This is a genomic window from Haloarcula rubripromontorii, from assembly GCF_001280425.1.
Lineage (GTDB): Archaea > Halobacteriota > Halobacteria > Halobacteriales > Haloarculaceae > Haloarcula > Haloarcula rubripromontorii.
Window position 1 is genome coordinate 1 of record NZ_LIUF01000009.1, and the last position, 57284, is coordinate 57284.

Sequence of the window (57284 nt, forward strand, 5' to 3'; positions counted from 1 at the left end):
ACCAAGAGTCGCGCTCGCGTGCTCTCTCGAAACGCGGACGAGGAACGTATGAGGGAGACAAACCGCCAGTGTTCACGCTCGTTGATCGCGGCAGCGGTCAGCGATACGTCGTCCCAGCGAAATCCACCGATGAAGCGACCGTGCGACTCCTTCTCGACAACCACGAGAAGGAGTCGCTGACCGTCTACACGGACGGATTTCGGGCCTACGATCCACTCGACGATGACGAGAGCTTCCACCGAGAATCAGTAATTCACGGTGACGGCGAGTACGTTGATGAAGACGCACACGTGAACACGTGCGAGAGCCACGCGTCGCTGGCGCGACGGTGGCTCTCGCCGCACCGAGGTGTCTCAAAAGACAAACTGACAGCGTATCTCAGACCGTTCCAACTTCGGCGACGAGTCCTCCGCAAACCGGGACGAGAAGCACTGAAACAGATTATCCGAGAAGTTCTCTGACTCACCAACAATGTACTTCACAAGAGCGTATTGTTGATTCTGGGTACACACACCACCGTGCAACTGTTCTGGGTGTCACAATATGGAGACTGCCGCTGAACACACACACACACACACCACCGTGCAAGTGTTCTGCCGCGTGAGCCGGAGGGGGGTGTGCAAAAACGCGGGCTATGTGAACTGCCAGAGGTTCTGTTGCTCGTCGTCAGTAGTGTCCGGTGCCTCGAATTCAGTCGCCTCGTCTTCCAGATAGTGTTCGAGAATCCCGTTGACGTTACTGGGTACGGCATCGCTGTAGGAGGACTGGAGCGCGGCGTTGATGATATCGGTCGGGTCGTCGGTGACTTCGTAGATGTACTTGCGCCCGCCCTTGCGACCGAGGTTACGCTCGGCCGAGCGGACCAGCCCCTGCATCGAAAGCTGGTCAAGGAACTCGTAGATTTTCCGTTCGGACTTCACGCGGCGACCGCTCGACTCCGCGATAGAGGAGTAGAGGTTGTAGATCCGTTTCGTCGACGCTTCGTGTTTTGGTTCGATGAGTGCAAGCGTCGTCGCGAGATACGTTAGCGCCTGCTGTGAACTCAGGTCGTGCTCGAAGTAATCCAGCAGTTCGTCAGTCTCAATAGTGTCTGTCGCCCGTCGTGTATGCGCTTCCGTCACACCGTCTGCGCCTTCCATCCGCGCGTACTCTCCGGCCTTTTCCAGAATTCGAAGTCCCTGTCGAACGTCGCCCCGTTCCTGTGCCGAAAATGCCGCCGCAAGCGGGACGACGTCTTCGCCGAGAACGTCCTCCCGGAACGCGATGTCGGCGTAGTAGCCCAGAATGTCGCGGAGTTCGGTCGCGTCGTACGGGCCGAACTTGATCTCTCGCTCGCCCAGCGTCGATTTTACCTTGGGTTCCAGCACGTCGACGAACTTGAGGTCGTTCGAGATACCGATGAGTCCGACCTTCGCATCGGTAATCGGCGTGTTCTCGTTCGCTTCAGCCCGCGGCAGTTCATACAGGAAATCGTTCCGCGCGTCCGCTGGAATGTTGTCGATCTCGTCCAGAATGATGAGGACGTTCCCACCAACAGCCTCGATCTCTTCGTAAAGAAATTCGAAGACGCTGTCAGTGCTGTAGCCGCTCTCTGGGAGTTGATTCTCAGGATCCCGAAACTCGTTGACGAGCGTGTTCACCAGTGCATACGCTGACCGGTAGTTCCGGCAGTTGATCGGACCAACAACGGTAAGCGGGATATCTTCAGCCTCGGCTTTCTCCTCAAGTTTATCTCGTACCCATTTCGTAACAGCCGTCTTTCCGACGCCTGTTGGACCGTAGACGAAGACGTTGTTGGGGTCGTGGCCAACGATGACATCCTGCAGCGCGTTGATGTAGAACTCGATCTCCTCGTCGCGGTGAAAGATCGTATCCGGCGTGAACGTGTCTTTTTTCAGCGGTTGCTTTCGTTCGAAGATCGCATCAGTCCCATCGAACGGGTTCTCGTTCACGTCGACCATGTGTGCCACCTTTTGAGTGACCGTATATAAAACCAGTGACCACCGTTCAAGTGTTTCAAGTGTTCATGCGACGAACAGTCACACACCACCCTGCAAGTGTTTCTCCAATCCTTCTTGAAAACAGGCACTAACGATCCGCTATACGGAGAGCTGATCTAACACACTTGAGTCCTGCGATTCTTGCTTCTTTGATCAAAGATTGGATGTAGAACTAGAATACTATTTTATATCTTATGATATATGAAACAATTTCTGGTTCATGGTGACTAGCGTATTCTATAGAATATACCGCCAGTAAGTCTTCTACCATACCTAAATCACCGCAGTGAGCTACTGATCTAATCACATAATCTTAACAGAGCAGAGCAATATCGGCCCCATTTAAATAAAATAAAGGGGGCACCACCCCTCCCCACCCCACCCCCGCAAACGCCAAGAACACTTGCACGGTGGTGTGTGTGGGTCCCCCTCTGTGAGCGAGATTTTGTATAAAAATACCCCAGACATCTATCTGACGTGCAGTCTCACAACACAACGACCCGCAGAATGCACCCACCCACTACACACGGCATCGTCTTTACTTTGTGACAGCCCGTAGACACCGTATGGACGATCTCACAGTAACGTTCGTCGACCGGGGCCGCATACAGGCTGACCGAAACTTCGTCGTCGACGGGCACAGCGTTGCGACGGCCTCGGACCGCGACCCCGAACACGAGTACGAAACGTACGTCGTGTGGAATCTCGTCATCGAAACGCCCGAGCTGACCGTCCTCTGGGACACCGGCTCGCACCCGGAGGCTGGCGCGGGGTACTGGCCGACACCGCTGTACGAAGCGTTCGCACACGCCGATGCCGCCGAGCACACCCTATCAGCAGACCTTGAAGGTGCAGGCTACAGCCTCGACGAGATCGACGCTGTCGTGATGAGCCACCTGCATCTGGACCACGCCGGTGGCCTGCACAACTTCGCGGGAACAGACGTGCCGATCTACGTCCACCGTGACGAACTCCCGTTCGCGTACTACAGCGCCAACACGGACGATGGCTCTATCGCCTATCTCGCCAGCGACTTCGACCGCGACTTGAACTGGGAGATCGTCCACGGTGAGAGCTATCATCTCACCGATGGTGTCGAACTGCTGCACCTCCCCGGACACACACCGGGACTCATGGGCGCGTTCATCGACCGGCCGGAACAGCCGCTGCTGGTCGTTGGCGACGAAGCGTACGTCGAGGCCAACTACGCGGGCCAGCCCATGGCGACGAGCCTCCTGTGGAACAACGGCGCGTGGAAGGAAAGCCTTGAGCGGTGCCGCGACCGCCAGCGGGCCACAGGGGCCGAAGTGTTGCTCGGCCACGACCTCGCGGTGTTTGAGGACGTATCCGAGACGATGGGCTGAGACACAGTCAGCCTCAAGTCAGTCCGAGACAGCGACAAGGGTTCGGCGTTCGCCGTCTTCAGTCGCTACGACCCACCGGTCATCGTGGCGCTCGACGACTGCCCACACGCCGAAAAACAGGTGTAACTCCAGTTCGAGACCGCTGACGCGTTCGCCGGTCTCCTCGTTCCAGAACTCTCGGGACTCATCGACGTTCGTCATGTCACAGACGAGATGGCAGCCAGCGGCGGGCCATGGCAATGGCCGCGTTGGCCAGTTCGAGTGCGGCTGTCACTGTTCGAGGTAGCCGTAGGTCTCTTCCAGATAGTCGATGATCCAGTCGACCGTCGACTCGTCGTACGTCCAGAAGCCGTAGAACTCGCGTGGTTCGCGCTCCTCAGCCAGCAGGGCGCACTTCTGGGTTGGGTCACCGCCGCCGTCGAACACGACGAACCACGAGTCGGCGATCTCGTCCGAGCGTTCCAGATGGAGCGTGAACGTGCTGTACTCGGGTGGGTCGACGTCAGGGACGGCATAAGCGTGAACGTCCACGTCGGTCTCGCCCAGCCGCTCGTAGAGGTCGAGTTCGCCCTGCAGGGTCGAGAGCGTCTGGAAGCCGGCGTGTAGGGTCCCCTGGCCCACCCGCCACGCGCGGTCCTCGATTTCGCGGGACGCGGCAGTCATCCGCTGGATAGACCACGAGGTGAACATCGTCTCGTCGAGATGGTCGAGAATCGACGCGTACGGGCTGTTATCCCGCGTGATGTACTGGCGGCCTTGTTCGAGCGAGTCGGTGAACGAAGTGAGACTCGCGGCTGCGATGACCTCTTCGTCCTCGCTGAGGGTGATAAACTCGCCCGGTCGCCCGCTCTCAGTCTGCTCGGTCTGAACCTGAACGTTACGGTCCGCGAAGCGCTCGCGCAGGTCTTCGGCGGCTGTCGGCCCGGCGTTGAAGATAGTCAGCGTCTTCTGGTGGTCTTCGACGCCAGCGATGAGTTCCGTTAACGACATCCTCGACTGTACAACGGTACTCACTGTGTTAGTCGTTGCGGGAAGGAGTTCCGTGACGTACTGCTAGTGGGTACTAACTGTGTCTCGAACGGATGTGTTGCCCCTGTGACCCTCCCCACCAGTGACGAACCCTCATTTCGAAAACAGCAATCTGAGGTCCTGAGCCGAAAGATAACGATTAATGAGTGGTGATGTAGTGGAAAATCTTTAGTCATGGCCCCCCAACGGACTGATACGGCACCAGAGCTGGGGCCGAGGATTTCACCATGACAGACAACGAACTAATCTGGCGAATCGCCGGTGGTTCCGGTGACGGAATCGACTCGACAAGCCAGAACTTCGCGAAGGCCTTGATGTGGTCGGGGCTGAACGTGTTCACACATCGTCATTACCCGTCGCGTATCCGCGGCGGCCACACGTACGTGGAAGTACGTGCGAAGGACGAACCGGTACAGTCCCGCGGGGACGGCTACAACTTCCTGCTGGCCCTGGGTGACTCCTTCGCCCGGAACCCACAGGAAGAGGCCTACTACGGCAAAGAAGAGCTCAAACCGCTGTACGAGAACTTCGACGACCTCCGAGAAGGTGGCGTGCTCTTGTACGACGAGGGACTACTCGACGACGAGGACGTCGACGAGATCGGTCTCGAAGAGGCCGCCGAGGAGAACAACTGGCACGTCGTCCCGATGGACCTGCGTGGCATCGCCAAGGAACACGGCCGCGAGATCATGCGGAACACGGCCGGCATCGGCGCGACCGCGGCCATCCTCGACATCAGCACCGACGAGTTCGAGAAGCTCATCACGCAGAACATGAGCGGCGACATGCAGGAGGCGAACCTCAACGTCCTGCACGACGCCTACGAAGCCGCCAGCGAACTCGACATCGACCACGACATCGAGGTCCCCGAAGGCTCCCACGACGAGGAGCAGGTCATCCTCTCAGGTTCGAACGCCATCTCCTACGGCGCAATCGACGAGGGCTGTCGCTTCATCTCGGGCTACCCGATGACCCCGTGGACCGACGTGTTCACCATCATGTCCCAACACCTGCCCGAGTTCGGCGGCATCTCCGAGCAGGTCGAGGACGAAATCGCGGCCGCGGCGCTGGCGCTCGGTGCGTCCCACGCCGGCGTGAAAGCCATGTCCGGGTCCTCCGGCGGTGGCTTCGCGCTGATGTCCGAGCCGCTCGGACTCGCAGAGATGACCGAGACGCCGATCGTGCTGGTCGAAGCGATGCGAGCCGGCCCCTCGACAGGGATGCCGACCAAGCCCGAGCAGGCGGACCTCGAACACGTCCTGTACACCTCACAGGGCGACTCCGCCCGCGTCGTGTTCGCGCCGGCGAACATCCGCGAGTGTTACACGCAGACCCGCTCTGCGTTCCGCATCGCCTACGAGTACCAGATCCCGGCTATCGTCATCTACGACCAGAAGATACAGGGCGAACTCAGGAATCTCCCTGCCAGTCACTTCGACGAGGAACCGAACGCCGACCCCGGCTCGGTCCTCACCGAAGAGGAGATTCAGGACGCGGCACACCACTCCTCCGGGAAGTTCCAGCGGTTCCTCCACGAACCCGAGGACGGCTCGAACGTCAGCCCGCGCTCCGTGCCGGGCCAGAAGGACGGCCGCTTCCTCGCGACAGGGAACGAGCACAACCCATCGGGCCACATCAGCGAGGACCCAGAGAACCGCGTCGCCCAGATGAACCGTCGGCTCAACAAGCTCGACGACATCCGTGCTGATCTGGACGAAAACACGTCCCATCAGACCTACCATGGACCCGACGAGGCCGACTACGGCATCCTCGTGTGGGGCAGTCAGCAGGGGACCGTCTTCGAGGCCGTCGACCGGCTCAACGAGAACGGTCACTCCGTGAAGGCGCTTGGCGTCTCCGACATGGCCCCGTACCCGAAAGAGGAAGTCTCCGAGTGGCTCAAATCAGTCGACGAGGCGCTCGTCGTCGAGATGAACGCTACGGCCCAGTTCCGCGGTCTGACCCAGAAGGAACTCGGCAAGTACGGCGACAAGATGTCGAGCCTCCTGAAGTACAACGGCAACCCCTTCGAGCCCGCCGAGATCGTCGACGGGTTCGAGTCCAGCATCGACGGCGAGGAACTCGCCGCGAGCAACATGAAGTACCTACCCGCGGCAGGTGACTAACCTATGAGTGCATTCTCAGCAATCAACGAAGAACGCGAAATCGAGCGCGACGAGTTTACACCCGGCATCGAACCCCAGGCGACCTGGTGTCCGGGCTGTGGCGACTTCGGCGTCCTCAAGGCGCTCAAGCAGGCCATGCCGGAAGTCGGCAAGAACCCCGACGAGGTCGCGCTGTTTACCGGTATCGGCTGTTCGGGTAAGCTCAACAGCTACTTCAACAGCTACGGCTTCCACACCATCCACGGCCGCTCGCTGCCCGTCGCCCGGGCCGCGAAGCTCGCCAACCCCAACCTCGAAGTCATCGCGGCTGGTGGGGACGGCGACGGCTACGGTATCGGTGGGAACCACACCATCCACACGGCTCGTGAGAACCACGATATGACGTATATCGTGTTCAACAACGAGATCTTCGGGCTGACAAAGGGCCAGACATCGCCGACATCGCCCAAGGGCCACAAGTCCAAGACACAGCCCCACGGGTCGGCGAAGTCGCCGATCCGGCCGCTGTCCCAGCAGCTCAACGCCGGCGCGACCTACATCGCCCGGACCGCGGCTGTCAACCCGAACCAGGCCAAGGAGATCATCGCCGAGGCCATCGAGCACGACGGCTTCGCGCACATCGACTTCCTGACCCAGTGCCCGACCTGGAACAAGGACGCGAAACACTACGTCCCGTACACGGACGTCCAGCAGTCCGACGAGTTCGACTTCGACGTCTCGGACCGCGCGGAAGCCGCCGAGATGATGCGAAAGACCGAGGAGCGCCTCTACGAGGGCGAAGTGCTGACCGGTCGGATGTACATCGAAGACGAGCGCCCCTCCTACGGCGAGGAGAAGCGCCAGATCGGCGAGATGCCCGAAGAGCCGCTCGCGGAGCGGTACTTCGACGAGGACGCGGAGTGGGAGCGGACCTACGACAACCTCCTCGAACACCACAAATAAGACTCGCTGCCGGACTGCAAATACCACCTCGAACGACGGTTTCCGGTTCGGAAGATATTTTTTCATGCACCGAAAAGATTAGTCCATGAGTGCCGAGTCTACGGAGCGTCGAATCCTGTCGGTCCTTGAGGAGGACGCACAGGCCTCGTACGCAGAAATCGCGGAGCGAGCCGACGTATCGAAACCGACAGTCCGAAAATACATCCAGAAGCTCGAAGAGGAGGGTGTCATCGTCGGGTACTCCGCCGATGTTGACCCGAAGAAGCTAGCAGGCCAGTCAATTGCCCTGGTCGGCATCGATATCGCGAGCGATTGCTACGTTGAGGCGACGCGGAACCTCAAAGAGATTCCGGAGATGGAAGAACTGTACACGTCAAGCGGTGACCACATGCTGATGGCGGAGGTCCGAGCGATGGACGGCGATTCGCTGGCGGATGTCATCGAAGACAAGATTCTCGCTCTCGACGGCGTTACCGCCGCACATCCGTCGTTTCTCCAGGAACGGCTGAAGTAACGGGTTTTTAGACGCTCCAGCGCTGACTGCACGGTATGCCTTCTCGGCTGGTGCTCGGCCTCGGGCCAACGGCCGCGGACATTCTCGACGCGATTAGCGGCGACCGCGGCGATCTGGCAGTCGTGACGCAGGACGAGCACCGTGCTGAAACGCTTCGAGCGGACGGAATCGATGTCCACGAAGCCGACCAGGCCGATCCGTCCGTTCTCGGCGGTCTTGACATCCAGCCCGAAAGCGTCATCGTCGCCAGCGAAGACCCAGCACAGAACGTCAACGCGGCGATGACCGCGCGTGACCGCTTTCCCGACGCGTTCCTCCTCGCCTACGCCGGGCACGGCGCGACGGTCGACCAGCGCGACCGACTCGACAGCGTGGCGGATCGGCTGGTCACGCCGGAGACAGTCATCACCGACTACGTCACCCAATCGGCCGGCGACGAAGGAACGCGAGCCAGACAGCTCCATCAGGTACTCCGGGACATCGACGACCATCTCGCCGTCGTCACGCACGATAATCCCGACCCTGACGCGATTGCTAGCGCTGTCGCCCTCGGCGCGCTTGCTGAACGGGCCGATTGCGAGGTGACGATCTGCTATTACGGGGAGATCTCCCATCAGGAGAATCGGGCGTTCGTCAACCTCCTCGAATTCGACCTCCGGAACCTCGATGCTGAGTCGCCGGACGAGCTGGAAGCGTTCGACGGGTTCGCGCTCGTCGATCACTCCAGAGCCGGTGTCAACGACCAGCTCCCGCCGGAGACACCTATCGACATCGTCATCGATCACCACCCGCCGCGTGTCCCAATCGAAGCCCGCTTCGTCGATCTCCGCAGCGGCGTCGGGGCGACGAGCACGCTGCTGGTCGACTATCTCCGGCGGTTCAACGTCGACATTCCGACGCCTATCGCAACGGGCCTGCTCTTTGGCATTCAGGTCGACACCAAGGACTTCCGGCGTGAGGTCTCCGCCGCAGACTTCGAGGCCGCCGCACACCTCGTCACCGACGCCGACATGGCGACGCTCCAGCGTATCGAAGACCCGAGTGTGAGCCCGGAGACGCTGTCAGTCATCGGCCGCGCGATTTCGAACCGCGAACAGGAGGGGTCAGTGCTCTTGACCGGCGTCGGCGAGATCAGTGACCGCGACGCGCTCGCACAGGCGGCCGACAGGCTACTTGATCTGGAAGGCGTCCATGCGACGATGGTGTACGGCGTCGTCGACGAGACAATATACGCCTCCGCTCGGGCGCGTGGGGCGGACATCGACCTCGGCGAGGCGCTCCGGGACGCCTTCGGGCAGATCGGGTCCGCAGGCGGTCACGCCGATATGGCGGGCGCACAGATCGACCTTGGGATGATTACCGTCGACGACCGCGAGGAGTCGCTGGCGGAAATCGTCCGTTCGATCGTCTCGGACCGGTTCCTCGACGCTATCCAGTCACGGTCCCACCGGCTGCTCGGGCACGTCTACGCCCGCGCCGACTACGACGTGGCCGCGTTCACGGAGTCGACGGCGCTCAAACAGGACAGCGAAGATACCCCCGCGACGGCTGAAGACGCATCTGGGGAAGTCGATGACGAGAGTACAACGGACTGGAACACCGATGTGATGTTTCTGGAAAACGGCGACGAAGGCGGCGGTGACGAGTCAGCGCAGGCAGCCGACGCGGCTGAACCGACAGACGACGAGTCAGAGCAGGGGGCGGACGGCCCGGAAACACTCATCGAACCAGACGACAGCGACCGGTCGTAGGCGAGCCTTTTTTATTGCCGGTCGAGAACTCTGTCCCGATGGAGGACTCGAATCGGCCGACGGTCGGAGACTACATGACACGGGAGGTTGCCACCGTCGAACTCGACGATACCGTTGGCGAGGTCGCCCGACGGATCGCCGATAACGACCACTTCAGCGGGTTTCCGGTGACTGACGGCCGCCGCGTCGAGGGGTTTGTCAGCGCACGTGACCTGCTGCTCGCGGAGGACCACGAGCCGATGTTCCGCGTGATGACCGACGATATCCTCGTGGCGCACCCGGACATGGCCGTCCAGGACGCCGCGCGCGTCATCCTGCGGTCGGGGATCCAGAAACTCCCGGTTGTCGACGACGCCGGCCACCTCGTCGGCATCATCTCAAACGCCGACGTGATTCGCTCACAGATCGAGCGGGCGACACCGGGCAAGGTGGACAAGCTTGGCCGGACGCTCGAGAACATCCACGGCATCACGACACACGAAGGCCGCCGCGAGGTAGAGCTTGACGACCTGACGCCGACACAGACGACGGTGTACGCCGACGAACTCGAAGGACGGGTGTACGAACTGGAACGAGGACTGGCGGAACCGCTCGTCGTCATCGACAACGGCGGCGACCTCCTGCTGGCGGACGGCCACCACCGCGTGAAAGCCGCCGCACGGCTCGACATCGAGGAGATGGACGCCTACGTCATTGTCCTCGATGAGACGGTCGAACTGGGGATGGCCGAGACGGCTGCGGACTCCGATCTGGAGTCAATCGACGATATCGAAGTCGTCGACTACGCTCACCACCCGCTCGTGCAGACGACGGAGCGACTCCAGGACTAGTCCGTAGCGATGTGATTGACGCTAGCACCCCGCTTTCCCCGAACCTTCTTACTAAATCATGACATACACCGGAGTATGTTCGACGAGTCGGACCTCCAGCGCATCCGCGAGCGGAAAGACGAGTGGGAAGCCGAGACACTGGACCCCGTACTGGACGCTTATGGCGAACGCAAAGAGCAGTTCGCAACGGTCTCAAACCTCGATGTAGACCGGCTGTACACGCCACTCGACGTGGACGACATCGATTACGAGGCGGACATCGGCTTCCCCGGTGAGGAGCCGTTCACACGCGGCGTCTATCCGACGATGTACCGCGGTCGGCAGTGGACCATGCGGCAGTTCGCGGGCTTCGGGACCGCTGACGAGACCAACGAGCGCTTTCACTACCTCATCGACGAGGGCCAGACCGGACTGTCGACGGCCTTCGACATGCCGACGCTGATGGGGATCGACTCAGACGACGTGATGGCTGACGGCGAGGTGGGCAAGGAGGGCGTCGCCGTCGACACGCTGGCGGATATGGAGCGGCTGTTCGACGGCATCGACCTCGGTGAGGTGTCGACCTCGTTCACGATCAACCCTAGCGCTCCCGTTATCTACGCGATGTACATCGCGCTGGCCGACCAGCAGGGCGTCCCGCGGGAGGAGATCCGTGGGACGCTCCAGAACGATATGTTCAAAGAGTTCATCGCCCAGAAAGAGTGGGTTATCCCACCGGAGCCGTCGCTGAAACTCGTCACCGACACCATCGAGTTCGCCAGTCAGGAGACCCCGAAGTTCAAGCCCATCTCGGTGTCGGGGTATCACATCCGTGAGGCCGGTTCGACGGCGGTACAGGAACTCGCGTTTACGCTCGCGGACGGCTTCGCCTACGTCGAGGACTGTCTGAACCGGGGTATGGACGTCGACGAGTTCGCCCCACAGCTCTCCTTTTTCTTCAATTCGCACAACTCTATCTTCGAGGAAATCGCGAAGTTTCGCGCGGCCCGGCGCATCTACGCCCGTGTGATGGACGACTGGTACGACGCGGAAGCCGACGCCAGCAAGCAACTGAAGTTCCACACCCAGACCGCCGGTCAGTCACTGACCGCTCAGCAACCGCTGAACAACATCGTCCGCGTGACGATTCAGGCCCTCGCGGGTGTGCTGGGCGGGACTCAGAGCCTCCACACCAACAGCTTCGACGAGGCCCTGGCACTCCCGTCCGAGCAGGCCGTTCGCGTCGCCCTCCGGACGCAGCAGATCATCGCGGAGGAGTCGGGTGCCGCCGACATCGTCGACCCGATGGGCGGCAGTTTCGCCATCGAGTCACTGACCGACGAAGTCGAAGAAAAGGCGATGGCTTACATCAATCACATCAGGGACGAACTCGGCGACGGGTCGGTCCGCGACGGCGTTATTCAGGGGATTCAGGACGGCTACTTCCAGCGTGAGATTCAGGACGCCGCCTACGAGTACCAGCAGCGCGTCGAGAACGAGGACGAGGTCATGGTCGGCGTCAACAAGTACACCGTCGAGGAAGACACCGAACCCGAGATTCTCACCGTCGACGAGGACGTACAGGAGCGCCAGCGGGACAAGCTCGCGACGGTCAAGGCAGACCGCGACGACGCGGCCGTGGAAGCAGCGCTCGACGAACTGCAGCACGTGATCACCGATGGCGGGAACGTCATGCCCGTCATCATCGACGCGGTGAAAGCCTACGCGACGATGGGCGAAATTATGGCCGTCTTCGAGGCAGAGTACGGGAGCTATCAGGAGACAGCAAGCATTGCCTGACTGCTAGACTATCCGTTCATTGTCGTCTTGCCCACTGTCTCCGATGTGGAGACCACCGCATCACCTGCTCATGCACACTGATACGACCCAAGCCGTTCCTGATCAACGGACTCAGGCCCGTTCAGGTTGGTCGGCTCTGTCAGGAGAACCAAATCCACGCGGTCGATAGCGTCGTCGTGGCTTTGATTCCATTGCGAACACAGATACGTTGCGAGCGACCGTCGAAGACTGGATTTGTGACGGGCTGTGCCGAGGAACTTTTTCCAGCGCGGGTTTGGAATCCGGTCGGATACCTCCGCTGGCCGAGAGAGATTGACCGGCTCCCCGGTAAGCGCGTCAATCCGTTGTCCGGAGTCCAGGGTTGCCGGGGCCGCGTACCACCACGTTTCCTGTGGGGGGTCCGGCGCAAACATATTCCAGCTCCGGGCTTCGATTCTGTCCGGCGTTCCTGTCGGTGCGGGGACGAATCCGACCGCGATAGCGTTGAGAACGACAATCGCGACGACCCCGAGCGCCGCTAGCGAAGACGCCGTCGTGGGGAACCGGCTCTGCGAGGGACCTGCCGCAGACTCCGGCCGCCGCGGGCGCAACGCTTCAGTGGCGGCGGGCCAATGGTCCGCGAGCGCGTCCCAGAATGACGGCGGGAAAAACAGGACCAGTCCGACAATAGAGACAAGCGGGAACACGCCAAGCTGAAACGAGAGCGCCATACAGATGTGCGCGGTGACGAACGCCGCGACCAGTCCAGTCCGATACCGTCCGGTCCAGATGAGCAACAGCGGGGACCCGACGAGCAAGGCGAGCCAGAGCCAGTTCCCCAGGACCAGCACCACGTCCCAGCCTGCAACCACATCACCAACGCGGACAGTGAGGTGGTCGAGCTGGAACACGTATCGCACTGCAGTCCCCCGGTGCCAGTGTGTGCCGCGAACCTTCATGAGGCCGTTCGTCACGTACACCGCCAGCACTTGCAGGAGGATGCCTGCAGTACCGGCGGTGGCGACCCGTGTCGAGGCGGACTCCGGCGGCCCATCTTCCCAGCCACAGCCGAGCGGGAGCAGGAGGCTCCAGAACAGCAGCCGGCGAAACAGCGTATCGCCGGCGTTGAGGATGACAGGGTTCCGGAGCTGTATCGCTACGAGCAGGACGAACGCGATGCCCGCACTCAGACGGGGACGGTAGCCGACCACCAGCGCGAGTGCTGCGAGTGCTGTCAGTCCGAAGACTACTACCGGCAGCCAGACCGTCCCCGAGAGAGCGAGCGGCGATGTGGTCCCCAGAACCGGATACAGTTCAGTCAGTGTCGAGCGCGGGAGCGCGCCACTGTCGGTGTAAAACGCACCGATGTCCGACCACCGCAGCGCGATGTCGGTGAGGAGACATAGTCCGAGCAACACTCTAAACGCTGCAAGTGCGCGTCGGTCAATAGCGATACGGCGGACCAGCCGCTGACGGCGGGCAAACTCGGAGAGCATCTGTGGGGAGGGCGACGAGACACTGACTTAGTGTCACGTATGCGATTAGAACCCACTTTTCAGCCGGGTTGAATTAAAGTAACGGAATGTAGAGATCAGGCAACAGGAGACCGGACATCGCTATACGCAGAGTGTGATGCCACACCGCCTCTCAGGACCCGGCCGCGTCGTCGATTCGCTCAGAGACGTATATCACGAGGCCAAGCAACACGCCGAGGACGATACCAATAGTGACGAATCCGTAGATAGCGACGCCAAACGGCGTCGGCGGCAGTGCGATCACACCGAACAGTTCCGGTTCGAGGTCCTCCGGTCGGATGCTGCCGAGAACGAACCCCATCACTCCGGCAAGAACAACGATAGCAACGTACAGGCGAAGGACGATCTGCCGTCCAGACCTGGCCTCAACTTCGCTCATGTGGGACCAACGGCGCGAAGACGATTAGCCTTTTTCACTTCCACGCCGTAGCTATCCTATGTCACAGAAGGAGCTACTGTTTCTCGTCCTGACCGGAATTGCACTCATGATGTTCGTGACGGCTATGGTGCTCGTTTCTGGCGCAAGCTAACGGGCACTGTCAGTTCGGTCGTGGCTACAGAGGAAGCAAAAGCAGCGAAAACAGCGGGACGCTTACGAGTCGTCTTGTTCTTCCTGACCGCCGTCGGCGAGTAGCGACGGGTCCTTCTCCGGGCTGTCAGCTTCGAGTTGCTCGTCGAACCACTGGAACTCGCGGTCCAGCATGCCGTCGCGCTCGAGGTTCCACGGGTCGCCGTCCTCGACCTTCGGGCCTTCGAGCCAGGACTGGACGATGTTCCAGACGAAGAACAGCTGGCCGATAAACAGGATGACTGCGCCCACCGTCGCCGCCTGGTGGAACGTCGACACCTGCGTCAGTGGCGCGATAGCGCCGTCGAACTGGTAGGTGGCGTAGCGCCGGGGCATCCCCAGATAGCCCAGCGCGAGCATCGCGAAGAACGTGATGTTGGTCCCGATCATCGAGAGCCAGAAGTGCGCCTTCCCGAGGGTGCGCTGGTACATCCGGCCGGTGAATATCGGGAACCAGTAGTAGATGCCGGCGAAGGCCGCGAAGCCGATGGCCCCCATCACGATGTAGTGGAAGTGGCCCACGACGTAGTAGGTGTCGTGGAGGATCAGGTCGACGGGGATGGAGGCGAGGAACACGCCCGTCACGCCGCCGATGATGAAGTTCGAGACGAAGCCGATACAGAACAGCATCGGCGTCGTCAGGCGCAGACGGCCGTTCCACATCGTCGTTATCCAGTTGAACGTTTTAACGGCGCTCGGTATTGCGATAGCCAGCGAGACAGCCATGAACGACGCCCGGAGCCGTGGGTCCATGCCCGTCGAGAACATGTGGTGGGCCCAGACGCCGAAGGAGAGGACTCCGATTGCGAGCGTCGAGTAGACGACGAACTTGAAGCCGAACAGTTTCCGGCCGGAGAACTTCGGCAGGATGAGGCTGACCAGTCCCATCGGCGGCAGGACGAGGATGTACACCTCAGGGTGGCCGAAGAACCAGAACAGGTGCTGCCACAGCAGCGGGCCACCGCCCTCAACGGCGAAGAACGTCGTCTGAAGGTTCCGGTCCAGCAGCAGCATCACGATGGCGCTGCCAAGCAGCGGGAACGCGAACAGGATCAGCGCGGACTGGGTGAGAATCGTCCACGAGAAGATGTCGAGGTTCGCCCAGTTGACCTCCTCGTTGCGCTCCGTGAAGATGGTCGCGATGAAGTTGATTGCGCCCATCGTCGCTGCGACGCCTGAAAGGTGTAGCCCGAGCAGCATCAGGTCGACACCGGGGTTCGCCTGCTCGACCGACAGCGGCGTGTACATCGTCCAGGCCGTGCGGGCCGGCTCGATCATGTTGTCGGTCACCGGCGCGAGGAAGAACCCCGCCCAGATCAGCAGTGCTGCCGGCGGGAGGAGCCAGAACGCGATGGCGTTGATACGTGGGAACGCCATGTCGTCCGCTCCGATGAGCAGCGGGATGAAGTAGTTCGCGAACGCCGCGATGATGGGCGTCCCGAACAGGAACAGCATCGTAATGCCGTGACTCGTCAGGATGGAGTTGTAGGCGTTGTTGCCAAGGATGGCCCCGGCGGGCGTGACAAGCTGGATACGAATGAGCATCGCCATAATCCCACCGACCGCCAGAGCGATGACCGCGTACACCCCGTACAAGAGACCGATGTCCTTGTGATCGACAGTTGTTAGCCAGCGAATGATACCTGCGGGTTTCTCACGGTTGATGACCGTTGTCTCGTCACCCGTGACGGCCCCGCCACCCGCGAGCGGCGTATACGAACGCCAGTTCTCGACACGGGTGAGAAGCGCGGCGACGCCGACGAGGAGGACGGCCATCAGCCCCGTCAGCACAATATCTCCTGCTACCATAGTCGTCCTTCAGGACTGGGACATTATCAAAGGGTCGATTCCTGCAGCAACGACGATGCTCATCGGGCATTGAAACCGCAGAAAGAAGGAACACCTCACACTGTTTCCCGGTGGTGGGCGCGGTCGGTTTCAGAAACGGTCTGTCCGCGCTATCCGCTCAGTCTTCGTGGCCCAGTTCGCCGTTCTCTTTCTCAGCGTTCTCGACGGCCTTCCCCGCGTAGTAGGTCAGGACGGCGAGCAACAGGAACATCGAGATGATCAGTGCGAACTGCATCCCGGAGAAGACGGGATCGGTTCCGAACGCCGGGAACGCGGCGAACGCGACGATGAAGAAGAAGAGAATCCCGAGCGGGATGACGTTCACGGTGAGGTCGAGCAGGGTATCTTTTTCGAACCCGAACAGTGCCATGCTTTCTCGTTAGAACAGGCCAGTAAATAGAGTGTTGGTTTCCGAATCGGGCTGGTGCCCGCCTCAGGCTGCGGTCTGTTCCATAACCGAGGCGACGCCGCCCATCGCGATCATCACAGCACCCGCCACGGCGACGGCCACCAGCCGAGTGAACAGCGGCCCGGTCCCGACGTTCGACAGCGCGATATCGGCGACTGGGACTTGCCAGATGGTAAACGCGGCGGCGAGGACGATAAGAACGACTCCGACTCCAAGCAGGGTTGGCCAGGGTCGTTCCACGTACCCGGACTCGGTGAGGATACCGGCGATACTACCGCCAAACAGTATCAGGCCGAAGACAGCCACCGGAAAGAGTCCGACGAACACGCCAATTTCTGACAGTGCTAATCCCAGTGCGACAAACAGCGGCCACGGACTCGCGGTCGGATACTGGTCGCTTAGTCCCGGCTCCTCTACCATACCAGTTCTTGTGGCCGACTCGGCATATGTCCATCGGACTGCGCCCGTGGGCACAAACTATTTGTTCACCATCCGGCTTGGTGGGAGTAATGAGTACACGCACGGTCGAACGGGTCGACGGCTGGGAGTCGGTTCCGTTCGACGGCGGGTTCGCGGGCCTGCAGGACCTCGCCGGACAGGAGTTCTCCGGCGCGGTCATCGCGGGTCCGACGCGCCTGTTCATGTTGAACGGGACCGTCGTCGGCGTCCTCGACGGCACCATCGAGGATTTCGAGGACGCGTCAGGAACAGCCAAACGGTCACCGCACGAGGCGTTGCCACTGCTTGCAGTGATGCAGGAGCGCGCCGACGAGGTGAAAGCACAGTACTACACTGAAGATACAGCGCTTGCAGAAGTCGACCAGACACTGTCGAGCGGGAACTTTACCGGCTTTATCGAACTCTCCGAGAACGTCCTCTCGGGCGACTACTACACTGTTTACCATCAGGGCCGCTCTATGAGCGTCGCCTGGGTCGGCAACTCAGATACGCTGCTCACCGATGACGAGGCGTTCGAGACAGCCAACGACGAGGTCGGCATCTACGAGGTCATGCCGGTCGACATCGAGCCGATTGAGATTCCGGAACCGCCGGACGACGAAGCGGACGCGCAGTCAGCGGACCCAACGGCCGCCGGCGTCGACCCGCTTGACGCTGATGAGGCGGCTGTCGCCGACGAACCGGCCGACACTGGTGCCGCAGACGCCACGCCGGCAAGCGAGGCAGAACCCGACGGGGCAACGCAACACGACGATGTCAGCGACGACCCTGTGGAACCATCCTCGAACCCGGACTCCGTCGAAGAGACTGTAGCCGATGGAACCGACGATGCTGGACAGGCCCAGACCGAAACAGAGTCGACACCGGACCGTGGCCCCGCAAGCGGTGGCCCGCCGGGATCGAAAGCCGCCGGCGCGACTCCGGACCGGTCCCGCCGCAGTTCCGGGTCAGATGCGCAACCGAACGTTGACGAAAGCCCGAAAGCGGATACCCGGCCAGACAGTGGATCGACCGACCGGGAAACAGAAGTTCCCGACACCGCGACACAGACGGAACCCGACCGCGACGCCACCGAACGGGAGACCGGAGTGCGTGAGAATAGCGGGGAAACCGAGCAGCAACGCCCGGCGACTGAGCCGTCACAGACACAGGGGGCCCAGCACGCCAGCGCACGAAGCGCCTCACCACGGAGCGACCAGGCGGATTCGACAGAACGTCGCGCCCAACCGGGAGACGCGAAACCGACCCAGAGCACCGAGTCACGACCCTCCCAGCCACAGTCCGGGACTGCTACTCCGACGCCAGAAGGCGCTACTGGCGGGTCAAGTGCGGATCTTGAGACGCGTTCGGTCCCGTCGCTGGACCCGAACAAGTCCGGCGGTGCGCAGGAAAGCACAGCCACCAGCGTATCACCCACGCAGACGCCACCGACGGGTGGGAAACAGGCGTCGACACCGCGACGTGACCAGCCGGCACAGGACGACTCGACGCCGTCGACCGAATCCAGCGTCCAGGGACCAGCACCGGCTCAGGAAAGCCGTGGGACAACCGAGAAGGACCCACAGCCGGCCGATGCGCCGCAGCCACAGCCGTCGACAGGGGAGCAACAACAGTCGACTGCCAGTGAGGAACCGAACCCACGCGACCAGGAACGCGTGAGGGAACTGGAATCTGAACTCGAGCAGCGAGCCGAGACGGTGTCGGAACTCGAATCGGAACTCACCGATCTGGAGGCGACGAATCAGGAACTCCGGGACGAGCGCGACCGACTGGAGTCAGAGCTAGCCGACGCGCGGGCCGAAATCGACCGGCTGGAGGAACAGCTCGACGAGCAAAACGATACCGCTGCAGGTGGGACCCGGCTCAGCGCCGGCGAGGCGATAAACGGGACGAACCTCTTCGTCAGATACGATTCGAAAGGCAAGGCGACGCTTGAGGAGGCCAAGGACGGCGAGGCGAGCCGCGAGGAGGTCGAGGCGAATCTCAGGCTGGAGTATCACACGCAGTTCGAGGCCGAGGGCGCAGCGGTCAACGGGACGCCCTTCGAGGAGTTCCTCGAAGACAGCATCCAGTACCGCTTTGTTAACTGGCTCATCCGGAACCTCCTCTATGAGATTCGAGATACTGGCCACGCGGGGGCCATGAAAGACCTCTATGAGGGGCTTCCGGCTATCGACCGCGCCGAACTGAACGGCAACGTCACAGTGACCTACACGGAAGACGGGCAGGAGAACCGCTCGCAGGAACGGTTCGATGTGGTCGTCCGCGACCGGATGGGGAACCCGCTGGTCGTCGCAAACATCAACGACTCGCGCGAACCGGCCTCCGAGGGCCAGATGTCGGACCTCATCCGGAACGCCGAGCGGGTCGGTAACGCCTCCGGGTCGCTTGCGTCGGCGTTTCTCGTCACGAGCAGTTTCTTCGAGCCGGGCGCGCTCGAAACCGCCGAAGAAGCTACCTCCAGTGGACTGTTCAACCGGGATAAGCGCAAGAGCTTCGTGAACATCTCACGGAAAAAGGGCTTTCACCTCTGTCTGTTAGAAGCGAGAAACCAGGAGTTCCACCTGGCAGTCCCGGAACTCTGAGAAAGAAGCTTAGCCTTCGATTTCGGCCGCGTCTTCGATCTTCATACCTTCGAGCTTGTCGATGATTTCGTCGACCTTCTCGTCGAGATCGTCGACGAACTCACCGGTCTGTTCGGTCGTGATCGCACCCTGGCTGGAGGGCTCGATGAGGTTCTCCTCTTCGAGAACGCGCAGGGAGTACCGCACCTTGTGGTGCGGGTAGCCGGTTTCGTTGGACATCTTCACGATACCGATAGGCTCGTTCTCGATAACCATGCGGAGCACCTGCAAGTGGCGCTCTAGCATGTCAACTTCCTTTTCAAGCCTGTCTATCATGGCAATTGTTAACTTGTGTTTGCGGTATTTAAAGGTTCTCCCTCGGAGAATCGCTACAACGTTGATACGTTCGAACAGGGGTGTCTTAAAACCGTCGTAACGGTTCACATGGGTACTGCTCACGAGCGTGAGTTCCGGACCGTAATCTGTTTATCACGGTGGCTGGAAGGTGCGTGCGATGACCGTAACCATCGTCGGCTCACAGCTCGGCGACGAAGGGAAGGGCGGCATCGTCGACCTGTACGGTGACGACGTAGATGTCGTCGCGCGCTATCAGGGCGGCGACAACGCCGGCCACACCGTCGTCCACGAGGGCGAGGAGTACAAGCTCTCGCTGGTTCCGAGCGGAGCCATCCGCGGCAAGGTCGGCGTACTCGGCAACGGGTGTGTCGTCAATCCGCGAACGCTGTTCGACGAGATAGACACGCTTCAGGAACGCGGCCTCGACCCGGACGTTCGCATCGCCGAACGAGCACACGTCATTCTCCCGTTCCACCGCGTGCTCGACGGTATCGAGGAGGAAGTAAAGAGCGAAACCGATCAGGAAGTCGGGACGACGGGCCGCGGTATCGGCCCGACCTACGAGGACAAAGCCGGTCGGCGCGGCGTCCGCGTCGGCGACCTGCTCGACCCGGACGTACTCCGGGAACGCCTCGAATACGTCGTCCCGCAAAAGCGGGCTGTCGTCGAGGACGTGTACGACCTCGACATCGACGAGCTTGACGACCCGGACGCCTTCGACGTGGACGCCATCTTCGAGGAGTTCCGCGAGTTCGGCCGCCGCTTCGAGGCCGAAGATATGACCGTCAACGCCGGAGCGTTCCTCAGCGCGACCATCGACGAGGGGCAGAACGTCATGCTCGAGGGCGCACAGGGGACCATCATCGACATCGACCACGGGAACTATCCCTACGTCACCTCTTCGAACCCGACGGCCGGTGGCGCGGCGACCGGGACCGGACTCAGCCCCGGCGTCGTCGGTGACGGCGAGGTTATCGGTATCGTGAAGGCATACCTCACCCGAGTCGGCAGCGGCCCGCTCCCGACCGAACTCGGCGGCGTCGTCGGCGATACGCCCGGCTACGACGAACAGGGCGAAGGCGAAAACGAGGAACTGGCGAACTACATCCGTGAGGAGGGGGGCGAGTACGGCACTGTTACCGGTCGTCCGCGGCGAGTCGGCTGGCTCGACCTGCCGATGCTCCGCCACTCCACGCGGGTTTCCGGTTTTACCGGCCTCGCCATCAACCACCTCGATGTCCTCGCCGGCCTCGACGAAGTGAAGGTCGGCCACACCTACACGCTCGACGGCGAGGAGTTGGCGTCGATGCCCGCGACCACCGAGCAGTGGAAGCGCTGTGAAGCCAATTTCAAGTCCTTCGACGGGTGGCCCGAGGTCGACTGGGCGGACGCCGCCGACGAGGGGTACGAGGCGCTGCCGGAGAACGCGAAAACCTACGTCGAATACATCGAGTCCGAACTCGACACCCCGGCCTACGCCATCGGCGTCGGCCCCGGCCGCGGCGAAACTATCGTCCGCGAGCAGCCGTTCTAGCAGGCGCTCCGTTCTGACTCGACGGTCGAGTTCACACACGATTACCCGGCGACGGGGCGATACCACTGGGAGAGCGGCAGACTTTTGCGACCGCCGGTCTTGGTCGAATGTATGAAAGAGGACCTGATGGAAATTATCTGCTGCCCTCTGGACAAGCACGACCTCGACCTCGAAGTGACGGAGCGCGACGACGGCGAGATTCTGTCGGGCGAACTCGTCTGCACCGAGTGCGGTGAGACGTTCCCCATCGAGGACGGCATCCCGAACCTGCTCCCGCCGGACATGCGCGACGAGGCACCGGCCTGAACCTTTTTTTCCTCGCCACGCGGAGTCACGTCCGTGCCTGACTCCCTGCCCGTGCACCTCAACCGGACGGACATCCACAGTCTGGAAGTTCCAAACGAGTTCGACGCGACAGGGAGTTTCGACGTTCGATTAGTCAACCACGGCGAGGCCCTGCACGTCCATCTTCATCTCGACGACTCGCTCTCTTCTGTCGCGTCGCTCGACGCCACAAACCACCACGTACGGACCGAAACCGATCGATTAGTCAGAGTGACTGTCGACGGTGACGGGCCAGTCCGTGGCAAGCTAAAGGTCGTGACCGGATACGGCGCCGAGACCCGATACATCGACATCTATATTCCGGAAGGTGGGACCGAGAACGAGCCAGTCATCGTCGACGACGAGCTGTCGAAACCACAGCCGAAACCGGCGGCAGAATCAGAATCCAGCCTCGAAGACCTGTCTGCGGGACCGATACTGGCGGCTGGCGGTTTCACGGTCCTGGTTGCGGGACTCATCACGCTGGTGCTCACCGAGAGCGTGCTGTTGACCGTCGTCGCCGTACTCGCGGTCGCAATCGTCATAGGGCTCCTGTCCATCGCCGTTCGCTCCTCCTGACGCCCCGCTACTGTTCCGTCTCGACACCGCCGAGGTTCCCCTCGTCGTCAAACAGCTTTGCTCGCAGAAACCGTGTCCGGTACCGATTAGCTCCCTCGTAGATATCGGCTTCACGGATGTCGTCTGCCTCGCCGTCTGCGACGGCGTCGATGATCTCCTCGATCTGTTCTTTCTCGCTGGGCGTGAGTTCGAACTCGTAGGTCTGGGCCTGCTCGCCTTCGAGCTTCGTCCACTTGCGCGCGCCAGCGATGACAAGCGAGCAGGGTTCGCGGCAGGGGAACGCTCCAGACCCGCCGTCGACATCAAGCTCCGTTTCCTCGTCGTACTGCCACTCCCGGCGTTTGAGACACTGCGAGTCGTCACAGCAGGCCTCGGCGACCCAGTTGACGTGTTCGTAGCCGTCACCGCGGTCCCAGGTCTTGACGACGCCGTAAATCCCGGTCTGTCGGTCGACGGTGTCCCGCCAGTGAGTCACGTCAAGTTTGCCCTCCCGTTCGCGGTGCCAGTTCGAAATCGTGGCCGGATAGAACGCATCGACCGTCGTGACGAACTCACCCGCCGATAGCTCGTGGAATGTCCAGCCGGTCTGGAGCGACGGCGCTGTCTTGAGCGGTCGGTAGCCGTCGTCGTCGTCGTGTTTCGCGATTTCGCGCGCGTTGAGCGGGTCGTCGTACTCGTCAAGCGCGCTGGTGCCGACATCCGCGTCGGCGCGGTGCCGGACGCCGTAGGTTCGCTCCCCGTTGGAGAGGGAGACGGTGAGGTGAAGTTCGCCCCAGTTCGCGGCAACCCCATCGGCGAGGGCATCGTAGCGCTCGGCCACGTCCCGCTGCTCAGCACCTTCGAGCCAGCGGAGGAACGCCCAGCGGTCCGCCTTCTGGGGCGCTGTGGCGTGCCAGAAATACCAGTTTCGGACGTGCGGTGACTCCGCTGCCACCGTCCGAAGCGTTTCCTCGTCGATGCCGCTGTGGTTCACATCCGGTGTGCGGAACGTGTACCCGTCACTCTCGTGGGTCACGTGGAGGTCATCGAAGGTGATGCCATCGGGGGCAGTTGCCACCAGCGCGTCCACGTACTCGCCGTCCATACTGGAAAACAGTACTCAGTCGGCAAAAGTCGGCTGGTTCCGGCCAACCACCGGAAGAATCAGGTCCGGTCTCTGGCCCGGTAGCGGCAGTCGGCGACCCGTCAGTCGCCAGTCGCGGGCTTTGCGCCGCCGGTCTCCTCGCGCACCTGCTCGATGGCGCTGCGCACGTCTGCCCCCGCGTCAGCGGCCCGTTCGAGTACCACGTCAGCCATCAGTGGCTCCGTTCCGACCGCGCCGGCGTACCAGATATCGTGGCCCTCGACAGTGGTCGGCACGTCGTAGCCCGTCCGGTAGTCGTCGGTCAGGCCCATGTCCTCGGGGATGTCCTCCTGCGTGTGGAAGCCGTCGGCGATAAACAGCGGCACGACGACGATGTCGTCGCTCTCGAAGTAGTCCGCGACATCGTCGACCTCGGGGTCCTCGTCCATGAACAGCGACTGCACCTCGTCGAAGCGGTCCCGCTCGCGGATGCGGTCGGCGTGGTACTGGATGGCCTTCGCAGAGTTTTCGTTGCGCTCCGTCCCGTGGCCGACGACGGCGAGGCCGAACCCTTCGCCAACATCGGGATCGCCGGTGACAGACTCGGCTCGCTGGACGATGACATCGCTCATCGAATCGTGCGTTCCGACCGGGCCACAGTAGTGGACCGTTTGGCCCGTGTCCTCGGCGGCAAGCGTCGCGTTGGTCGCGCTTGTCCCGTCGGAGTCCCACAGCTCGGGGTCCCAGTCCTCCAGCCGGAACTCCCGGGGAATGACCTGTTCGGTGAAGTACCCCTCCGAGATGAACAGCGGGACCAGATACACCTCCTCGGCGTCAACGGTCCGCAACGCCTCTCGGAACGACGGTTCCTCCTTCCAGAAGGACTCACGGACTTCGCCGAACGCGCCGGTCGCCCTGATGGTGTCCGCGTGGTCGTACGTGGGCGTACTCGACTCGGCGTTTAGATGGGAGCCGTGGGCCGCGATAACGAGTGCTTCGTCCATACCCTTCGATTGGAGCGAGTCGTCCTTAGGGCCTTCGTTGACCTGCACAGATAGCCGGCGGGCTGTGCAACGTTGCGCGCCGAAAGTGTGTATTTGTCGACCGCTTCCGCCAGGTCACAGCCCGAACAGGAGGATGTAGAACAGTAGTCCAGCGGCCGCAAGCAGTGCCGCGTGTCCCAGCGCGCCGGCAGCGACGACGATACCGCCGAGGACCCGCTCCGCTGCTCCCAGGGGCTGTCCGAACGCCTTCCGCTCTCGTTGTGCAATCGCCATTGGTGTTCCCTCATGTAGAGAGTGGACGCCGAGGGGGACAAACCCACAGGTCTGTTCTCACTCGCTGGGAGTGGGGCCGCAGTTCTGAGGGGGCAGCGCGCCCGTGTGGCGATTATAGCTCGACGCCGCCTCCGCTCCCCGCGGTCGCCCGCCGCCGATAGAACGACTTTTGCCCGCGCCGGGCGTGGCCGCCATCAATGTCACTCGCCGCCGCGACCAGGGACGCCGTCCGCGAGCGCCCGTTTCTCTACGACGCACTTCGAGCGGGCGTCGTCAACTACACAGCTGCTGCACGGTCGCTCGACGTCGATGGCGAGGAGGAGGCGATTGCCACTGCGCTCCGTCGGTTCGCCGAGGAACTGGACGACGACCCGGCCCACGAGAGCGACGCCCGCGTGTCGATGAAGAGTGGGCTTGGGCGGGTCGAATCGCTCGACGCTGAGTCGGCTATCGCCCTCCAGGTTGGAGACGCTGCCTACGCCGAGGACGCCGGCTCACTGACGGGTATCGTCGCCACCGGCGACCTCTCGCCCCCGGCGCTGGCCGAGGTGCTGGGCCGCCTGCGGGCGGCGGACATTTCGGTCGACGCCGCCGGCGTCACCGAGGACGCGCTCGTCGTGGTCGTGAGTCGCCGCTCGGGGCCGGACGCGCTCCGTGTCGTCGAGGCGGTGGTGCAGGGATGAGTCGCCTTCCGACGGCTTAAAGCGGGCGGACGCAGTTCCACCCGATAATGACGCTTCGCGTGACGAACACGTTGACCGGTGAGAAAGAGCCCTTCGAGCCGCGCGACCCCGATTCCGTGTTGCTGTACTACTGCGGGCTGACGACCTCCGACCCGCCCCATCTCGGCCACGCGCGCGGCTGGGTCCACGTCGACGTGATGGCCCGCTGGCTCGACCACCTGGGCTATGATGTCCACCACGTGGAGAACTTCACCGATGTCAACGAGAAAATTGTCGCCCGCGTCGGCGAAGACGGCGACAGCGAGGAGAGCGTGGCCCGCCACTACGTCCAGCAGGTCATCGAGGATATGCGGTCGCTCAACCTCGGCCGCGCGGAGGTGTACCCACGGGTCTCCGAGCACGTCCCCGAAATCGTCGATCTCGTCGAGCGCCTCGTCGAGAGCGGCCACGCTTACGAGGCCAACGGCTCGGTCTACTTCGACGTGACGAGCTTCGAGGACTACGGCAAGCTCTCGAACCAGTCCGTCGAGGACATCGAGTCCCAGGGCGCGGACACCGAAGGCGAGAAGCGCCACCCCGCCGACTTCGCGCTCTGGAAGGCCGGCGGCGTCGACCCCGAGGACATCGCCGACCACCAACATCCCGAGGCCGCCCCGGCCGAGGATGCCTGCCAGACCGCTCAGACCTGGGACTCCCCGTGGGGTGAAGGCCGACCCGGCTGGCACATCGAGTGCTCGGCGATGTCGATGGCCCACTTGGACGAGTCCATCGACATCCACGTCGGCGGGCAGGACCTCGTGTTCCCCCACCACGAGAACGAGGTGGCCCAGAGCGAGGCGGCGACCGGCCAGCAGTTCGCGAAGTACTGGCTCCACGTCCGCCTGCTGGAGACCGAGGAGGAGAAGATGTCCTCCTCGCTTGGCAACTACTTCACGGTCGCTGACGCCGTTGAGGAGTTCGGTCCCGACGTGCTCCGGACCTTCCTGCTGTCGACGGCCTACACCTCGCGGGCGACCTACAGCGACGAAACCGTCTCGGAGGCCGAGGAGCGCTGGGACCGCCTCTCGCGGGGCTACGAGCGCGCGGTGGAAGCCTGCGACGACGTGGACGCCTACGCGAAGGTGACCGACGAGGAACTCCGAAGTGCCGTCGAGGACGCCCGGGACGACTTCGGGGCCGCGATGAACGACGACTTCAACACGCGAGAGGCGATGACCGCACTGCTAGACCTGACTGCCGCGGTCAACACGCACGTCGATAGCCACGACGAGTACGATTCCCAGGGGCTCCGGCGCGCCGTCGAGACGTTCGAGGAACTGGGCGGCGATATTCTGGGGCTTTCCTTCGGCGACGACGACAGCGGCGACGTGTCGCTGGCCGGCGACGTGGTCGACCTGGTCCTGCGCGTCCGCGAGCAGGAGCGCGAGGCCGGTAACTACGAGCGAGCCGACGAACTCCGGGACGAACTCGAAGCCCTCGGCGTCGAGGTCCAGGACACCGACGACGGACCGACCTATCGAATCTAACAGTTCAAACCTAGATTCTGGACTTCAGCCAGCCTAACACGCCTCACTACGTCTTTATATACTATTCGTGCATTTATATATTTGTTATGAAATACGTACCAACTACTGTCGATTTCGCGCGGATGGTCGTCTCTCTCATGCTCGTCGTCGCCGCGGCCGGCGCAGTCGCAACCCCCGTGGCCGCACAAAGCGACCAACCCGCTTGGGCCGTCGATATGTTCGACCGGATGGGCCCGATGGTCGAGACGTACAACGCGGAGGTCGACGCGAGTGATTTCGGGCTCATGGCCGGCCAACTGCAAGGCGAGAAGGTGAACCTCGTCGTGGACGACCCCGCTAACGGAACGGAGGCGTCCGTGTCGTTCACCCTCGACGACAACCTCCGGATGCAGGACCTGGCGCTTGGGACCCGTGACGACGCGACGATTCAGATGAGCACGACCACGGAGACGATGGATGGCATCATTGCGTCCACGACCCCCTCGACGGCGTTCAAGGACGCCGTCGTCGCCGAGGAAATCACCATCTCCGGACTCGGGACCGTCAGTCAGGTGAAGTGGGCCGTCATCAACGTCATCGGGGGCGTCCTCCAGGGCATCTTCGGCTGAGGCGTCCAACGGAGCCACCCAGCGGCCACGAAACGTTTTTCCGTACCAGACAGTTCTTGGGAGTAGATGGTACGCCGCTTGCTCCCTATCGCCGTGGCACTCCTTCTCGTGACCTCCGGCTGTGTCGGACTCATAACCGGCGAGACGGTCACGTTCGAGGCCTCGCCTGCGACTGTCTCGGACAGCACGCTGGACTCGACCGGATACGAACTCCAGAACGCGACGCAGACGAACGTCACCCGCGACGTGACCGTCGCCGGGCAAGACCGGACGGTGCGGCTCGTGACCGAGCGCAGACAGTACACCCGGAGCGGCACTATACTCGGCGTCGAGGTGGTGGAACTGTCTCGGTTCATCGTGGTCTCGATTCCGAGCGCGAACGTCGCCGGGCAGACGCTCAACCCCGCCGCCGACTGGGCGAACCGGCGGGTCCTCGAAGCGGTCCAGGGACAGACCGGGGGCGTCGACGATGTCGAACCGGCCGGGAACCGGACAGTCCAAGCACTTGGCGCGGACCGCCGGGTCAGCGAGTACACCGGCACGACCGAGGTGGCGGGCCAGTCAGTCGATGTCCGGCTTCACCTCGTTAGCTTCCAGCACGAAGGCGACATCGTCATCGGCGTCGCCGTCCACCCCGAGAACGTCGACGAGACCGACGCCGTCGACGACCTGCTATCCGGCCTCCAGCACAGCGGCGACTGACTGGCTGTCGCTTCGCTCCGCGATGCCGCGGGGCGACTCCCAGCTCCGGGCATACGCTTTTTATCGGGCGCAGTGATGGCTGGGCCATGAACACCGTCCTGGCGCTGGGCCTGGGCCTCACCGCCGTCGGTCTGGCGGGCTACGTCGCAGGGGTCGCGGTGCCGTACCCCGGCCGCGCGTTCTCGGTGACCGCGCTGCTCGCCGGGATGACGCTGCTGGCCGTCAGCCGCTCGGACGAGACGGAGGGCGGAGCGTGATATCTGCGCTCGTGTACGCCGACGATGTGGCTGAGTCCTACGATGATCTTGAAGCGGCTCGCACAGCAGCGGGCACGACGTGGGTTCACGCCGCCGAGGCGACCGACGAGGAGATACGCGCCGTCCAGTCGGCCTTCGACCTCCATCCGCTCGCCATCGACGACCTCCGTGGTGATGTCCGGGCCAAGACCGAGGAGTACCGCGACTACACCTTCGTCCTGCTGAAGACGATGCGGCTCACTCCTGGCGAGACCACCTTCGAGAAGGAGGTGGCAACCAGTCCGGTCGGCGTGTTCGTCGGCCGCGACTGGGTCGTCTCGCTGGGGCTGGACGAGGCCCGCCCGGTCCAGCGCGTGATGGACGCTGCCCGTAGAGGGGACGAGCGACTGCTCCAGCACGGCCCGGACTTCACCGCCTACCGCGTCGTCGACGTCATCGTCGACGCCTACTTCGACCTGCTCGATGGCATCGAGACGGACATCGAGGAGATAGAGGAGGAGGTCACCGTTTCGACTGACAGCGAGACTATCGAGAAAATAAACGACGTCCGGCGGGACCTGCTGTCGTTCCGCAAGCAGGCCTGGCCCGCACGCGAGGCCGTCGGCAGCCTCGCTCGCGGGGACCCCAAGCAGGTACAGCCCCAGACGGAGAAGTACTTCCGGGACGTGTATGACCACCTCGTCCAGATTGTGGACTTGACCGAGACCTACCGTGACCTGGTTTCGGGCGCGCGGGACATCTACCTGAACACGGTGTCCCAGTCGACAAACGAGGTGATGAAAGTGCTGACCGTCGTCGCAACGATTTTCATCCCGCTAACATTCGTCGTCGGCGTCTACGGCATGAACTTCGCTGACAGCCCGTACAACATGCCGGAACTGGGCTGGACGTTCGGCTATCCCGCGGTGATGATCGGCATGGGGCTTATCGTTGCAATACTGCTCGCACATTTCCGCCAGCGGGGCTACCTATAACGCCAGCGGAACGAGCAACACCCCCATCAGGGTCGCCCGGCGAGACCCGAACCGCGGCGGGAGATGGCCGACCAGCGTGGCGGCCCCGAACGCGCCCACGCCGACGAGGCCGGCAAAAAGTGCGGAGAGACAGACCAGTACCAGAATCACCGTCAGCGAGAGATGTGTCGGGTCCAGTTGACCGATAGTTCGGAGGTAGCGGTCACCCAGTGTCGGGACGAGTATCGCGCCGGCGACAGCCGCGATGGCGACCGCAGCGAGCAGCGCCGGGAGAACGAGCGGGACCGCGGCCCGGTTGAGCGCGACGAGCACACCGGTTCGGGGCGTCCCGAGCGAGATGAGCGCGAACAGCGCAAACACAGCTGTCGCCGTGTTGACGCCACTCGTCGTCACAATGAACGCACGCGGCCCACGCTCGGCGACCAGCCCCAGTGCCAGCGTGGCCGCGATAGCGCTGGAGACGCCCGGAATGTAGCCGACAGCGCCACCACAGAGCGTCCCGACGCCTGCGAGAACGCCGACCGTTCGCCGCGGCGTCGTCACCGTCGCGTCGGCCTGTGGCGGGACGCCTTCTCCGTCGATGGCGGCAAGAAGCACCGGCGCGCCGAACAGCCCCGAAAACAGCGGGACCAGCACGTCCGAGACAGGCAGCGCGCCGGTCACCGGCGCGTCGAGGAGGGCGATGCCGAGCAGCCCGCTCCCGGCGAGAGAACACGCCGCGCCGACTCGCTGTCGGCGGCCGTGTTCCGTCCCCACGAGCAGGACAGCGACTCCTGCGAGAAGCACCGACAGCCACGGCTGGAGCAGGGGGTACGCCCGCTCCATCACCAGCGTGAGCGGAACCGCGAGAGGGACGGCGAACACCACGGCCAGCCCGCTTCCCAGCGCTGATAGGCGAAGCGCCTCCCGGCCGCGACCCTCGATGACCAGCTGGTGACTCGGCAAGGCGCTAGCCGCCATCGCGGGGTCGGGCACGCCCAGCGCCAGCGCCGGGACCACGTCGAGAAAGGTGTGTGTCACCCCGGCCGCCAGCATCGCCACGCCGACGTAGAGTCGTGGCCCGGGCAGACTGCTCGCCGCCGCGGCGAGCAAAAGTGCGAACGTGTTGGCGTGGAGCCCCGGAACGAGCCCGCTGAGCGTGCCCAGCCCAACTCCAGCCCCGACCGCAACGAGGAGCGCGAGCGTCGCTGTCGGATCGACGGCGGGCGTCCCCGGTACCATATCGGGCGTGGTCCCGTTCTCGTACTTGAACCTCCGCGACGCTCACCTGACTAGTCCTCTACAGCGTGGTGTGGCCCCACCGGCCCGTGTTCGGGACAGGTGCCGGCGATGGGCGTGGCGTTGAGACAGCAGTGCCGACTGTCGGTCGCGACCAGGCCCGTCGAGAGCGCCCGGCCACAGAGGCGACAGCGCAGGTCCGACTCGGCCATACGGTCCCTTCCGGCCGGAACCCCCTGAACCTGGCGAGCTTTTTGGTGTGCCGGCCATTCGTACACACATGAGCAACGAGTCCCGAAAGTCGGCCGGGTTCAAGGACCGAACGCCGGTGACGACAGCCAGGGAGACGCTACTCGACGCAGTGTCCCCACACGACCGGACCGAGCGCGTTCCGCTCCGCGACGCCGACGAGCGCGTCGTCGCGGGGGACATCACCGCCGAACGAGCGGTGCCCCACTACCGGCGCGCGGCGATGGACGGCTTCGCCGTCAGGGCCGAGGACACGTTCGGCGCGAGCCAGCGGTCACCGGCGTCGCTCCGCGTCGACGAGACGGTGACCACGGGCACAGCGGCCCGCGTCCACACGGGCAGTGAACTCCCGGCCGGGGCCGACGCTGTCGTGATGGTCGAGGAGACCGAGGTGGCCGGCGACAGCGTCACGGTGTTCGACGCGGTCGCTGGCGGGGAGAACGTCGCCCCAATCGGCGAGGACGTGGCGGAAGGGCAGACCCTCTACGAGGACGGCCACAGGCTCCGCCCGTCAGACCTCGGGCTGTTGAAGTCGGTCGGCAACGACACTGTCGAGGTGTACGAGCGGCCAACTGTCAGCGTGATACCGACCGGTGAGGAGTTAGTCCAAGATGACCCCGATCCGGGGGAGGTCATCGAGACGAACGGCCAGACCGTCACGCAGTACGTCGAGCGCTGGGGGGGTGACGCGACCTACCGCGACATCGTTACCGACGACGTGGACGCGCTCCGTGCGGCCATCAGCGACGACGTAGACCACGATATCGTGGTGACGACCGGCGGTTCCTCCGTCGGCGAGCGGGACCTGCTCCCGGAGGTCGTCGACGACCTCGGCGAGGTGCTGGTCCACGGCGTCGCGCTGAAGCCGGGCCATCCGGTCGCGCTCGGTGTGGTCGAGGAGACGCCGATTCTCATGCTACCGGGGTATCCGGTCGCCTGCATCGTCAACGCCGTCCAGTTCCTCCGGCCGGCGCTCCGGCGGGCCGGCCACCTCCCGGCGACAGAACCGCCGACCACCGAGGCCGAACTCACGCGGAAGATAGCCAGCGAACCGGGGACCAGGACCTACGCCCGGGTGGAACTGCACGACGAGGACGGCGACGGCAAGACCGCGACGCCGACGCGGGCCAGCGGTTCGGGTGTCCTCTCCAGCGTCGCGCTCGCCGACGGCTGGGTCGTCGTGCCGGAGTCGGTCGAGGGGTACGACGCCGGCGACACCGTGACCGTCGAGGACTGGGAGTGGTCACAGTGAGTGACCGCCGCGAGTTCCGCGACCTGGCCTCGCCCGAGGAGGCCCACGAGGTCGTCGCGGGCCTCGACGTCGACCCCGAACCCGAGACGGTCCCGCTGGCCGACGCCCGGGACCGCGTCCTCGCCGAGCGGGTCGACGCCGACATCGACGTGCCCGGCTTCGACCGCGCGAGTATGGATGGCTACGCCGTCCACGCCAGAGACACCTTCGGCGCTGACGAGGCCGACCCGGTGACCCTGTCGGTCGCCGGCGAGGTCCACGCGGGCGAGGAACCGGATGTGACCGTCGATTCGGGCTCCGTCGCCGAAATCTCGACCGGCGCGGTGATGCCGCCCGGTGCCGACGCCGTCGTGATGGTCGAGCGAACGACCGAGACGGACGACGGCGTCGAGATACGCACCTCCGTCGCGCCCGGCGACAACGTGATGCTCGCCGGCGCGGACATCGCGGCCGGGGCGCGCGCGCTCGGTCCCGGAACGCGCATCACGCCGCGGGAGATCGGCCTCCTGTCGGCGCTGGGCGTCGACGAGGTCCCGGTGCGTGGCCGGCCCCGAGTCGGTATCCTCTCGACCGGCGACGAACTCGTCCGGCCAGGAGACCCCCTCGACAGCGCCGCCGGCCAGATTTACGACGTGAACAGCTACACGCTGGCCGGCGCGGTCGCGGAGGCCGGCGGCGAGCCGGTGATGTACCCCCACGCTGGCGACGACTACGAAGAGATGGAGCGACTGCTCCACGAGGCGGCCGACGAGTGCGACCTCGTCCTCTCCTCGGGGTCGACCAGCGCCAGCGCGGTCGACGTCATCTACCGCGTCATCGAGGAGCGGGGCGAACTCCGCCTCCACGGCGTCGCCGTCAAGCCCGGGAAGCCGATGCTCGTCGGGACCATCGGCGACTCGGCGTACGTCGGCCTGCCGGGGTATCCGGTGTCGGCGCTGACTATTTTCCAGACGTTCGTCGCGCCGGCAGTTCGGAACGCTGCTGGACTGGAGCAGCCACAGACAGCTACGGCCTCCGGCACAATGGCTGTCCAGGAACGCTACGGCGAGGGGCGCAGACGCCTCATGCCGGCCGGCTTAGTCGAGGACGAAGCGGGGTCGCTGTTGGTCTACCCGGTCGACAAGGGCAGCGGCGCGACGACGAGCCTCGTCGACGCCGACGGCTTCGTCGACGTGCCGCCGGGGACCGACTACCTCGCCGAGGGGGAGACGGTCGACGTGACGCTGTTCTCCCCGGCCGTCAGGCCGCCGACGCTTCTGGGGATGGGCGAGGACGACCCGCTGCTCTCGCGCCTGCTCGACACCATCGACCGTCCGCGGTACCTCCCGCTCGGGTCGACCGAGGGCCTCCGCCGTCTCGGTAACGGCGTGCCCGACGTCGCCGTCGTCGCGGGACCGGCCGCCGATGACCACGACGCGGCCGACATCGGCGGCTGGCAGCGCGAGTGGGGACTCGTCGTCGGCCCGGAGAGCGACGTGGCCGGCCTTGGTGACCTCGTCGACGGAGAGTACCGCTTCGTCAACCGCGACAGCGCCTCCGGACTGCGCCGGAGCTTCGACGACGAACTCGACGCCGTCGGCGAGGACCGTGGCGTCGGCCGCGCAGAGATCGTCGACGCGATAGACGGCTACGAACTCACGACGAAGGCCCACGAGAGCCCCGCCCGGAAGGTCCTGGCGGGCGATGCGGACGCGGGCCTCGGGCTCCGCGCCACGGCGGCGAAACTCGACCTCGGCTTCGTCTCGCTGGGGACCCAGCCGGTTCGGGTCCTCGCGAACCCGGACCGCCGGGGGAAAGCCAGCGTCGGCGCGCTCGCCGAGGCTCTCGACGACCTCGACTCGCTGACCGACGGGATGGCCGGAATGGAGTCGCAGTGAGCCGGAGTGGTTCACGGTGACGCTCGACCCACCGGTCGCCGGCGACCTCGCTGCCCCGTTCCGGTTCGAGTACGACCCCGCGACGCTCCGGTACGCTCCCGACGCCGCCCGAGACCTGGGTGCGGAGTTGGACGCACAGGGCTGTGACCGGGCGCTGGTCGTCTGCGGGGCGACCGTCGGTGCGACGCCGGCCGTGATGGACCCCGTCCGGGAGGGGCTCGGTGACCGACTCGCCGGCGTCTTCGCGGAGACGACGCCGGCCAAGCGGCTCGGCACCGCTTACGACGGACTCGACCGCTTCCGCGAGGTCGACGCCGACTGCCTCGTCGCCGTCGGCGGCGGGAGCAGCCTCGACGTGGCGAAGGTAATCAGTGTCCTCGCGGCCACCGACCGCGACCCCGACGCTGTCGGCCGGGCGCTCGTAGACTCGGGAACGATACCCGTCCCCGAAGCGGAACTGCCGCCGATTATCGCCGTCCCGACGACGCTGGCGGGCGCTGACCTCTCTATCGTCGCCGGCGTCACGGCCCACCCCGACACCTGTCCCGTGGACGGGCCGGCCAGCGGCGGCGTCGGCGACCCGGACCTGATGCCCGCAGCGGTCTGTTACGACCCCGAACTGATTGCGACGACGCCCCGGTCGGTCCTCGCCGCGTCGGCGATGAACGGCTTCGACAAGGGCATCGAGACGCTGTACGCGGCCACCGCGACGCCGATAACCGACGCGACGGCGTCACACGGCCTCGGCCTGTTCACCGAGGCACTGCGCGCGTTCGGCGACGGCGACGACGACCAGTGGGTGTATCAGTCGCTCGCGCAGGGGGTCATGCTCGTCCAGTACGGCATCGCCCGGGCCGATGGGACGACGCTCTCCCTACTCCACGCGTTCGGTCACGGGCTGACCCGGACCTACGAGGTCCAGCAGGGCGCGGCCCACGCGGTCGTCGCCCCGCACGCGCTCTCGTACCTCTTCGAACAGGTCGACGGTCGGCGCTCGCTGCTTGCCGAATCACTCGGCGTCGGTGACGAGGCCGACCCCGCCGCTGCGGTCGTCGACCGGGTGGACGACGTGGTGGCGGCGCTGGGACTCCCAACGCGGCTCCGGGACGTCGCCGGCCCCGACCGCGAGGAGTTCCCCGACGTCGCCGACGCCGTCCTCGAAGACTCGTTCATGGCGAACGCCCCGCCGGGGCTGGAGCCAACCCAGGACGACATCGTCGGCGTGTTAGAGGCCGCCTGGTAGGGCGGGCGCTGTTCAGTCACGGCGTAGTAGCAACAGCATACCGCGCGAGCGGAGCGAGCGCGGTTTCCCCGGACGCGAACGGAGTGAGCGTCCGGCCTTTTTTGCCCACGTTTTTCGAGGAGCCTTCCCGCAGCGCGCTCTACAAGCGCGCGAGGAAAGGTGACGCTGAAAAAGGTGGTCTCACATGTCGGGCCAGGCCTTGGCGGCCCGACCGACACCGGTCATATCGTTGATCCAGCGGGCGGCAATCGCCTTTTTCAGCAGTTTTGCGGGTAGCCCACCAAAGGTTTCCACAGGGACGTTCACGACGTCGTGGGCGACGGCTTTCTCACCGACGGAGACGACCGTCCCCTTGTCCTTGTGGGTCCACGTCTTCAGCGGCTGCCCTCGGACGGCGCGAGCCAGGTTCTCGCCGGCCACCTCGGCGGCCTGCCAGGCGGCCTGCGCGGTCGGTGGCGCGGGCTGGTCGCCCGGCTGGTCGATCAGCGCCGAGTCACCGATAGCGAAGACCCGCTCGTCCTCGGTCTGGAAGTTCCCTTCTGCGTGGACACGGTGGTTGCGCTCGTCCTTGTCCAGATCCACGTCCTGCATGCAATCCCGACCGGTGATACCGCCCGTCCAGACCAGCACGTCGTAGTCCAGTTCGTCCTCGTCGCCGATGTACACCGTCGCCTCGTCGACCTCGCCGATGAACTCCCCGCACTTGATGTTCACGTCGGCGGCCTCGAGGCGCTTGCGCAGGGCACCCTGAAGTTCCGGGTCGCTGTTGGGCAGGACCTGATCGAGGCCTTCGACCAGGTGGATGTCGATTGGCGCGTTGTGTTCGTCGCGGAACTCGGCGACCTCGCCGGCGGTCTGAATCCCAGAGAGGCCAGCGCCGCCGATGACGACCTGCGCGGGGTCGTTCGTCGAGGCTTCGCGGGCCGCCTGCTGAATCTTGTCGTGGATGTCGAGGGCGTCGTCGAGGCTCTTGAGCGTCAGGGCGTACTCTTCGAGTCCGTCGATGCCGAAGAAGGCCGTCTGCGAGCCCAGGCCCACGAGCAGGTAGTCGTACTCGACGGCATCGGAGTCGGCGAGGTCGACTTCCTGGGCGTCGGTGTCGATGCCGACGACCTCGTCCTGAATGAATTCGGTCGAGGGCTGTTTGATCTCGTGAACGGGAATAGCGATGTTCTCCTGGACGCTTGGGTCCCGAATGCAGCGGTGGGACTCGTGCAAGACCAGATGATAATCCGTCTCAGAAATCCACGTGATATCGACATCCGTCTCTCCGTCTACCTCGTCCTCGAAACTCTTTATTGCCCCCGCGCCGGCATATCCCGACCCGAGCACGACCACGTTCTCTGTCATACCGGAGACTCCGAAACCAACTGATACAAACCCTTTGAAATCCCTTTCAGCGAGGACAGGATTCTCCGGTGAGACTCGTCGCCATGCAGAATGATGCGGTCCCGGTGACCGCAGGAAAACAATTTAAAAGAGCAGTGACACCGACTAGTGTTCCGGTTCGCCCGCCGGTGCCCGCATATCGTCGATAGCGAGGATGAGTTTGTTGTTGGTGTCGTCCTTCCCTTCGAGGGTCCCGATAATCTGGAGCTTCGACAGGGGTGTCGGACCGACTGTCACTGAGTCTCCCTCGTGGAATTCGGACATCGTGCCCTGCAGCTGAATCTCCGCACGGCACTCCTCGGGGTGGTGGACGCTGGTCAGGTCGATCTCCTCGACGTTCGAATGTTCGACGAGCTCGCCGTTGTGCCGAAGCGGGACCTCCGCGGCCTGGTCCATGTCCTGGATCTGGAGCGCGTCGTAGGCGTTAGCGGTAGGCTTGTACCCACCTTTTGGGCCGGGGACGCCCTCGACAAGCTGCAGGGCTTTGAGACTCTGCATCTGGTTGCGAATCGTACCGGGGTTTCGGTCGACCTTCTCGGCAATGTCCTCGCCTTTGACAGCGCTTTCACTTTCCCGATAGAGATTTACCAGTTCCTGCAGAATGTTCTTTTGACTGGGTGTCAGTTCGATAGATGACATAATGCCCTGTTCGGTACAGCCGTCCTTAAATGCGACGGTAAACCGTCTGGAACCGTCTTAGAATCGCGGAAAACGTTAGTACTTTATTGCATCGCTGACCTGACATAGATATGGAAGATAATCGAATTTTGGTGACCGGCGGTGGGGGGTTTATCGGGGCGAACCTCGCGAACAAACTGGCCGAGAACAACGACGTTGTCGCCCTAGATGACGGCTACCTCGGAACGCCGGAAAACGTATCAGAAGACGTAGAATACGTCGAGCAGAGTGTCCTCGACGACGACCTGCCGACCGACGTGGACGTGGTGTTTCACCTCGCGGCGCTCTCCTCCTACGCGATGCATGAGGACAACCCGACCCACGGCGCTCGCGTGAACGTCGAGGGGTTCGTCAACACCGTCGAGCAGGCCCGGGATGACGGCTGTGACACCGTCGTCTACGCCTCGACGTCCTCCATCTACGGCAGCCGAACGGAGCCGTCGCCGGAGGATATGGACGTGACGGTCAACACCGGCTACGAGGCCTCGAAGATGGCCCGGGAGACGTACGCGGAGTACTTCCAGAACCACTACGACCTGACGCTGGCCGGGATGCGCTTTTTTTCGGTGTATCAGGGCTACGGCGGCGCGGAGGAACACAAAGGTGAGTACGCCAATGTCATCGCCCAGTTCGCCGATGACCTGGCAAGCGGCGACGCACCGAAGCTGTACGGCGACGGCGAGCAGACCCGGGATTTCACCCACGTCGACGACATCGTCCGCGGGCTCGTTCTGGCCGCCGAACACGAACTAAACGGCGTGTACAACCTCGGTACCGGCGAAGCCTACGACTTCAACACAGTCGTCGAGATGCTGAACGATGAGCTGGGAACGGACATCGAACCGGAGTACGTCGAGAATCCGATTCCCGAAGACGTGTACGTCCACGACACCTGTGCTGACTTCTCGAAGATGCACGAGGCGACAGGCTGGGAGCCGGAGATCAGTTTCGAGGAAGGCATCGAACTGGTCTGTGCGCCCTACACGTAGGGACCGCTGACTATCGCTTGCCCAACGCTGGGTCTTTATTCGCCGGCCGTGGAGGCGACGGTATGCAACAACAGGTTCGCGTCCTCGGCGTCCCGATGGACCTCGGGGCTGACCGACGTGGCGTCGACATGGGGCCGTCAGCGATACGGTACGGCGGCCTCGCTGACCAGCTTACAGGTATCGGGATCGATTGCGTCGACGGCGGCGACATCGCCGTGCCGCGGCCGGAGGAATCGGACCCGGATGCCGGCGGCCTGAAAAGCGGTCACGCGAAGTTCTTCAGGGAGACGAAGGAGGTCTGTGAGGACGTGACAACGGCGGTCGACGGGACCCTCCGGGAAGGACGGTTTCCGCTCGTTCTGGGCGGCGACCACTCTATCGGCATCGGAACCATCGCCGGCGCAGCCCGCGACGACGAGGAACTGGGCGTCATCTGGTTCGACGCCCACGGCGATTTCAACACACCGGAGACGACGCCGAGCGGGAACATCCACGGGATGTCGCTGGCGGCCGTTCTCGGGCTGGGCCCGTTCGCCGACCACGAATGGGCGCACACGCCAGCCGTGAGCGAAGAAAACGTCGTCATCGTCGGGCTGCGAGACGTGGACGACAGGGAACGTCAGCTGATCGAAGACAGCGATATCACGGCGTACACGATGTCGGATATCGACGCCCGGAGCGCGCCGGAGGTCGTCGACGAGGCACTGGATATCGCGACTGACGGAACAGATGGCATTCACGTCTCGCTCGACCTCGACTGGCTCGACCCGACGGAGGCCCCCGGCGTCGGGACACCGGTCCGTGGCGGCGTCTCCTACCGCGAGGCCCACATTGCGATGGAATACGTCGCCGAACAGCACGACCAGCTGCGGTCGATGGAACTGGTCGAGGTGAACCCGATTCTCGACGAACACAACCGCACTGCCGAACTGGCCTGTGAACTCGTCGCCAGTGCCTTCGGCAAGCGCGTGTTGTAACAGGCGACGAGAAGGGATCCGGACCGCGCGACCGGGAATCGGGCCGTATTCTTCGGTGGTGGCGGGGACCACAGCGACGCTCGCCACACAGTCGTCGTCTTCGGGTCCCATAATCGTCACCCCGCTCCACTTTTTTTGGCTCGGGTGGCTGTAGGCCACCACTCGCAGCAAAAACGCGGTCTTGCTGAGCGAAGCAAGGCTCGAAAGACAAGCGAAGCGGGGGTAGCGAAAAAGGCCGCTCGCTTCGCTCGCGGCTACTATTCGGTTTTTGTCGGTACGACCGTCACGCTCGCCACGCGGTCGTCATCTTCGAGCCCCATAATCGTCACACCCTTCGTGTTCCGGCCGACCTGCGACACGTCGCCGGCGCGGATGCGCATGATCTGGCCCTGTTCGGACATGATGACCAGGTGGTCCTCGTCGGTGACCGCCTTGGCCGTCGACACGCGACCGTTGCGGTCGTCTGTCTTGATATCGATGAGCCCCTTACCGTAGCGGGACTGCGTACGGTACTCGTCGAGCTTGGTCCGCTTCCCGAAGCCGTGTTCCGTGACGGTCAACAGCGACCGTGGGTCGTCGTCGTCAGTGGCGACCATCGCTGCGACCCTGTCGTCGCCCTGTAGTTTGATGCCGTTGACACCGCGTGCCGAACGGCCCATCTCGCTGACCTCGCTCTCGCTGAATCGAATTGTCATTCCTGCCTCCGTGGCGATGACGAGGTCGCCGGTGCCGTCAGTGACATCGACGTCGATGAGTTCGTCGCCGTCTTCGAGTTTGGCAGCGATGATTCCCGTCGAGAGGATGTTCTCGAACTCCGAACAGCAAGTCCGCTTGACATAGCCGTTCCGAGTCACCATCGTGATGCACTCGTCGTCGCCGAACTCGTCGGTCGAGACGACGGCGGTCAGTTCCTCGCCGTCGTCCAAGTCGATGAGATTGATAGCGGACTTGCCCCGCGCCGTCCGGGACATCTCCGGAATCTCGTAGGTCTTGAGCCGGTAGACCTGTCCCTGATTGGTGAAACAGAGCAGGTAGTCGTGGCTGTTGGCCCGGAACACCTTCGAGACGCGGTCGTTCTCCTTGGGGTCTGCGCCGATGATCCCCTTGCCGCCGCGGTTCTGTGGGTCGAAGTTCTCGACCGGCATCCGCTTGATGTAGTCGTCCTCGGTGATGACGACGACGCAGTCTTCTTCGGGGATGAGGTCCTCGTGAGTGACTTGCCCCTCGTCCTCAATGATGCTCGTTCGGCGGTCGTCGTCGTAGTCGTCTTTGACTTCCTGCAGTTCGTCAGCGATGACGCTGTCGAGCTTCGCACGGCTATTGAGGACGGATTCGAGGTAGTCGATGGTGTCCTGCACGTCCTCGTACTCGTCCTCGATTTCGGCCGCTTCCATCGAGGTGAGCGAGCCGAGTTGCATCCGGACGATGTGAGCGGCCTGGTCCTCGGAGAACTCGAATGACTCTTGCAGGCCGGACCGAGCCGCGTCGCGGTCCTCGCTGTTGCGGATGAGTTCGACCACGTCCTCGACGTTCTCTAAGGCCTTCAGGCGACCTTCGAGGATGTGGGCGCGGTCCTCGGCCTCGGCGAGGTCGTACTCGGAGCGGCGTCGGACGACCTCGCGGCGGTGGTCAATGTAATGCTGCAGGCTCTCTTTCAACGAGAGGACCTTTGGCTGGCCGTCGACCAGTGCGAGATTGATGACGCCGAACGTGGATTCGAGGTGGTGGTCGAGCAACCGGTTTTCGACCACGTCGATGTTTGCCCCACGCTTGAGTTCGATGACGATACGGACGCCGTTGCGGTCAGACTCGTCGCGGAGATCCGAAATGCCCTCGATTTTCCCCTCGTTTACGTCGTCGGCGATGCGCTCGACGACGCGGGCCTTGTTCTCCTGATACGGGAGTTCGCTGATGACGATGCGGCCCTCCTCGGGGTCGACCTCGTACTCTGCGCGAACCCGCAGGCGGCCTCGGCCGGTCGCGTACGCCGAGTAGATGGCGTCGCGGCCGACGATGTTGCCGCCGGTCGGGAAGTCCGGCCCCTTGACGTGCTCCATCAGGTCCTCGACGGTTGCGTCGGGGTTTTCCAGCAGGTGGACCGTCGCGTCGACCAGTTCGCCGAGGTTGTGCGGCGGGATGTTGGTCGACATGCCGACGGCAATCCCGGACGACCCGTTCAACAGGAGGTTCGGGACCTTCGACGGCAGCACGTCGGGTTCCTGCAGGCGGTCGTCGTAGTTGCTGGAGAAATCGACGGTGTCTTTCTCGATGTCTGCGAGCAGTTCCTCGGCGATGGGGGCCATCCGCGCTTCCGTGTACCGCATGGCGGCCGCCGGGTCGCCGTCCATCGAGCCGAAGTTCCCCTGGCCGTCTATCAACGGATACCGCATCGAGAAGTCCTGTGCCATCCGGACGAGCGTGTCGTAGATGGCCGAGTCGCCGTGCGGGTGGTAATCACCCATCGTGTCCCCAACAATCGAGGAAGACTTCCGGTGGGCGGTGTTCGAGGAGACGCCCATCTCGTGCATCGCATAGAGGATGCGCCGATGGACCGGTTTGAGCCCGTCCCGAACGTCTGGGAGCGCCCGACCTGCGATGACCGACATCGCGTAGTCGATGTAGGACTGCTCCATCTCGTCCTCGATGCGGACGCGCTTGATCTGCTCTGCCGGGGCGTTGGCGTCGTTAGCGTCGGAACTCATATGTCGACCCACTCCGCTTCAGGCGAGTGTTCCTTGATAAATTCCTTGCGCGGCTCGACGGCGTCGCCCATCAAGATATTGAACATCTTGTCCGCGGCTGCGGCGTCCTCGATGGTTATCTGCTTGAGAATCCGGTTGTCGGGGTTCATCGTCGTCTCCCAGAGCTGATCGGGGTTCATCTCACCGAGGCCCTTGAACCGCTGGACCTGAGTGGGGTTCCCGTCACACTTCTCTTCGATAATTTGGTCGCGCTCTGCATCCGTCATCGCGTCGTAGGTGTTCCCGCGGTAGCGGATCCGGTACAGGGGCGGCTGGGAGGCGTAAACGTAGCCGGCCTCAAGCAGCGGCTTCATGTGCCGATAGAACAGCGTCAACAGGAGCGTCCGGATGTGTGCCCCGTCGACATCTGCGTCAGTCATCAGGATGATCTTCTCGTAACGCAGGTCGTCGATGTCGAATTCGTCGCCGATACCGGTCCCCAGTGCGGTGATGAGGTTCCGTATCTCGTTGTTCTCCAGAATCCGGTCTAGCCGGTGTTTCTCGACGTTCAGAATCTTCCCCTTGATAGGGAGGATAGCCTGGAAATCCGGGTTGCGGCCCTGTTTGGCGCTACCGCCCGCAGAGTCTCCCTCGGCGATGAACAGTTCGGCTTCCTCGGGGTCCCGCGTCTGGCAGTCGGCCAGCTTTCCGGGCAGTGCGGTCGAGTCAAGCGCCGACTTCCGGCGGGTGAGTTCCTCGGCCTTCTGTGCGGCCTTCCGTGCCTTCGCGGCCTCGACGGCCTTTCCGACGATAGCCTCGGCGGTGTCGGGATTCTCCTCGAAGAAGGTCGCCAATCCGTCGTGCATCGCCGATTCCACGATACCTCGGACCTCGCTATTGCCGAGTTTCGTCTTGGTCTGGCCCTCGAACTGCGGGTCGGGATGTTTGACAGAAATAACGGCCGTCAGCCCTTCACGGATATCGTCGCCTTTGAGTGTATCGTCCAGATCTTTCAGCAGATTATTGTCGGTCGCATAGTCGTTGACAACCCGTGTAAGCGATGTTTTGAATCCTGTGAGGTGTGTCCCGCCCTCACGCGTGTTGATGTTATTGGCGAAGGCGTGAATCGAGCCCTGCAGGTCGTCGGTCCCCTGCATGGCAATCTCGACCTGGACCGGCCCTTCCGCGATCTCCTCTTCGTCTTCGAAGTAGATGATGTCCCGGTGGAGCGGGTCCTTGGTCTCGTTCAGGTACTCGACGAACTCCCGGATGCCGCCGTCGTAAGCAAACGTCTCCGTTTCGCCGTCGCGTTCATCGTGGATAGAGATGGCGACGCCGGAGTTGAGGAAGGCGAGTTCACGCAGTCGGGACGACAGCGTCGAGAACTTGAACTCGCCGGTTTCGAAGATCTCGTCGTCGGGCCAGAACCGGACCGTCGTCCCCGTCTCTTCGCCGGGTTCGAGGTCGCGGACCTTCTTCAGGTCGTACTCCGGCTTGCCGTGGTCGAAGCGCTGCTTCCAGAGCGCGCCGTCGCGCCTGACTTCGACTTCGAGCCACTTCGAGAGGGCGTTGACGACGCTCACACCGACCCCGTGGAGACCCCCGGAGACCTGGTAGGACTTGTTGTCGAATTTCCCACCAGCGTGGAGAATCGTCATCACGACCTCGACGGCCGGACGGCCGTGTTCTTCGTGGGTATCGACGGGGATGCCTCGCCCGTCGTCGCTGACAGAGACCGAGCCGTCGTCGTGAATCGTTACGTCGATGTTGTCACAGTAGCCGGCGAGCGCCTCGTCGATCGCGTTGTCGACCACCTCGTAGACGAGATGATGGAGGCCACGAGCGTCCGTCGACCCGATATACATCGCGGGTCGCTTCTGGACGGCTTCCAGCCCTTCGAGGGTCTGGATCGACTTTGCGCCGTACTCATCAGACTCTCCTGACATAGGAACTTACCCGTTCTAATAGAGGGGCACGTATAAAGCTCCCGCACGCGCGCGGGGCCGCAGTTTCGGGGACAGCGTTCACTTTCACTCCGGTGGCGATTACCTTTTAACCCCGACGCGGGTACGTACCGCACGACAATGACCTCGTATCAGTCGCGACTCGGCGAGGGCGAGGGGATCGCCGAGGAGTTGGCCGAATCCCAGCGGGCCATCTCCATCGCCGAGTTCTTCGAGAAGAACAAACACATGCTGGGCTTCGACTCGGAGGCCCGGGCGCTCGTCACGGCCGTCAAGGAGGCCGTCGACAACGCGCTCGACGCCTGCGAGGAGGCCGGTATTCTCCCCGATATCTACGTCGAGATTCAGGAGGCCGGCGACTACTACCGGCTGGTCGTCGAGGACAACGGCCCCGGCATCACGAAAGAGCAGGCTCCGAAGATATTCGGAAAGCTCCTCTATGGCTCCCGGTTCCACGCCAGAGAGCAGAACCGCGGCCAGCAGGGGATCGGGATTTCCGCGGCCGTGCTCTACTCGCAGTTGACCTCCGGCAAGCCCGCGAAGATAACCTCGCGGCCCAAGGGCCAGGACGAGGCCCAGTACTTCGAACTCATCGTCGACACGGACACCAACGAACCGGAAATCAGCGTCGACGAGACGACGACCTGGGAGCGCCCTCACGGGACCCGCATCGAGCTGGAGATGGAGGCCAACATGCGGGCTCGCTCGACGCTGCGGGACTACATTCAGGACACCGCCGTCGTCAACCCCCACGCACGCATCGAGTTCGACGAGCCGGGGCTGGAGGAGTCCCTGAAGTTCGAGCGCGCGGAGGGCGCTGACCTCCCCGACGAGACCGAGGAGATTCGACCCCACCCCCACGGCGTCGAACTGGGGACCCTGCTGAAGATGCTCGAAGCGACCGATTCCTACTCCGTCTCGGGGTTCATGCAGGAGGAGTTCACCCGCGTCGGCGGCAAGACGGCCGACAGCGTCATCGCGAACTTCAACGACCGCCACTACGGCCGGGGCATGGCCTGGCAGCCGCCGAAGGTCAACGAGGACGCCGACGTCGAGGCCGCCGTCGAGGACGCCGTTGCCAACAAGGGCGCGGAGACGACCGCGACCTTCGCCGCCGCGGTCTCCGACGCTATCCACGACCGCGACCGGGTCGCGTACCACGAGGTCGAAGCCATCGTCGACGAAGCCGCAGACGAGGCCGAGGCTGACAGCGATACCACGTTCGGCGCGACGGTGCGGGAAAACGCCGTCGAGGCCGCGTGGGGCGCGGTCACCGCCGAGCTGACCACCGACCTCTACGCCCTCATCGACGACGTGACGACGAAACGCAAAGACGACGCCGCAATCGAGGGACTGGCGAGTCGGCTGGCCGATAAATTCGACGACGGCCGCCACCGGCTGACCCGCGACGAACTTCGGGGCTACATCGACCGCGCTGCCGACATGACCGAGGAGCAGGACGACGCTACTTACGGCGAGACCGCCCGTGAGAACGTCCTCGAAGCGCTCTGGACGACTGCCGAGGGCGTCCCGGAGGAGCCGCCGAAGGTCACCGACATCGCCGACGACCGCGACATTGCGAGCCAGCTGCTGTCGGCGATGCGCGAGACGGACATCATCGCGCCGCCGACGGACTGCCTCTCGCCTATCAGCGCCGAACTCGTCGAAGAAGGGCTTCGAAAGGAGTTCGACGCGGACTTCTACGCCGCCTCGACGCGGGACGCCTCGGTCCACGGCGGCGACCCGTTCATCGTCGAGGCCGGTATCGCCTACGGCGGTGAACTGGAAGCCGAAGGGACAGTCGACGTGATGCGCTTCGCCAACCGGGTCCCGCTGGTCTACCAGCGCGGGGCCTGTGCCACGACGGACGTGGTCAAGTCCATCCGCTGGCGCAACTACAACCTCGACCAGCCCGGCGGCTCCGGCATCCCGAAGGGGCCGGCCGTCATCATGGTCCACGTCGCCTCGACGAACGTGCCCTTCACCAGCGAATCGAAAGACGCCATCGCGAACGTCCCCGAGATGGAAGACGAGATAGAACTCGCCATCCGGGAGGCGGCCCGCGAACTCAAGAGCTACCTGAACAAGCGCCAGTCGATGCAACAGCGCCGCGAGAAGCAGGACAAACTGGCGACCATCCTGCCGGAGATGGCCGAGAAACTCACCGAGGTGACCGGCAACGACGACCTGCACATCGACGACTCGCTGGCTCGCATCATGAACAACGTCCTCGTCGAGCGGGAGGTCGAGGGCGACACGGTCCGGGTCCGCATCGAGAACAACGACGACACGAACGCGGACGTGGACCTGACCGACATCGTCACCGCTGAACCGCAGGTCGCCAACGGCGCGACGGTCGTCGAGATGGACGGCGAGTGGTTCGTCAAGTGGTCGCCAACAGTGGCAGCCGGCGAGACCGCTGTTCTCGAATACAGCGTGACTGACGAGGCCGAGTTCACCGTCTCGGTCGACGGCGTCGAAGAGGAGAAACTCACGGTGAACGCCTGATATGAGTACCGACTCAGACACCACACCCGACACCGAGGAAGCGCGCGAGCAACTCATCGACCTCGCGGCGGACTTCTACGACCAGTTCGCCGACGGCGAGGTGCCGACGATGACCATCCCCACCCGGACCAAGTCCAACATCGTCTTCGACGAGGACGAGCAGGTCTGGGTGTACGGCGACCGGAACTCCACCCGGTCGGCGAAGACGATATCCGGGGCCGAGAAGATTCTGAAGGCGGTCTACACCATCGACTTCCTCTCCCAGCAACTGGAGGAGGACCGCTCTTCGACCCTGCGTGAACTGTACTACCTCTCGGAGTCCTGGGACCTCGACGAGGCACAGTTCAACACGCAGGACGAGTCGAACAACCTCATCGAGGACCTGGAGATTGTCTCCGATGTCAAGCGCGAGGACTTCCACATGCGCCCGGAGGAGTCCGGCGCGAAGGTGATGGGGCCGTTGCTCCTCCGCGAGCAGACCAACCGCGGCGACCGCGAAATCCACTGCCAGGACGACGTGGGACAGGGCGGCTACCAGATTCCGAACAACCCCGACACCATCGAGTTCCTCGACAACGACGCGAAGTTCGTCCTCTGTGTCGAGACCGGCGGTATGCGCGACCGCCTCGTCGAGAACGGCTTCGACGACGAGTACGACGCGCTGGTCGTCCACCTCGGCGGCCAGCCAGCGCGGGCGACCCGGCGGCTCATCAAGCGGCTCCACGACGAACTCGACCTCCCGGTCACGGTATTCACTGACGGTGACCCGTGGTCGTACCGCATCTTCGGGTCGGTCTCCTACGGCTCCATCAAGAGCGCGCACCTCTCGGAGTACCTTGCGACCCCCGAGGCACAGTTCATCGGCATCCGCCCGGAGGACATCGTCGAGTACGAACTCCCGACGGACCCGCTGTCGGACTCCGACATCAACGCCCTGGAGAGCGAACTGGAGGACCCGCGGTTCCAGACGGAGTTCTGGAAAGAACAGATCGAACTCCAGCTCGATATCAACAAGAAGGCCGAACAGCAGGCGCTCGCTTCGCGGGGGCTTGACTTCGTGACCGAAACCTACCTGCCCGAGCGGCTGGACGAGATGGGTATCCTCTAACTAGTTCTCGTCCAAAACGACCGGGACGCCGCGTTTTGCGACATCCTCAGCGAACGCACCGGAATCCCCTTCCAGCGACTCGAACGTGTTGTAGTGCATCGGGAGGACGAGGTCCGGGTCCATCGCTTCAGCGAGGTCGGCGGCCTCGTGGCGGTTCATCGTGTAGTTCTGGGCGATAGAGGGGACGAACAGCGAGACGTCGAGTTCGGCGTGGCCGTCCAGCACGTCGGTGTCGCCGGGCCAGAACACGCGGGTGTCGTCCAGCGAGACGAGGAAGCCACAGCCGATGCCCTTCGGGTGGATGGGGCTGCCGTCGTCTTTCACGTTCCGGCCGTCCTCGTGGTTGTAGGCCGGCATCGTCCAGATGGGGACGTCGTCGACCAGCACGTCGGCCTCCATCGACACCTTGCGGACCTCGTAGTCGAGGTCGGCGAGGCGGTCGAGATCGCGGTCGGTGGCGTGGACATTGATACCCTCGAACGCGACGACGGTGGCGTCCTCGGCGGCGACCCGCCGGATGCCGTCGGGGTCGTAGTGGTGGATGTGGGTCACGCAGACGATGTCCCCATCTTTGGGAGCATAGTCCTGCGTCGGCGGGTGGCCGACGCCGGGCGTGTCCGGCTCCCACTCGCCGGTAAGGACGCCGTAGCGGCCGGGGTCGAAGTAGACCACGGTGTCGTCGCCCTCCAGCCGCAGGGTCGCGTAGCCGAGCCACTCGGCGGTGATGCCGTCGTGTCTGACTGTCATAGACGGGCGTTCTCGGAGCGGCCCATTACGCGTGTCGGTCCACCTCGGACCAGCATCGGCGGTGTTACTGTGATGCCGCCAACCGCTCGACACGCTCCAGCGAGTCGGCGTCGTCAGGCGTCTTGTCCTCGCGGACCGAGATGAATCGGGGGAACCGAAGCGCGTAGCCCGAATCGTAGGACTGGGACGCCTGAATCTCCTCGTAGCCGGCCTCGAAGACGATGGCTGGGTCAACGGTCACGTCGCGGCCGTCCTCACTGCGGATGTGCGCCTCGAAGCGCTCGGTCAGGTCGTCGAGTTCCGCGTCGGTGATGCCCGTCGCGACGTTGCCGACGGTGGCGTAGCCGTCGTCGGTTCGGACCGAGAGTTCGAACGACCCCAGCACGTTCGCCCGGCGGCCCTCGCCCCACTCCGCGCCGGTGACGACACAGTCCAGCGTCTCCACGTCGGGCTTGCGCTTGCGCCAGTGCTTGCCCCGCTTCCCGGGCGAGTACGTCGCCGTCGGGTCCTTCAGCATGATGCCCTCCTGCCCGGCGTCGAGGGCCGCCGCTTCCAGGTCCTCGATCTCCTCGGAGTCGCCGGACAGCCACATCTCCGAGACGGCGTCGCTCCCGTCTGGGAACAGCGATTCGAGGCGGTCGTGGCGCGTCTCCAGCGGGGCGTCGAGTAGATCCTCGCCGTCAGCGTGCAGGCAGTCGAAGGCGTGCAGGCGGACCGCCACGTCCTCGCGGGCCGCGGCCACGTCGTGTTTCCGGCGGAAGCGCCGCAGCACTTCTTGGAACGGGAGCGGGTCGCCGTCGCCGTCGACCGCGACCACCTCGCCGTCGAGGATTGCCGGTACGTCGAGCGCCGATTCGACGGCCTCGACCACCTCCGGGAGCGGGTCGGTGACCTCCTCCATGTTCCGGGAGAACAGCCGGGCGTCCGCGCCGTCGAAGTGGACCTGCACGCGAGCGCCGTCGTACTTCCACTCGACCGCGGCGCGGTCCCAGTCTTCGAGCGCGCCGGCCACCGTCCCCGCCTGGGCTAGCATCGCCTGGACCGGGCGGCCGACTTCGAGCGTGATTGTGTCCAGTCCCGCCTCGCCCTCCTCACGGGCCACCTCGGCGACCGTGCCGTAGTCGTTCGACACCTGTACGGCCTGTTCCACTGCCTCGACCGGCACGTCGAAGGCGGCCGCGACGGCGTCCCGGACGGTCCCCTCACCGACGCCGATGCGCATCTCCGAGAGGACGAGCCGGGCGAGGTAGCCGGCTTCGGTCGGGGAGCACCGCGAGAACAGGCCAAAGAGGATGTCGACTTTCGTCCCCTGGCTCCCGCTGCCGTCGACAGCGGCCAACTCTCGTAGCTCTGCGTCGAGTTCTGCCACCGTGAGGGCGTCGCTCCCGCCGCCAGCGCCGAACGCGGCGAGGCCCTGCTGGCCGCCGAGGTCGTAGCTGGCCGCGACGGCCCCGATCTCGCCCATGTCGGCGAGGCGCTCCTCAACATCGTCAGCACTGATATTCTGGCCTGCTGCTCGGGCAATCGCCTCGTAGCAGAGCCGCGGCCCGATATCGAGCGTGCGGGACTCGTAGGCCGGGAACACCCGGCCCTGGACGAAGCGAGCGAGCGTCGAGAGGTCCGACCCCGCGTCGGCGAACAGGTCGGTGACCGCCTCGGTGATCGCGGTGTCGGCGCTCTCGGCCTCGATTTCCTCGGCCCGGTCGGCGAAGGCGGCGAACTCCATCAGCGCACCCTACCCGACTGGGCACCGTAAATCCAGCGTCACTCGACCGTGTACTCGACGGTGACGTTCTCGCCGGCCGTCGACGACGCATACGGTTGGTCCGGTGACCCCGACGTGTCGCTGAAGGGGTAGTCGAGTTGCTGGTTCCCGTTGGTGTCCTGATGCGCGACGAGCACGAGCGACCGGCCGGTCGACGGCGGCCTGTCCAGCGTTATCTGGACATCGCTGTGGGATCCTGACGAGAGATACTCGGAAGTCCCGAGTACTCGTCCGTCCGCTTCGAACTCCCGAACAACGATGAACCCGCCCTCTGACAGCGATGCTGATTCGACCGTTATCTGGTCGCCGGAGACGGCGGGGCTGGTGACCGTCATCGACGCGACCGGCGAGGACAGCAGGATGAACGCGACGTAGGCGACGCCCAGCAGAATTGCGGCGTGTTTCGCGCCGTCCTTGAGCGTTCCCTCGCCGAGCTGGCCGCCGATGAAGCCGGTGAGAACTGCCTGAATGAGGGCGGTGTGGAAGAATACGAGCGTGTACGCGGCCTTGTCGACGCGGCCAAAGCGGGCGAACTGGTCGACGCCGACACCGAGGCGGTTCGACTCCCCGGCCGGCATCGGAACGCTCGATGGGAGACTCGGGACGAGCACTTCCTGTACAGCGACGATGATGACGAGAAACACCAGGAAGGCGACGTAGATGACGACAAGATAGGTGAGCATCTGCTGGCGTCGCCGCCGTTTCAGTCGGAGATCGGCCCGCGACTGGGTCGCCGCGATGCGGAACACCGGCCCGAGCTGGCCCGAGGCGTGCATCGCGTGGGTCAGCAGCGTCACGATGCGCGTTATCGCCGTGGTCTGGACACGGCGGCCGAACCGGACGAACGCGTCGTCGACGTTCGCGCCCATCCGGATGTCGGCCCAGATGCGGTGCATCTCCTGGGTGAGCACGCCGATGTCGCTGCCGCGGACCCGTCGGATGCTCTCGACGACGGTCATCCCGGCCTCGTTCAGGCTCGCCAGCCGTTCGAGCAGGTCCGGCGTCGCGTCCTCGATTCGGGACAGCCGCTGGGTGTAGACGAACCGCACCAGCGCAAATGGCCCCAGAACCAGCAGGACGGACTGGATGACGAAGTCGTCGAGGATGCGGACGTTGACGGACGAGGTCTGGAACGCCGCGGGGGCACGGAGGAGCAGTAGCACCACAGCGACTGGGACAGCGAGGTAGAGGACGTACACCGGGTTCCAGACCAGCGACTGGACCGGGGCACTGAGGAGGTCCCGCACCGACTTGATGCGGTCATAGAACCGCAGCCGGAGCCAGTTCGCCTCGTCTGCCGGGGCGACGCCGCCGTCGGTCAGACCGAGGCGGCCGGTCCCCAGGCCGGGCTTGCCCAGCGTCGCCGTCTCGTAGCGCTCTAGAACGTCCGTCGTGCCGGCACTCCCGATGCCGAGCGACTGGAGCTTGATGTCCAGGTACACCATGAACCCGACGTTGGCCAGCGGGATGACGAGATACGCCATCATCTGCAACAGCCAGAGCGTGTCCGTCGTCGTCAGGCCGAACACGAGCAGAATCGTCATCAGGAAGAGTACGGCGGCGACGAACACGGTGACGTACGCCTCGGCGACCGTCGCCAGCCGTTCGAGCAGGTCCTCCTGGCGCTCGGCGGCCTCCTCCTGATGACGCTCGTACTGCTCGCGGAGGAACGGGGCCAGCGACTGGCCGCTCTGGAGGACGCTGGAGAGGTTCTCGGTGAACGTCTTGAACTGCTCGCTGGGGGTCCGCCGGGAGACGTGTTCGAGCGCCGTGATCATGTCCCGGCCGAACAGGTCCATCTCCCTGACGGCGACGCCGACTTCCCTCGCCGTGTCGCCGTAGATTTCCTGATTTCGGGCCAGTACGCGCATCACATCCGGGAAGGACATCCCACCGCGGGAAAGCGCATACATGAAAGCGATAGTCCGGGCCATCCCCTCGTCGATGTTCCGGCTCCGCACGTCCGCCTGGTTTTTCAGTCGCTCCCAGCGGTAGAGATACGTGAGTCCGGCCGTCACCGCGCCGGAAAGCACGCCGCCGCCGATGAGGATGTACAGCGTCTGTGTCGGCGTCAACACGAGTTCGAACGTCCGCAGGCCGAACGCAGTCACCATCGTCGAGGGAAGCCCCTGTGCAAGCTCCACCAGCGCCGGCAAAATCAACAGCAGGCCGCCGATAGCGTACGCACCGGTTATCGCCCCCGAAACAGCACCAGCGCAGGCGTACACCAGCGTTCTGGCGGCGTAGCCGCGGTAGGTCTCGTCGACGTATGCGGCTTCGAGCTGGCGTTCCCGCTCGGGCGACTGTCCCACGTACCGACCGAAAAGCCGTCGGGACAGCCGCGTGACGTTGCGGTCGAAGCGCTCGTTGACGGTGCTGTAGCCGACAAGTCCGAGAATCCCGACGACGACGGCGAGCGGTGCCAGGCCGAGCGGGTTCAGCGCCATGTCAGGCTATCGCGCCGTCGTCGATGTTTTCGAGGACCTGCGCTTTGTCCGCGTAGTACTTGTTGACCATCGCCGTGAACTTGCGGTAGTCGGTGATGCCCTCGGACTGGAGATAGCGGAGGAACCGCTGACGGTTGCGGAGTTCGGTGAGCAGTTCCGATTGCGTCCAGCCGCGTTCCTCGCGGATCTCGTCCAGTAGCTCGCTGTTGTTCTCGGAGAAGCGGTCCTCCGTGGCCCGCCAATTATATGTCGTTGAGTAGTCCAGTTCGCCTGTCCGCTGGTCGATACCCTCGATCTCGGCGAGCGTCTTCGCACGGCGGACGCGCTCGTCGCCCGAGCGGGCCAGCACCTGCACACAGAGGATGTCGAGGCTCTGGACCATCGGCCGCGGGACGTTGATAGGTTCGTTCTCCAGTCGGTTGATGACCGTCTGTACGGAGTCCGCGTGCATCGTCGAGAACGTCGTGTGGCCGGTGTTCATCGCCTGGAACAGCGTAATTGCCTCTTCGCCCCGAACCTCGCCGACGATGATGTACTCGGGGCGGTGCCGGAGCGCGGACCGCAGCAAATCGTACATCGTGATGTCCGAATCATCCAGCCGCTCGCGGGTGACCGATGAAAGCCAGTTATCGTGATACAGGGACAGCTCGCGGGTGTCCTCTATTGAGAGTACCTTCGACCGGGGCGGGAGGAACATCGCCAGCGCGTTCATCGACGTGGTCTTACCGGCCGCCGTCCCGCCGGCGAAGATGAGCGACTTGTTGGATTCGATTGCGAGCCAGAGGTAGGCCAGCATCTCGACGGAAAACGTGCCGTACTCCAGCAGTTCGATGGGCGTGAACGGCTCGTCGGCGTACTTCCGGATGGTGAACGCGGAGCCGCGCGGGGTCACTTCTTCGCCAAGCGCCAGTTCGATACGCGAGCCGTCCGGGAGCGTCGTGGAGACGACAGGGTCCGAAACGGAGACGTGCCGGCCCGAGCGCTGGGCCAGCTGGATGACGAAGTCGTTCAGTTCGTCGGCGTCGTAGGTGATGTTCGTCTCGATATCCGTGTAGCCGTCGTGGTAGACGAAGATGGGGAGGTTCGCCCCGTCACAGGAGATGTCCTCGATATCCGGGTCGTGCATCAGGGGGTCGATGTGGCCGTAGCCCTGGAAGGAGCGGTGCAGGTAGTAAAACAGCCGGTAGAACGTCTCCGGCTCGATGACGACGCCGTACTCCTCCAGCCTAGCTTCGAGTTCTTCTTTGAGGACGCGCTCTGGGTCAGTGTCGACGTCGTCGCGGTAGATGAGCGGGATGCGGATGTCTTCAAACAGGCGGTCGAGCAGTTCCCGCTCAAAATCGGTCAGCGACGGCTCGACGACCTGATACAGGTGCTCATCGCGGCCCGGGTCGTGATTGATAGAGGCGAATGCAAACGGCGCGTTCAGCCAGTAGCGTTCGACCTCGGTATAGCCGTCGAGGCCGTCGAAATCGACCAGTGTCCCGTGGCGGCTGGGGTCGTAGTTCGCCGTCGGAACCGCCGCCCCGCTCAACACCGTCGCAGTCCGTGAGAGCCACGACTGGATGTGGCCGAGCGGGTCCGAAACGATGTCACCGGGTTTGGGAGATTCTGGGTTCGACATCGGTAGTGTAGTGGGGAGCGGCCGGCGCTCCGCGGAATATACCTCCCCTATCGTATCCACCTACTTAAATTCGCTCGCCAAATTATCAGGAGTATAATCGCCAGCGGTCGGACGGACCGCGCGGCGTGGCTGTCACGCCCGGTCGACGGTCAAAAGGAGGTAGGCGAACACGAGGGCGACGAGCGTTCCGATGGGGACGGTGATGCCGGGAAACGACGTGATGAACAGCCCGCTGGCCGCGAGCGTCAGAACGCCCACAAGGCCGAGCAGTCCGCCGAACAGTCGGACAGGGTCCACAGGGAGCGCCGCCTCAACGCGCTCCTCAGCGGCGTAGTAATAGAGGCTGAGGGCGAGCGGCAACAGGAAAACAGCGAGGGCTGCGACCCCAAGTGTCCCGGCGAGCGCAAGCGGGTCCGACTCCTGAAACGCGGCGACCTGCCAGGCCCAGAGAAACGGTCGCTCTCCGGGGAGCGTCGCACCGAAGATGAACTGGAACCGGAACGGGAGAAACCGAAGCCCGACGACAGTCACCCCTTCAATCTCGAACAGCGACACCGACCACGGGGCCAGTCCCACGAGCCACGTCGCAAGCACCGCGAACTCGCCCGCGTACTCTGATTTCACCCAGGCCATACTACTGTCAGAGGGTAGGCCGGTCCGGTAAAAGCTACCGATACCAACAGTCGGTGCGCCGTTACGTTCATTTGGCCGGGCCACGTACCGGTAAACACCGGAATGAGGCGTGATTACTTCACTGTCGACATCCAAGCTTCGGCCACCGACAACGACGACCCGACGATCGCGATCGTATACGATGGGCCGACAGGAGAGCTTCGCGAGCGCCTCACCAAAGTAGACGGTGGCACACTCGATGGCGAGGACATTGACGTGACCTTCCGCCGCCAGCCCGAAAGCGATGGCGTGCTCTCGCTAACGAACCGACTCACCGGTGAGTACGTCTTCGAGGCGACAGCACCGACGGCAGACGTGGACGCGCTCGTTTCCGCGGCGGACGCGCAAGAAGACCCACAGTTTAGGGTCCGTCTCACTGACGGCGACGGCGAATCTCGGACCTACGAGTTGCGGACGCTGCTCGTCTACGACCCCGACGGGAGCCTCCTGCGCGGACAGAGCCTCATCCCCGGCGGCGTCGAGCTTTAGATCCGTCTCCGCGCTGTCACACCCGCTCGACAATCGCCGGAAGCACCTGCGTGACATCGGCTCGGAGCACGTGCGCCGCAGCCGCGTCACGCGGCGTCTCCTCGTAGTTTATCACGACCAGTGTACTCCCCGCCTCAGCAGCTATCTTCGGCAGGAGCGACGCCGGCTGGACCGACAGCGACGACCCAGCCGCCAGAAACACGTTGCTGTCCCGTGCGAGACGCTGGGCCTCGTTCATCGCTACGTCGGGCATCGGTTCGCCGAACAGCACCACGTCGGGCCGGTAGACACCACCGCAGTCACATCGCGGGGGCAAGTCGCCGGCCTCGGCGGCCGCCTCGAACACCGGCTCGGCGTCCAGCCGGTGGCCACAGTCGTCACAGACCACGCGCCGATGGGTCCCGTGGAGTTCGACGACCCGGTCCGTTCCGGCGTCGTCGTGGAGTCCGTCGACGTTTTGCGTGAGTACAGCGTCGAGGTGGCCTGCTGATTCGAGCGCCGTCAATGCCTCGTGAGCAGCGTTAGGGTCGGGGTCTACGTCGCCGTAGATGGCCTCCCGGAGCGAGAGTCGGTCGTCCCAGAAGCCCGCCGGGTCGGCGTCGAGCCGGCGGCGGTGGAAGTCGGCCGGGTCGTGGCGCTCCCAGACGCCGTCCTCGCCGCGAAAGGAGGGGATACCCGACGCCGTCGAGACGCCTGCACCGGTGAGCGCGACGGCGGTCCCGGCGGTACGAAGCGCCTCTGCCACGGCGTCGAGCGTCTCGTCGGCGACACCCTCGGGTCCGTCTCTGTCGTCGGCCATGCGCCCGCTTCGCAGTGCGACGCTGTGGGTCTATCGGATCGAACCCGACGACCGTGGACGTGCCCGCACATCCTGAGTTGCCATCTCGTACCACGCACAACGTCCTTCGGGCTCGTTCGCGGTGCCCACATGAACTGGGACGCTCCCCGCTTGGTCGCAAGAAGAGAAACGGACGGATTTAAATCGCCACCGCTCGCCTTTCTGCATGACATGCGCTTGCACGAATACCAGGCGAAGCAAGTCTTCGCTGACGCGGGCATCCCGACGCCCGCCTCGCAGCTGGCCGAGACAGTAGATGAGGCCGTGGACGCGGCCGAGGAAATCGGATATCCGGTCGCCATCAAGGCACAGGTCCACGTGGGCGGCCGCGGCAAGGCCGGCGGCATCAAGCTCGTCGAGTCCAAGGACGAGGCCGAGGCGGCCGCCGAGGACATCCTCGGGATGGACCTCAAGGGTTACCACGTCTCGAAGGTGCTCGTCGAGGAGGCCGTCGACTTCGTCAACGAGCTGTACGTCGGCGTGACGATGGACCGCGGCGAGGGCCGTCCGGTCGCAATGGTTTCCACCAAAGGTGGCGTCAACATCGAGGAGGTCGCCGAGGAGGACCCCGACGCCATCGCTCGCGAACACATCGACCCGGCCTTCGGGATGCACCCGTTCCAGGCCCGGAAAGTCGTCTACGAGGCCGGCGTCGACCGCGAGGTCGCAAACGACGTTGCGAGCGTCCTCACGACGCTGTACCAGCTCTGGGACGACCGCGACGGCGCTGACACAGAGATCAACCCGCTGATGATTACCAGCGACGACGAGGTCATCGCGGCCGACGCCGTCATGAACATCGACGGCGACGCCCTGTTCCGTCAGCCCGAAATCGCGGAAATGGGCGAGGAAGCCGCAGAGGGCGACGAACTCGAACAGAAGGCCGACGAGTACGGCTTCGACTACGTCCGACTCGACGGTAACGTCGGCATCATCGGCAACGGCGCGGGCCTCGTGATGACGACGCTGGACCTCGTCGACTACTACG

51 protein-coding genes (1 of these 51 running past the window's edge) are annotated in these 57284 nt (G+C 63.9%); 27 read left to right on the plus strand and 24 right to left on the minus strand.

Translation table 11 applies throughout. The features are described 5' to 3' along the window. Positions 1 to 461 (plus strand): IS1595 family transposase (locus tag AMS69_RS18025; RefSeq protein WP_155120001.1); only part of this gene is annotated, 461 nt, incomplete at its 5' end. Positions 462 to 632: 171 nt separating this feature from the next. Here the strand turns inward: AMS69_RS18025 and AMS69_RS18030 are convergent. Next, entirely contained in the window at positions 633 to 1961 is a 1329-nt protein-coding gene (locus AMS69_RS18030; protein WP_004516282.1) for a Cdc6/Cdc18 family protein, read from the minus strand. 605 nt (positions 1962 to 2566) lie between these two features. Between AMS69_RS18030 and AMS69_RS18035 the strand changes: the two genes are divergently transcribed. Further along, positions 2567 to 3364 (plus strand): N-acyl homoserine lactonase family protein, encoded by a 798-nt coding sequence (locus AMS69_RS18035; protein WP_053969432.1) that lies wholly within the window; start codon positions 2567 to 2569, stop codon positions 3362 to 3364. Positions 3365 to 3382: 18 nt separating this feature from the next. Here the strand turns inward: AMS69_RS18035 and AMS69_RS18040 are convergent, their stop codons facing one another. Both AMS69_RS18040 and AMS69_RS18045 read right to left on the minus strand, forming a co-directional pair. After that, positions 3383 to 3565 carry a hypothetical protein gene (locus AMS69_RS18040; RefSeq protein WP_053969433.1) on the minus strand — a complete coding sequence of 61 codons (183 nt, stop codon included), beginning with the start codon at positions 3563 to 3565 and terminating at the stop codon, positions 3383 to 3385. Positions 3566 to 3634: 69 nt separating this feature from the next. After that, positions 3635 to 4354: a DICT sensory domain-containing protein gene (locus tag AMS69_RS18045; protein ID WP_053969434.1), complete on the minus strand. Its 720-nt coding sequence runs from the start codon at positions 4352 to 4354 to the stop codon at positions 3635 to 3637. A 266-nt stretch (positions 4355 to 4620) separates the two neighbouring features. On the opposite strand from AMS69_RS18045, the gene AMS69_RS18050 reads away from it, so the two are divergent. The 6 genes from AMS69_RS18050 (at position 4621) to AMS69_RS18075 (ending at position 12335) form a co-directional block, all read left to right on the plus strand. Beyond that, positions 4621 to 6519: a 2-oxoacid:acceptor oxidoreductase subunit alpha gene (locus AMS69_RS18050; protein ID WP_053969435.1), complete on the plus strand. Its 1899-nt coding sequence runs from the start codon at positions 4621 to 4623 to the stop codon at positions 6517 to 6519. Positions 6520 to 6522: 3 nt separating this feature from the next. Continuing rightward, positions 6523 to 7461 carry a thiamine pyrophosphate-dependent enzyme gene (locus tag AMS69_RS18055; protein ID WP_004516277.1) on the plus strand — a complete coding sequence of 313 codons (939 nt, stop codon included), beginning with the start codon at positions 6523 to 6525 and terminating at the stop codon, positions 7459 to 7461. Positions 7462 to 7546: 85 nt separating this feature from the next. Further along, positions 7547 to 7975, plus strand: a complete 429-nt coding sequence (lrpA1, locus tag AMS69_RS18060; protein ID WP_004591923.1) for an HTH-type transcriptional regulator LrpA1 — start codon at positions 7547 to 7549, stop codon at positions 7973 to 7975. Between the two features lie 35 nt (positions 7976 to 8010). Next, entirely contained in the window at positions 8011 to 9726 is a 1716-nt protein-coding gene (locus AMS69_RS18065) for a DHH family phosphoesterase (RefSeq protein WP_053969436.1), read from the plus strand. A 38-nt stretch (positions 9727 to 9764) separates the two neighbouring features. Continuing rightward, positions 9765 to 10556, plus strand: a complete 792-nt coding sequence (locus AMS69_RS18070) for a CBS pair associated ParBc domain-containing protein (RefSeq protein ID WP_053969437.1) — start codon at positions 9765 to 9767, stop codon at positions 10554 to 10556. 75 nt (positions 10557 to 10631) lie between these two features. Continuing rightward, a complete protein-coding gene (locus tag AMS69_RS18075; protein WP_053969438.1) occupies positions 10632 to 12335 on the plus strand; it encodes a methylmalonyl-CoA mutase family protein in 1704 nt (567 codons plus the stop codon). 68 nt (positions 12336 to 12403) lie between these two features. Here the strand turns inward: AMS69_RS18075 and AMS69_RS18080 are convergent, their stop codons facing one another. From AMS69_RS18080 to AMS69_RS18100, 5 genes are all read right to left on the minus strand, one after another. Then, complete coding sequence (locus AMS69_RS18080; RefSeq protein ID WP_238378577.1) at positions 12404 to 13810, minus strand: HTTM domain-containing protein; 1407 nt, start codon at positions 13808 to 13810, stop codon at positions 12404 to 12406. A 151-nt stretch (positions 13811 to 13961) separates the two neighbouring features. Further along, entirely contained in the window at positions 13962 to 14228 is a 267-nt protein-coding gene (locus AMS69_RS18085) for a DUF7520 family protein (protein ID WP_004516272.1), read from the minus strand. A gap of 213 nt (positions 14229 to 14441) precedes the next feature. Then, positions 14442 to 16226, minus strand: coding sequence for a cytochrome c oxidase subunit I (ctaD, locus tag AMS69_RS18090; RefSeq protein WP_053969439.1), 1785 nt, complete (start codon positions 16224 to 16226; stop codon positions 14442 to 14444). 157 nt (positions 16227 to 16383) lie between these two features. Then, a complete protein-coding gene (locus tag AMS69_RS18095; RefSeq protein ID WP_053969440.1) occupies positions 16384 to 16635 on the minus strand; it encodes a DUF6684 family protein in 252 nt (83 codons plus the stop codon). 63 nt (positions 16636 to 16698) lie between these two features. Beyond that, entirely contained in the window at positions 16699 to 17094 is a 396-nt protein-coding gene (locus AMS69_RS18100) for a DUF7541 family protein (protein ID WP_053969441.1), read from the minus strand. 89 nt (positions 17095 to 17183) lie between these two features. Here AMS69_RS18100 and AMS69_RS18105 point away from each other — a divergent pair, with 89 nt between their 5' ends. Beyond that, positions 17184 to 19718 carry a DUF7527 domain-containing protein gene (locus AMS69_RS18105; protein WP_053969442.1) on the plus strand — a complete coding sequence of 845 codons (2535 nt, stop codon included), beginning with the start codon at positions 17184 to 17186 and terminating at the stop codon, positions 19716 to 19718. Between the two features lie 9 nt (positions 19719 to 19727). On the opposite strand, the gene AMS69_RS18110 is transcribed toward AMS69_RS18105, so the two are convergent. Next, entirely contained in the window at positions 19728 to 20033 is a 306-nt protein-coding gene (locus AMS69_RS18110; RefSeq protein WP_004516266.1) for a hypothetical protein, read from the minus strand. Positions 20034 to 20211: 178 nt separating this feature from the next. Here AMS69_RS18110 and AMS69_RS18115 point away from each other — a divergent pair, with 178 nt between their 5' ends. The 3 genes from AMS69_RS18115 (at position 20212) to AMS69_RS18125 (ending at position 22491) form a co-directional block, all read left to right on the plus strand. Continuing rightward, on the plus strand, positions 20212 to 21588 hold the full coding sequence (locus AMS69_RS18115) for an adenylosuccinate synthase (RefSeq protein WP_053969443.1): 1377 nt from the start codon (positions 20212 to 20214) through the stop codon (positions 21586 to 21588). A 111-nt stretch (positions 21589 to 21699) separates the two neighbouring features. Continuing rightward, on the plus strand, positions 21700 to 21894 hold the full coding sequence (locus AMS69_RS18120) for a methytransferase partner Trm112 (RefSeq protein WP_053969444.1): 195 nt from the start codon (positions 21700 to 21702) through the stop codon (positions 21892 to 21894). A 33-nt stretch (positions 21895 to 21927) separates the two neighbouring features. Beyond that, entirely contained in the window at positions 21928 to 22491 is a 564-nt protein-coding gene (locus AMS69_RS18125) for a DUF7524 family protein (protein WP_077067834.1), read from the plus strand. A gap of 7 nt (positions 22492 to 22498) precedes the next feature. Here AMS69_RS18125 and AMS69_RS18130 read toward each other — a convergent pair whose 3' ends face one another. The 3 genes from AMS69_RS18130 to AMS69_RS20780 all read right to left on the minus strand — a co-directional run bounded on the left by AMS69_RS18130 (position 22499) and on the right by AMS69_RS20780 (position 24831). Next, on the minus strand, positions 22499 to 23575 hold the full coding sequence (locus AMS69_RS18130) for a DR2241 family protein (RefSeq protein WP_053969445.1): 1077 nt from the start codon (positions 23573 to 23575) through the stop codon (positions 22499 to 22501). A gap of 101 nt (positions 23576 to 23676) precedes the next feature. After that, entirely contained in the window at positions 23677 to 24558 is an 882-nt protein-coding gene (locus AMS69_RS18135) for a CbiX/SirB N-terminal domain-containing protein (RefSeq protein WP_053969472.1), read from the minus strand. Between the two features lie 114 nt (positions 24559 to 24672). Beyond that, positions 24673 to 24831 (minus strand): hypothetical protein, encoded by a 159-nt coding sequence (locus tag AMS69_RS20780; RefSeq protein WP_202904578.1) that lies wholly within the window; start codon positions 24829 to 24831, stop codon positions 24673 to 24675. A 197-nt stretch (positions 24832 to 25028) separates the two neighbouring features. Between AMS69_RS20780 and AMS69_RS18140 the strand changes: the two genes are divergently transcribed. The 6 genes from AMS69_RS18140 to corA all read left to right on the plus strand — a co-directional run bounded on the left by AMS69_RS18140 (position 25029) and on the right by corA (position 29581). Continuing rightward, a complete protein-coding gene (locus AMS69_RS18140; RefSeq protein WP_053969446.1) occupies positions 25029 to 25514 on the plus strand; it encodes a DUF7523 family protein in 486 nt (161 codons plus the stop codon). 47 nt (positions 25515 to 25561) lie between these two features. Further along, positions 25562 to 27040, plus strand: coding sequence for a cysteine--tRNA ligase (gene cysS / locus AMS69_RS18145; protein WP_053969447.1), 1479 nt, complete (start codon positions 25562 to 25564; stop codon positions 27038 to 27040). Between the two features lie 86 nt (positions 27041 to 27126). Continuing rightward, positions 27127 to 27648, plus strand: a complete 522-nt coding sequence (locus AMS69_RS18150; protein ID WP_053969448.1) for a hypothetical protein — start codon at positions 27127 to 27129, stop codon at positions 27646 to 27648. A gap of 66 nt (positions 27649 to 27714) precedes the next feature. Continuing rightward, positions 27715 to 28350 (plus strand): DUF6517 family protein, encoded by a 636-nt coding sequence (locus AMS69_RS18155; RefSeq protein WP_053969449.1) that lies wholly within the window; start codon positions 27715 to 27717, stop codon positions 28348 to 28350. Between the two features lie 86 nt (positions 28351 to 28436). After that, the gene (locus AMS69_RS20785; RefSeq protein ID WP_170083319.1) at positions 28437 to 28607 is read left to right on the plus strand and encodes a hypothetical protein; all 171 of its coding nucleotides are present in this window, start codon (positions 28437 to 28439) and stop codon (positions 28605 to 28607) included. Beyond that, on the plus strand, positions 28604 to 29581 hold the full coding sequence (gene corA / locus AMS69_RS18160) for a magnesium/cobalt transporter CorA (protein ID WP_053969450.1): 978 nt from the start codon (positions 28604 to 28606) through the stop codon (positions 29579 to 29581). Before AMS69_RS20785 ends, corA begins: the two co-directional genes overlap by 4 nt. Here the strand turns inward: corA and AMS69_RS18165 are convergent. Further along, positions 29576 to 30802 (minus strand): tripartite tricarboxylate transporter permease, encoded by a 1227-nt coding sequence (locus tag AMS69_RS18165; protein ID WP_053969451.1) that lies wholly within the window; start codon positions 30800 to 30802, stop codon positions 29576 to 29578. The two genes, corA and AMS69_RS18165, sit on opposite strands and share 6 nt — an antisense overlap. 50 nt (positions 30803 to 30852) lie before the next feature. Further along, positions 30853 to 31011 (minus strand): hypothetical protein, encoded by a 159-nt coding sequence (locus tag AMS69_RS20790; protein ID WP_170083317.1) that lies wholly within the window; start codon positions 31009 to 31011, stop codon positions 30853 to 30855. Positions 31012 to 31079: 68 nt separating this feature from the next. Between AMS69_RS20790 and AMS69_RS18170 the strand changes: the two genes are divergently transcribed. The 3 genes from AMS69_RS18170 to AMS69_RS18180 are packed head-to-tail and all read left to right on the plus strand — an operon-like array spanning position 31080 to position 35420. Then, positions 31080 to 32300 (plus strand): molybdopterin molybdotransferase MoeA, encoded by a 1221-nt coding sequence (locus AMS69_RS18170; RefSeq protein WP_053969452.1) that lies wholly within the window; start codon positions 31080 to 31082, stop codon positions 32298 to 32300. Next, positions 32297 to 34177, plus strand: coding sequence for a molybdopterin biosynthesis protein (locus AMS69_RS18175; RefSeq protein ID WP_080508866.1), 1881 nt, complete (start codon positions 32297 to 32299; stop codon positions 34175 to 34177). Before AMS69_RS18170 ends, AMS69_RS18175 begins: the two co-directional genes overlap by 4 nt. A 16-nt stretch (positions 34178 to 34193) precedes the next feature. Next, the gene (locus tag AMS69_RS18180; protein ID WP_053969454.1) at positions 34194 to 35420 is read left to right on the plus strand and encodes an iron-containing alcohol dehydrogenase family protein; all 1227 of its coding nucleotides are present in this window, start codon (positions 34194 to 34196) and stop codon (positions 35418 to 35420) included. Positions 35421 to 35600: 180 nt separating this feature from the next. Here the strand turns inward: AMS69_RS18180 and AMS69_RS18185 are convergent, their stop codons facing one another. Then, entirely contained in the window at positions 35601 to 36770 is a 1170-nt protein-coding gene (locus AMS69_RS18185; protein ID WP_053969455.1) for an NAD(P)/FAD-dependent oxidoreductase, read from the minus strand. 144 nt (positions 36771 to 36914) lie between these two features. Next, positions 36915 to 37448 carry an Rrf2 family transcriptional regulator gene (locus AMS69_RS18190; RefSeq protein ID WP_004515710.1) on the minus strand — a complete coding sequence of 178 codons (534 nt, stop codon included), beginning with the start codon at positions 37446 to 37448 and terminating at the stop codon, positions 36915 to 36917. Positions 37449 to 37558: 110 nt separating this feature from the next. Here AMS69_RS18190 and AMS69_RS18195 point away from each other — a divergent pair, with 110 nt between their 5' ends. Beyond that, positions 37559 to 38476, plus strand: a complete 918-nt coding sequence (locus AMS69_RS18195) for an NAD-dependent epimerase/dehydratase family protein (RefSeq protein WP_053969456.1) — start codon at positions 37559 to 37561, stop codon at positions 38474 to 38476. 62 nt (positions 38477 to 38538) lie between these two features. Continuing rightward, positions 38539 to 39453, plus strand: a complete 915-nt coding sequence (gene rocF, locus AMS69_RS18200; protein WP_053969457.1) for an arginase — start codon at positions 38539 to 38541, stop codon at positions 39451 to 39453. Positions 39454 to 39710: 257 nt separating this feature from the next. Here rocF and gyrA read toward each other — a convergent pair whose 3' ends face one another. After that, on the minus strand, positions 39711 to 42155 hold the full coding sequence (gene gyrA, locus AMS69_RS18205; RefSeq protein ID WP_053969473.1) for a DNA gyrase subunit A: 2445 nt from the start codon (positions 42153 to 42155) through the stop codon (positions 39711 to 39713). Next, on the minus strand, positions 42152 to 44080 hold the full coding sequence (gene gyrB, locus AMS69_RS18210) for a DNA topoisomerase (ATP-hydrolyzing) subunit B (RefSeq protein ID WP_053969458.1): 1929 nt from the start codon (positions 44078 to 44080) through the stop codon (positions 42152 to 42154). The genes gyrA and gyrB overlap by 4 nt, the downstream gene beginning before the upstream one ends. Before the next feature lie 138 nt (positions 44081 to 44218). Here gyrB and AMS69_RS18215 point away from each other — a divergent pair, with 138 nt between their 5' ends. Both AMS69_RS18215 and AMS69_RS18220 read left to right on the plus strand, forming a co-directional pair. Beyond that, complete coding sequence (locus AMS69_RS18215; RefSeq protein ID WP_053969459.1) at positions 44219 to 46606, plus strand: DNA topoisomerase VI subunit B; 2388 nt, start codon at positions 44219 to 44221, stop codon at positions 46604 to 46606. A gap of 1 nt (position 46607) precedes the next feature. Beyond that, a complete protein-coding gene (locus AMS69_RS18220; RefSeq protein ID WP_053969460.1) occupies positions 46608 to 47714 on the plus strand; it encodes a DNA topoisomerase IV subunit A in 1107 nt (368 codons plus the stop codon). Here the strand turns inward: AMS69_RS18220 and AMS69_RS18225 are convergent, their stop codons facing one another. From AMS69_RS18225 to AMS69_RS18245, 5 genes are all read right to left on the minus strand, one after another. Then, positions 47715 to 48461, minus strand: a complete 747-nt coding sequence (locus AMS69_RS18225) for an MBL fold metallo-hydrolase (RefSeq protein WP_053969461.1) — start codon at positions 48459 to 48461, stop codon at positions 47715 to 47717. A gap of 64 nt (positions 48462 to 48525) precedes the next feature. Next, a complete protein-coding gene (gene ligA / locus AMS69_RS18230) occupies positions 48526 to 50187 on the minus strand; it encodes an ATP-dependent DNA ligase LigA (RefSeq protein WP_053969462.1) in 1662 nt (553 codons plus the stop codon). Between the two features lie 38 nt (positions 50188 to 50225). Beyond that, a complete protein-coding gene (locus tag AMS69_RS18235; RefSeq protein WP_053969463.1) occupies positions 50226 to 52673 on the minus strand; it encodes a type II secretion system F family protein in 2448 nt (815 codons plus the stop codon). 1 nt (position 52674) lies between these two features. Continuing rightward, positions 52675 to 54297, minus strand: a complete 1623-nt coding sequence (locus AMS69_RS18240; protein ID WP_053969464.1) for a type II/IV secretion system ATPase subunit — start codon at positions 54295 to 54297, stop codon at positions 52675 to 52677. Between the two features lie 132 nt (positions 54298 to 54429). Then, positions 54430 to 54930: a TIGR04206 family protein gene (locus tag AMS69_RS18245; protein WP_053969465.1), complete on the minus strand. Its 501-nt coding sequence runs from the start codon at positions 54928 to 54930 to the stop codon at positions 54430 to 54432. Between the two features lie 102 nt (positions 54931 to 55032). Here AMS69_RS18245 and AMS69_RS18250 point away from each other — a divergent pair, with 102 nt between their 5' ends. Continuing rightward, a complete protein-coding gene (locus AMS69_RS18250; protein WP_053969466.1) occupies positions 55033 to 55458 on the plus strand; it encodes a DUF5793 family protein in 426 nt (141 codons plus the stop codon). Positions 55459 to 55474: 16 nt separating this feature from the next. Here AMS69_RS18250 and AMS69_RS18255 read toward each other — a convergent pair whose 3' ends face one another. Further along, a complete protein-coding gene (locus AMS69_RS18255) occupies positions 55475 to 56257 on the minus strand; it encodes an NAD-dependent protein deacylase (RefSeq protein ID WP_053969467.1) in 783 nt (260 codons plus the stop codon). Between the two features lie 210 nt (positions 56258 to 56467). Between AMS69_RS18255 and sucC the strand changes: the two genes are divergently transcribed. Beyond that, on the plus strand, positions 56468 to 57284 hold the 5' portion of the coding sequence (gene sucC, locus AMS69_RS18260; protein ID WP_053969468.1) for an ADP-forming succinate--CoA ligase subunit beta. 332 nt of this gene lie beyond the right edge of the window; the window shows 817 of its 1149 coding nt (coding positions 1-817); it begins with the start codon at positions 56468 to 56470; its stop codon lies off the right edge, out of view.

What these genes read in the sequence shown, in the direction of transcription:
- gyrA (WP_053969473.1), bottom strand. Translation starts at nt 42,155, where the DNA reads ATGAGTTCCGACGCTAACGACGCCAACGCCCCGGCAGAGCAGATCAAG.
- AMS69_RS18155 (WP_053969449.1), top strand. Translation starts at nt 27,715, where the DNA reads ATGGTACGCCGCTTGCTCCCTATCGCCGTGGCACTCCTTCTCGTGACC.
- AMS69_RS18075 (WP_053969438.1), top strand. Translation starts at nt 10,632, where the DNA reads ATGTTCGACGAGTCGGACCTCCAGCGCATCCGCGAGCGGAAAGACGAG.
- AMS69_RS18185 (WP_053969455.1), bottom strand. Translation starts at nt 36,770, where the DNA reads ATGACAGAGAACGTGGTCGTGCTCGGGTCGGGATATGCCGGCGCGGGG.
- AMS69_RS18190 (WP_004515710.1), bottom strand. Translation starts at nt 37,448, where the DNA reads ATGTCATCTATCGAACTGACACCCAGTCAAAAGAACATTCTGCAGGAA.
- AMS69_RS18170 (WP_053969452.1), top strand. Translation starts at nt 31,080, where the DNA reads ATGAGCAACGAGTCCCGAAAGTCGGCCGGGTTCAAGGACCGAACGCCG.
- AMS69_RS20785 (WP_170083319.1), top strand. Translation starts at nt 28,437, where the DNA reads ATGAACACCGTCCTGGCGCTGGGCCTGGGCCTCACCGCCGTCGGTCTG.
- AMS69_RS18115 (WP_053969443.1), top strand. Translation starts at nt 20,212, where the DNA reads ATGACCGTAACCATCGTCGGCTCACAGCTCGGCGACGAAGGGAAGGGC.
- AMS69_RS18220 (WP_053969460.1), top strand. Translation starts at nt 46,608, where the DNA reads ATGAGTACCGACTCAGACACCACACCCGACACCGAGGAAGCGCGCGAG.
- AMS69_RS18135 (WP_053969472.1), bottom strand. Translation starts at nt 24,558, where the DNA reads ATGGACGAAGCACTCGTTATCGCGGCCCACGGCTCCCATCTAAACGCC.
- AMS69_RS18120 (WP_053969444.1), top strand. Translation starts at nt 21,700, where the DNA reads ATGAAAGAGGACCTGATGGAAATTATCTGCTGCCCTCTGGACAAGCAC.
- AMS69_RS18255 (WP_053969467.1), bottom strand. Translation starts at nt 56,257, where the DNA reads ATGGCCGACGACAGAGACGGACCCGAGGGTGTCGCCGACGAGACGCTC.
- ligA (WP_053969462.1), bottom strand. Translation starts at nt 50,187, where the DNA reads ATGGAGTTCGCCGCCTTCGCCGACCGGGCCGAGGAAATCGAGGCCGAG.
- AMS69_RS18080 (WP_238378577.1), bottom strand. Translation starts at nt 13,810, where the DNA reads ATGCTCTCCGAGTTTGCCCGCCGTCAGCGGCTGGTCCGCCGTATCGCT.
- AMS69_RS18045 (WP_053969434.1), bottom strand. Translation starts at nt 4,354, where the DNA reads ATGTCGTTAACGGAACTCATCGCTGGCGTCGAAGACCACCAGAAGACG.
- AMS69_RS18035 (WP_053969432.1), top strand. Translation starts at nt 2,567, where the DNA reads ATGGACGATCTCACAGTAACGTTCGTCGACCGGGGCCGCATACAGGCT.
- AMS69_RS18245 (WP_053969465.1), bottom strand. Translation starts at nt 54,930, where the DNA reads ATGGCCTGGGTGAAATCAGAGTACGCGGGCGAGTTCGCGGTGCTTGCG.
- lrpA1 (WP_004591923.1), top strand. Translation starts at nt 7,547, where the DNA reads ATGAGTGCCGAGTCTACGGAGCGTCGAATCCTGTCGGTCCTTGAGGAG.
- AMS69_RS18250 (WP_053969466.1), top strand. Translation starts at nt 55,033, where the DNA reads ATGAGGCGTGATTACTTCACTGTCGACATCCAAGCTTCGGCCACCGAC.
- AMS69_RS18235 (WP_053969463.1), bottom strand. Translation starts at nt 52,673, where the DNA reads ATGGCGCTGAACCCGCTCGGCCTGGCACCGCTCGCCGTCGTCGTCGGG.
- AMS69_RS18195 (WP_053969456.1), top strand. Translation starts at nt 37,559, where the DNA reads ATGGAAGATAATCGAATTTTGGTGACCGGCGGTGGGGGGTTTATCGGG.
- AMS69_RS18110 (WP_004516266.1), bottom strand. Translation starts at nt 20,033, where the DNA reads ATGATAGACAGGCTTGAAAAGGAAGTTGACATGCTAGAGCGCCACTTG.
- AMS69_RS20780 (WP_202904578.1), bottom strand. Translation starts at nt 24,831, where the DNA reads ATGGCGATTGCACAACGAGAGCGGAAGGCGTTCGGACAGCCCCTGGGA.
- AMS69_RS18225 (WP_053969461.1), bottom strand. Translation starts at nt 48,461, where the DNA reads ATGACAGTCAGACACGACGGCATCACCGCCGAGTGGCTCGGCTACGCG.
- AMS69_RS18085 (WP_004516272.1), bottom strand. Translation starts at nt 14,228, where the DNA reads ATGAGCGAAGTTGAGGCCAGGTCTGGACGGCAGATCGTCCTTCGCCTG.
- AMS69_RS18150 (WP_053969448.1), top strand. Translation starts at nt 27,127, where the DNA reads ATGAAATACGTACCAACTACTGTCGATTTCGCGCGGATGGTCGTCTCT.
- AMS69_RS18050 (WP_053969435.1), top strand. Translation starts at nt 4,621, where the DNA reads ATGACAGACAACGAACTAATCTGGCGAATCGCCGGTGGTTCCGGTGAC.
- gyrB (WP_053969458.1), bottom strand. Translation starts at nt 44,080, where the DNA reads ATGTCAGGAGAGTCTGATGAGTACGGCGCAAAGTCGATCCAGACCCTC.
- AMS69_RS18240 (WP_053969464.1), bottom strand. Translation starts at nt 54,297, where the DNA reads ATGTCGAACCCAGAATCTCCCAAACCCGGTGACATCGTTTCGGACCCG.
- rocF (WP_053969457.1), top strand. Translation starts at nt 38,539, where the DNA reads ATGCAACAACAGGTTCGCGTCCTCGGCGTCCCGATGGACCTCGGGGCT.
- AMS69_RS18055 (WP_004516277.1), top strand. Translation starts at nt 6,523, where the DNA reads ATGAGTGCATTCTCAGCAATCAACGAAGAACGCGAAATCGAGCGCGAC.
- AMS69_RS18215 (WP_053969459.1), top strand. Translation starts at nt 44,219, where the DNA reads ATGACCTCGTATCAGTCGCGACTCGGCGAGGGCGAGGGGATCGCCGAG.
- AMS69_RS18030 (WP_004516282.1), bottom strand. Translation starts at nt 1,961, where the DNA reads ATGGTCGACGTGAACGAGAACCCGTTCGATGGGACTGATGCGATCTTC.
- AMS69_RS18040 (WP_053969433.1), bottom strand. Translation starts at nt 3,565, where the DNA reads ATGACGAACGTCGATGAGTCCCGAGAGTTCTGGAACGAGGAGACCGGC.
- AMS69_RS20790 (WP_170083317.1), bottom strand. Translation starts at nt 31,011, where the DNA reads ATGGCCGAGTCGGACCTGCGCTGTCGCCTCTGTGGCCGGGCGCTCTCG.
- AMS69_RS18105 (WP_053969442.1), top strand. Translation starts at nt 17,184, where the DNA reads ATGAGTACACGCACGGTCGAACGGGTCGACGGCTGGGAGTCGGTTCCG.
- AMS69_RS18130 (WP_053969445.1), bottom strand. Translation starts at nt 23,575, where the DNA reads ATGGACGGCGAGTACGTGGACGCGCTGGTGGCAACTGCCCCCGATGGC.
- AMS69_RS18165 (WP_053969451.1), bottom strand. Translation starts at nt 30,802, where the DNA reads ATGGTACCGGGGACGCCCGCCGTCGATCCGACAGCGACGCTCGCGCTC.
- ctaD (WP_053969439.1), bottom strand. Translation starts at nt 16,226, where the DNA reads ATGGTAGCAGGAGATATTGTGCTGACGGGGCTGATGGCCGTCCTCCTC.
- AMS69_RS18100 (WP_053969441.1), bottom strand. Translation starts at nt 17,094, where the DNA reads ATGGTAGAGGAGCCGGGACTAAGCGACCAGTATCCGACCGCGAGTCCG.
- AMS69_RS18095 (WP_053969440.1), bottom strand. Translation starts at nt 16,635, where the DNA reads ATGGCACTGTTCGGGTTCGAAAAAGATACCCTGCTCGACCTCACCGTG.
- AMS69_RS18070 (WP_053969437.1), top strand. Translation starts at nt 9,765, where the DNA reads ATGGAGGACTCGAATCGGCCGACGGTCGGAGACTACATGACACGGGAG.
- cysS (WP_053969447.1), top strand. Translation starts at nt 25,562, where the DNA reads ATGACGCTTCGCGTGACGAACACGTTGACCGGTGAGAAAGAGCCCTTC.
- AMS69_RS18140 (WP_053969446.1), top strand. Translation starts at nt 25,029, where the DNA reads ATGTCACTCGCCGCCGCGACCAGGGACGCCGTCCGCGAGCGCCCGTTT.
- AMS69_RS18065 (WP_053969436.1), top strand. Translation starts at nt 8,011, where the DNA reads ATGCCTTCTCGGCTGGTGCTCGGCCTCGGGCCAACGGCCGCGGACATT.